30 protein-coding genes and 1 pseudogene (1 of these 31 running past the window's edge) are annotated in these 57671 nt (G+C 46.3%); 12 read left to right on the top strand and 19 right to left on the bottom strand.

Going from position 1 to position 57671, the window contains the following annotated elements:
- Window positions 1-139: 139 nt before the first annotated feature.
- The 9 genes from BQ5591_RS00060 to BQ5591_RS00100 all read right to left on the bottom strand — a co-directional run bounded on the left by BQ5591_RS00060 (window position 140) and on the right by BQ5591_RS00100 (window position 17217).
- Complete coding sequence (locus BQ5591_RS00060) at window positions 140-1027, bottom strand: carbohydrate kinase family protein (RefSeq protein WP_005826288.1); 888 nt, start codon at window positions 1025-1027, stop codon at window positions 140-142.
- Window positions 1028-1261: 234 nt separating this feature from the next.
- On the bottom strand, window positions 1262-2428 hold the full coding sequence (locus BQ5591_RS00065) for an MFS transporter (protein WP_071147965.1): 1167 nt from the start codon (window positions 2426-2428) through the stop codon (window positions 1262-1264).
- A gap of 18 nt (window positions 2429-2446) precedes the next feature.
- A complete protein-coding gene (locus BQ5591_RS00070) occupies window positions 2447-4261 on the bottom strand; it encodes a glycoside hydrolase family 32 protein (RefSeq protein WP_071147966.1) in 1815 nt (604 codons plus the stop codon).
- Between the two features lie 133 nt (window positions 4262-4394).
- Complete coding sequence (locus BQ5591_RS00075; protein ID WP_071147967.1) at window positions 4395-6575, bottom strand: glycoside hydrolase family 32 protein; 2181 nt, start codon at window positions 6573-6575, stop codon at window positions 4395-4397.
- A 4-nt stretch (window positions 6576-6579) separates the two neighbouring features.
- Window positions 6580-8613: a glycoside hydrolase family 172 protein gene (locus BQ5591_RS00080; RefSeq protein ID WP_227212870.1), complete on the bottom strand. Its 2034-nt coding sequence runs from the start codon at window positions 8611-8613 to the stop codon at window positions 6580-6582.
- A gap of 35 nt (window positions 8614-8648) precedes the next feature.
- Window positions 8649-10133: a glycoside hydrolase family 32 protein gene (locus tag BQ5591_RS00085; RefSeq protein WP_071147968.1), complete on the bottom strand. Its 1485-nt coding sequence runs from the start codon at window positions 10131-10133 to the stop codon at window positions 8649-8651.
- The gene (locus BQ5591_RS00090) at window positions 10133-12268 is read right to left on the bottom strand and encodes a glycoside hydrolase family 32 protein (RefSeq protein WP_005826278.1); all 2136 of its coding nucleotides are present in this window, start codon (window positions 12266-12268) and stop codon (window positions 10133-10135) included. The genes BQ5591_RS00085 and BQ5591_RS00090 overlap by 1 nt, the downstream gene beginning before the upstream one ends.
- A gap of 73 nt (window positions 12269-12341) precedes the next feature.
- Complete coding sequence (locus BQ5591_RS00095) at window positions 12342-14126, bottom strand: RagB/SusD family nutrient uptake outer membrane protein (RefSeq protein WP_071147969.1); 1785 nt, start codon at window positions 14124-14126, stop codon at window positions 12342-12344.
- Window positions 14127-14145: 19 nt separating this feature from the next.
- Window positions 14146-17217 (bottom strand): SusC/RagA family TonB-linked outer membrane protein, encoded by a 3072-nt coding sequence (locus tag BQ5591_RS00100; RefSeq protein ID WP_008663961.1) that lies wholly within the window; start codon window positions 17215-17217, stop codon window positions 14146-14148.
- Window positions 17218-17541: 324 nt separating this feature from the next.
- On the opposite strand from BQ5591_RS00100, the gene BQ5591_RS00105 reads away from it, so the two are divergent.
- The gene (locus BQ5591_RS00105; protein WP_071147970.1) at window positions 17542-18828 is read left to right on the top strand and encodes an IS1380 family transposase; all 1287 of its coding nucleotides are present in this window, start codon (window positions 17542-17544) and stop codon (window positions 18826-18828) included.
- A 120-nt stretch (window positions 18829-18948) separates the two neighbouring features.
- Here BQ5591_RS00105 and BQ5591_RS00110 read toward each other — a convergent pair whose 3' ends face one another.
- Complete coding sequence (locus BQ5591_RS00110; protein WP_071147971.1) at window positions 18949-21564, bottom strand: histidine kinase dimerization/phospho-acceptor domain-containing protein; 2616 nt, start codon at window positions 21562-21564, stop codon at window positions 18949-18951.
- Window positions 21565-21846: 282 nt separating this feature from the next.
- On the opposite strand from BQ5591_RS00110, the gene BQ5591_RS00115 reads away from it, so the two are divergent.
- The 6 genes from BQ5591_RS00115 (at window position 21847) to BQ5591_RS00140 (ending at window position 36638) form a co-directional block, all read left to right on the top strand.
- Window positions 21847-25053, top strand: a complete 3207-nt coding sequence (locus BQ5591_RS00115; protein WP_071147972.1) for a SusC/RagA family TonB-linked outer membrane protein — start codon at window positions 21847-21849, stop codon at window positions 25051-25053.
- 38 nt (window positions 25054-25091) lie between these two features.
- Complete coding sequence (locus BQ5591_RS00120; protein WP_071147973.1) at window positions 25092-26960, top strand: RagB/SusD family nutrient uptake outer membrane protein; 1869 nt, start codon at window positions 25092-25094, stop codon at window positions 26958-26960.
- Between the two features lie 198 nt (window positions 26961-27158).
- Window positions 27159-29480 (top strand): glycoside hydrolase family 20 protein, encoded by a 2322-nt coding sequence (locus tag BQ5591_RS00125; RefSeq protein ID WP_071147986.1) that lies wholly within the window; start codon window positions 27159-27161, stop codon window positions 29478-29480.
- Between the two features lie 54 nt (window positions 29481-29534).
- Window positions 29535-31370 carry an alpha-L-fucosidase gene (locus BQ5591_RS00130; RefSeq protein WP_113740821.1) on the top strand — a complete coding sequence of 612 codons (1836 nt, stop codon included), beginning with the start codon at window positions 29535-29537 and terminating at the stop codon, window positions 31368-31370.
- 35 nt (window positions 31371-31405) lie between these two features.
- Window positions 31406-35008 (top strand): glycoside hydrolase family 2 TIM barrel-domain containing protein, encoded by a 3603-nt coding sequence (locus BQ5591_RS00135; RefSeq protein WP_083380831.1) that lies wholly within the window; start codon window positions 31406-31408, stop codon window positions 35006-35008.
- A 64-nt stretch (window positions 35009-35072) separates the two neighbouring features.
- On the top strand, window positions 35073-36638 hold the full coding sequence (locus BQ5591_RS00140) for a sulfatase family protein (protein ID WP_071147974.1): 1566 nt from the start codon (window positions 35073-35075) through the stop codon (window positions 36636-36638).
- A 124-nt stretch (window positions 36639-36762) separates the two neighbouring features.
- Here the strand turns inward: BQ5591_RS00140 and BQ5591_RS00145 are convergent, their stop codons facing one another.
- The gene (locus BQ5591_RS00145; protein ID WP_071147975.1) at window positions 36763-38289 is read right to left on the bottom strand and encodes an arylsulfatase; all 1527 of its coding nucleotides are present in this window, start codon (window positions 38287-38289) and stop codon (window positions 36763-36765) included.
- A 204-nt stretch (window positions 38290-38493) separates the two neighbouring features.
- Here BQ5591_RS00145 and BQ5591_RS00150 point away from each other — a divergent pair, with 204 nt between their 5' ends.
- Both BQ5591_RS00150 and BQ5591_RS00155 read left to right on the top strand, forming a co-directional pair.
- Window positions 38494-40041: a sulfatase gene (locus BQ5591_RS00150; protein ID WP_071147976.1), complete on the top strand. Its 1548-nt coding sequence runs from the start codon at window positions 38494-38496 to the stop codon at window positions 40039-40041.
- A 104-nt stretch (window positions 40042-40145) separates the two neighbouring features.
- Window positions 40146-40667: an N-acetyltransferase gene (locus tag BQ5591_RS00155; protein ID WP_071147989.1), complete on the top strand. Its 522-nt coding sequence runs from the start codon at window positions 40146-40148 to the stop codon at window positions 40665-40667.
- On the opposite strand, the gene BQ5591_RS00160 is transcribed toward BQ5591_RS00155, so the two are convergent.
- The 5 genes from BQ5591_RS00160 to BQ5591_RS00180 form a co-directional block, all read right to left on the bottom strand.
- On the bottom strand, window positions 40664-43096 hold the full coding sequence (locus tag BQ5591_RS00160) for a DEAD/DEAH box helicase (RefSeq protein ID WP_071147977.1): 2433 nt from the start codon (window positions 43094-43096) through the stop codon (window positions 40664-40666). The two genes, BQ5591_RS00155 and BQ5591_RS00160, sit on opposite strands and share 4 nt — an antisense overlap.
- 724 nt (window positions 43097-43820) lie before the next feature.
- Entirely contained in the window at window positions 43821-44042 is a 222-nt protein-coding gene (locus BQ5591_RS00165; protein WP_002558131.1) for a DUF2795 domain-containing protein, read from the bottom strand.
- 80 nt (window positions 44043-44122) lie between these two features.
- Window positions 44123-44677, bottom strand: coding sequence for a cob(I)yrinic acid a,c-diamide adenosyltransferase (locus tag BQ5591_RS00170; protein WP_071147978.1), 555 nt, complete (start codon window positions 44675-44677; stop codon window positions 44123-44125).
- Window positions 44678-44726: 49 nt separating this feature from the next.
- Complete coding sequence (locus BQ5591_RS00175; RefSeq protein WP_071147979.1) at window positions 44727-45359, bottom strand: hypothetical protein; 633 nt, start codon at window positions 45357-45359, stop codon at window positions 44727-44729.
- 284 nt (window positions 45360-45643) lie between these two features.
- Window positions 45644-48079, bottom strand: a complete 2436-nt coding sequence (locus BQ5591_RS00180) for a glycoside hydrolase family 127 protein (protein ID WP_071147980.1) — start codon at window positions 48077-48079, stop codon at window positions 45644-45646.
- A gap of 300 nt (window positions 48080-48379) precedes the next feature.
- Between BQ5591_RS00180 and BQ5591_RS00185 the strand changes: the two genes are divergently transcribed.
- Together BQ5591_RS00185 and BQ5591_RS00190 are read left to right on the top strand one after the other, a co-directional pair.
- Window positions 48380-49339 carry a FimB/Mfa2 family fimbrial subunit gene (locus BQ5591_RS00185; RefSeq protein ID WP_071147981.1) on the top strand — a complete coding sequence of 320 codons (960 nt, stop codon included), beginning with the start codon at window positions 48380-48382 and terminating at the stop codon, window positions 49337-49339.
- Between the two features lie 292 nt (window positions 49340-49631).
- Window positions 49632-50888 (top strand): M23 family metallopeptidase, encoded by a 1257-nt coding sequence (locus BQ5591_RS00190; RefSeq protein WP_071147982.1) that lies wholly within the window; start codon window positions 49632-49634, stop codon window positions 50886-50888.
- A gap of 244 nt (window positions 50889-51132) precedes the next feature.
- Here BQ5591_RS00190 and BQ5591_RS00195 read toward each other — a convergent pair whose 3' ends face one another.
- The 3 genes from BQ5591_RS00195 to BQ5591_RS00205 form a co-directional block, all read right to left on the bottom strand.
- Window positions 51133-52626: a S41 family peptidase gene (locus BQ5591_RS00195; RefSeq protein WP_071147983.1), complete on the bottom strand. Its 1494-nt coding sequence runs from the start codon at window positions 52624-52626 to the stop codon at window positions 51133-51135.
- A gap of 113 nt (window positions 52627-52739) precedes the next feature.
- Window positions 52740-54329 (bottom strand): glycoside hydrolase family 43 protein, encoded by a 1590-nt coding sequence (locus BQ5591_RS00200; RefSeq protein ID WP_071147984.1) that lies wholly within the window; start codon window positions 54327-54329, stop codon window positions 52740-52742.
- Window positions 54326-56761 (bottom strand): glycoside hydrolase family 95 protein, encoded by a 2436-nt coding sequence (locus BQ5591_RS00205; RefSeq protein WP_071147985.1) that lies wholly within the window; start codon window positions 56759-56761, stop codon window positions 54326-54328. The genes BQ5591_RS00200 and BQ5591_RS00205 overlap by 4 nt, the downstream gene beginning before the upstream one ends.
- Before the next feature lie 194 nt (window positions 56762-56955).
- Between BQ5591_RS00205 and BQ5591_RS21710 the strand changes: the two are divergent.
- Window positions 56956-57671: pseudogene (locus BQ5591_RS21710) on the top strand (mobilization protein) (its annotated part continues 70 nt past the right edge of the window); the annotation flags it as partial.

Raw genomic sequence — 57671 nt, forward strand, 5'->3', positions numbered from 1 at the left:
CATGGTGGGGTAAGGGGATTTAATGCGTCTTTGTGGCGATTTTTGCTGCGTTGCACCCTCTTTTGCCACAGTGTCGCTACCTTTTTGACCTCTGTGTCATCTTATGAGGGCGGTTGCGGATTTGAGGAATAAGAAAAATCTATGCCAGCCTTTCTTTCAAGGCCACCGGCAATTCCGGCATGGCACCGCTCTGGGTACATACATAGGCAGAGACTTCCACCGCCAGTTTATGGGCATCGGGCACCTGCTTCCCGCTGAGAATGGCAGCGGTGAAGGCTGCCGTGAACGAGTCACCGGCTCCAACGGTGTCCGCCACCGGTACCTTGGGCGTCTCCTGGAAGGAAACCACTCCCGGAGTGAACACATAGCTGCCGTTCGTTCCGCAAGTCAAGATAAGCATCTTCAGGTTATACTTGGCCAGCAGAATCCAGCATTTGTCCTGCAAGTCGATGCCCGGGTAGCCGAAAATACGGCTGATGGTCACCAGCTCCTCATCGTTTATCTTGAGGATGTTGCAGCGGCGCATGGATTCGCAGAGTATCTCTTTGGTATAGAACCCTTGGCGGAGATTGATGTCGAATATCTTCAGTTGCCCCTCCGCATCGGGCATCGTGTCGAGAAAACGGTTGATGGTGATGCGGCTTGTTTCACTGCGTTGCGCCAAAGAGCCGAAACATACGGCACGCGTGTTCAGTGCCAGACGCTTCAGTTCGTCGGTAAAGGGAATGTTGTCCCAGGCCACGCCTTCTTTTATCTCATAGCACGGCACGCCCACGGCATCGAGCGTCACCTGCACCGTTCCCGTGGGGTAAGGCACGCGCTCAATCTGCGTGCGCAGCCCCTTCCGGGCGAACACATCCAGAATCTCGTCCCCATCCGCATCGGCACCTACGGCACTGACCACACGGCTGTCGAAACCAAACTGCGATGCATGGTAAGCAAAGTTTGCCGGAGCACCGCCTATCTTCTTTCCTTCGGGGAGGCAGTCCCACAGAGCCTCGCCCATACCTACTATTATCTTATTCATAATATTATATTGTTTAATGAATGATATATTTTATTCACGGCAAACTCAATGTCCTACCCGCTGCAAACCTAATAAAAAAGTTCCTAACTATAGAATGAAAAGTTGCCAATTATCTATTAAAAAGTCTCTAAGAACTAAGGATTATCTCTATCCCAAGGCTTGGGATAGACATCCGCAACCTTGGGATATGTGTCCGCAGCCTTGGGATATGTGTCCGCAGCCTGCGAACAAAGATTACCGCTTCATACGCAGCATATAGAAGAACAAGTACACTACCCCTACCGTCATCACAGCCACGGCACCGCTTTGTCCTACAGCATCACTTGCCAAGCCCATTGCTATCGGAAATACCGTACCGCCGAAGAGCCCCATAATCATCAAACCGGAAACCTCGTTCTTCTTTTGTGGCATAGCAAGCAACGCTTGGGAGAAGATAACCGGAAAGATGTTCGAATTGCCGAAACCGATAAGGGCAATGCAAATGTGTATCATTGTCTTTTCATGGAAAACGAACAACCCTACCATCGCAGCCAACATACATAACACGCTGATGCCGAAGAAGGTTCGGGGAGCCATCTTCTGAAGAATGAAGGCGCCGAGAAAGCAACCCGCCGTGCGGAAAATGAAGTAAAGGCTGGTGGCAAAGCCGGCATCGGCCAGCGTCATGCCCAGACGCTCCATCAAGATTTTGGGCGCTGTGGTATTCGTACCTACATCAATGCCCACATGACACATGATGCCCAGGAAGCAGAGAAAGATAAACGGCTTGCCCAGCAGGGCGAGGCACTCCCCGAAGGTGGAAGGGCGTCCCTCTTCCTTTTCCTCGCGGATGGAAGTACCGCTCAGCCAGAGAATGGCAATCACCGCAATGACCATATAGACCGGGAACAGCACCCTCCAGCCCATGCCCAGAGACGGAATGGCCTGCGTAGCTCCCCACATGGCGATGTATGGAGCCAGAAACGAAGCAATGGCTTTTACAAACTGTCCGAAGGTGAGCGAACTTGCCAGCCGCTCGCCGCTTACGATATTGGAAAGCAGCGGGTTGAGCGACGTTTGCATCAGCGCATTGCCGATGCCCAGCAATGAGAACGAGAGCAGCATCAGCACATAGCCGTCTCCGAAAACCGGGAGAAGCAAAGAGGCAAACGTGATGACAAGGCTGAGAAGCACCGTCTTCTTGCGTCCGATGCGGTTCATCAGCATACCCGTAGGTACGGAGAAGATGAGGAACCAGAAGAACACCAGAGACGGGAATATGTTGGCTTGCGAGTCGGTCAGGTTCAAGTCGGCCTTCACGTAGTTGGAGGCGATGCCCACCAAATCCACAAAGCCCATGGCGAAGAAGCAAAGCATGACCGGAAAGAGCTTTGCCAAGGAAGAATTCTTAGTATTTTCCATGCTGAAGATTATTATCTGTTATTTTAATCCGAGTTTGTACACAGTAAACGAGGTGACATTGCAGCTTCCACCTTTAGCATAGAAACTGATGCGGTTGTAAGGTTCCGACGGGAATACAAGATTTGTCATGGCAAAACGTCCGTCGTTGCCAAACGCTTCAATGCTCGACTTGTCTACGAACAAGCGGAGTTTCATTTCATTGCCACCCTCGACAGGAGCCACGGTCACTGCAGGGAAGTCCTTGCTGAACGACACCTCACCACTCTTGGTACGGTCCATGGTGAACGTCTTTTCCGCCAGGTTATAGTACATCTCCACCTCCTCGCCTTTCGAGTTAAAGAGCTGGAATCCTATCACATCCGCATCCTTGTTCTTGATGGTCATTTCGATTTCATACGTTCCGGAATTGTCATTCAGCAGTTTGTCCAGATTATACGTGCGGTCTACCTTGAAAGCACGCTTCTTGCTGCCTTTATCCCTCAGTTTCAGCAATTCGGGAGACGGGGTTACCTTTACATAGGTTTCACCCTCCGAGGTATAGAGCGAAAGGTCGCGCGGCACGGAGTTGGCACTACGGTATTGGCGGGTGGGCACATCGTTGGCATATTGCCAGTTGCTCATCCATGCCAATGCAATGGCACGTCCTGCAGGAGCATTGCTCCAAGTGACAGTTGCATAATGGTCTTTTCCCCAATCCATCCATTTCGTCACTGCGGGAGACTCGTTCACGAATCTCTTTCCGTCAAATGTCCCCACGAAATATTGTGTGGCAGAGCCACCGAACGGTCCACCCGGATTGAGGTTACAGACGAGTACCCACTTCTTCAGTTCCGTACCTTCAACCGGCAGTTCAAGCAGGTCGGGACACTCCCAGACTCCGCCGTGAGCACCTTGTCCTTCACCGAATTTGCTCTCCAGCGTCCAGTTCTTCAGGTCGGCAGAAGAGTATATCTCCATTTCCTGCCCTACGGCAAGAACCATGATCCATTTCTTGGTATCTTCGTGCCAGATGACTTTAGGGTCACGGAAGTCGCGCTGCGTGGAAGTCAGGATGGGATTTCGCGCATACTTCTTGAAGGTCTTTCCGTTGTCAAGGCTATAGGCCATGCTCTGCACTTGGCGGTCGCTTGCCGATGTATAGAAAGCAATGACGGCACCGGCACCGAACCCGGCCGTATTATCCTTGTCGACAACACAAGAGCCACTGAAAATTGTTCCCAGCGCATCGGGCGAAATAGCATCTCCGTGATGTTCCCAAGTGACGAGGTCCGTACTGGTGGCATGTCCCCAATGCATGTTCCCCCACATGGAGCCGTAGGGATTATGCTGGTAGAACAAATGGTAGACCCCGTCTTTGTAGAACATTCCGTTAGGATCATTCATCCAACCGTAAGCCGGGCTGAAATGATACACCGGACGGTACTTCTCCCGGTTCGAAACATCGAATTCATCCGACAGTTTCATTTCTTCCCAGCATAAGGCCGAATCCGGAATAAGCTGGAAGTTGAAAGAGAGATGTTTATTATCGAAGCCGGTCAAATCGACCGGAACAAAATAGTCAACCTTATTGACTGCCAATCGCACGTTCATACTGCGTACAACATCATTGTCCGCTATCATATACAATTTTGCCTCCGGAGAAGCCTCTTCCACCGGCAGCAGCAAAAACTTCTTCTGCTCGTCAATTTGGACGATACTCTGTCCGTCACCCAGATGTTTAATCACGAAAGGAGGATTTATGGCCTGGCATGTGAAGACAGCCACGGTAGTTCCTAATATAAATACGGTAAGCGTCCTTCTGATTGTCCGCCAAAAGTCTTTTAAATGAATCATGTTTCTGTTGGTATTAAATTAATTATGTTTTTCTAGCATGCAAAGATACGCCACCAAGCAGCAGGAGACTATCTTTTTTGTTTCAAAGCATACTACAAATGTTACATTCCATCCTTAAAAAGGTATCTGTATGTCACTGGGGAACATACATAGAATTCAATTCATGAATTGTCAACTGTTTCAACTTTGTTTGTCCGCCTTCAACTGATATGGTGACAGAAGGAGTGTTTTTTTCAATCAGATGATAGAAAGCAGCAGACAGTGCTCCTTGATTGACGAAGATTTCTACAGAAGCAATATCCGACAATATATCCAATTCAATTCTTCCTTCATTGGGCTTTAGCACCATCTGCTTCAAGGTTTCCCCATTCTCTTTCTCAACAGTGAGTATCTGTTTGACAGAATCGTAAATCAAATTCAAACCATTAATATCAAAAGCCAATATCTGCGCATCAACACTATCTACAGCAAAACCCGTTTTCAGATAGAAGGCAGGAGTATTCAACTTTGTCGTGAAACAATTCTTTTCTTCAACTACCAGACTCTTCCAGATGTACTTTCTCCCATATAATAAAGCGAGTTCATTTACCGGCATACTTTTTAAGACATATCCTTTATCAACCCGATGTAATGTTAATTCACGCGGAAAGGACATTTGTTGATTGAAAGGCATATCCGGGAAATTACTTCCGTTCATCCATGCTATTTGTATTCTTCGGTCATCTGGTGCATTACTATATGTTTGAACCGCATAATAGTTTGTACCACTATCCATTTTTACAGGTTTCGTCTCAGGCCGAAAACGATATCCATCAAAACTCCCAACCAAATAGGTACTGTTCGCCCCGGTAAAGACCCATTTCCGGACAGTAGGTTCATTGGTTACGGACATTTCAAAAAAGTCGGGACACTCATCCGCCCCCTCTAATTTAAAACGGTCCGTTTCAGTCCAATCCATCAAATTGGGAGATGAAAAGATAGCATACTCCTGCTTATCCAAGTACAATACCATAATCCATCTGCCAGTCGGCGTATGCCACGTCACCTTAGGATCACGATTGTACCTGACCAACGTGGGAAGTACCGGATTACCGGAAAAAGTAACCCAATTACGCCCCTTATCCAAACTATATCCTATACTTTGTGAATGTTGCAAATGCCGGGTGTGATACCCGAATCCACCTGCCGAAGTATAAACAGCAACCAATACTGTATCTCCATTTTGTTGACACCCCAGCGTATTCTTTTTATCAACAACTACCGAACCGGAAAAAATAGGTCCCAACGAGTCCGGATGTAATACATCCCCCAACTCAGTCCAATGTGCCAAATCCCGGCTCACAGCATGCCCCCATGTCATATTACCCCAAATACAGCCATAGGGATTATGCTGATAAAACAGATGCCACTCCCCTTCATGCCAAACCAGACCATTCGGATCATTCAGCCATCCCCGGCGAGAAGTAAAATGTACTTTAGGACGTAACGGTTCTTTATAAAACAAGTTCTCTTCCTTAGGAGTTTCAGAACAAAAGCATTGATTCAAAGCTTGCTCTACATTAAGACTCTTACTCGCCTCTATCCGTAATTCTTGCCCAATCCAATCCTTGACCTCCAATGTAACCCAATAATCAGGTTCATCGCCGCCAAGCTCCACTTCCATATTACGTACCATTTTATCACCAATCCATATATCCATCTGTTCTATAACCGCTCCCATCTTTACCGGAATATTCAAATAACGGTGAGTTACCAACATTCTTTTCGCAAAAATTTCTTTTTCCAATTTGGTATCAGACTGGTAGAAACAGTCGGCATTGATAAATCCCCAGCCCTCTTTTGATTGGTCCACTAAAACAATCCGGGCATTTTTTCCCATATATTCAGCAACATCCCAAGACTCATATTCCATGACACGTCTATTATACCCCGTACTTCTTTTCACCTCCTTTCCATCAATCCAAAGGGCTACATACTCCCGCTGATAATCAACACCCCCACCTATCAGAAAATTAACATATCTGCGTTCTATCCTGAAAAGAGGTGACTTCAATACACCGGTACCGGCATCTCCATTGACAAAGCTAGAAGCCATCCGATTTCCTTCAAACCTATTATCCCCCCATATTGACAAACGTTCCATAGAAACTGGTGAATTGCCAAAAGCATTTCCTTCCAATATCCAGTTTCCAAAAGTATCTCCTTCAAAATTATCTATCAGTAAATCATCCGGACGTAGTGCCATGTGAATATTTTGTGCCTGCATACTACAAACAGTAGCCAGTAGTAAAAGTATCAGTATCCTCTCTTTCATAATATCATTGTTTTTTCATAAGTTGTATAGCATCTAATCCAAACAAATTCTTCTCCTCAACAGCTTTTGGGTTAGCTCCTGACAAAGATATTTTCAAAGTCAATGCTCCACGCACCGGACTATAGCATCCTAAAGAAATAGGGTCAGAAAGAGTAACTTTTGTATCATATCCATCCCACTTTATATGTGTATCTTGTCCATTTACGGAAAAAGAAACTATGCCATAATCAGGAGCTTTCGTGGCATACACCACCAGTTGATAAGGACAGTCTTCCAATTGATTGAACTCAAACTCTACAGAATCACCCGGTTTTCCACCAATACACAAGAGTTGGGTTCCTCCACTCCATTGCCCGTCAACGAAACCAAGCATACTCTGCTTGTCAAAATGAATGGATGGAGAAGAGGCTATTGGAGTTGTTTCCTCAAATTCTATGCTATTTTCTCTTCGATATTTAGATAAATCGCCGGGAACGGGTAGCAGGTCTTGGGCTGCTTCCTCAAGTCCTGAAGTATCAACAGCTTTCGCTCCCATATCTCCATACCAGTAAACGGTAGTTGCATAATCTACAGTTCCCCTTACCCAACTCAACAATTCAATGTCGAAACGCAATAATGAAGAAAACGGTATACCGTCCAAATTCCTTGTACGGAAGAATGTATTATAACCGTGAGAACTCGCCTGGTCGGCACGGGGTGCGCCACCAAAAGGCGTTTGGAATATTACGACCGGAGCCCACGAACTATTGTAGTAATCTTCTGTTCCGGTACCGAAATGCGATGGAAAAACATCATCATCTACCCATATCTTTTCATCCCCTTCTCCGTACCAGGCACGCGAATGGTTATACAGAGTCAGGACATCCCCTTTGTATATGCCTCGTCCGGTCAATGTGGCAAAGTTCCACTCCCGGCAATTTGCATCATCATCCGGACGCTCATAAACCGGAAGTCCGGTCTGCTGGCGCCAGGAAGCATGGAAATAGAGGGAACGCCCTCCCCATGGCAAAGGTGCCGTTCCCACTTCCATACTCACGTCTGCAGTGTGTGCGGAGATATTTTGTAACAATAGTCTGCCTTCTGTCTTGTAGGGCATCAGCCAGCGGCTCACCACCTTGCCTTGTCCGTCTGCAGACAAGAACCAGCTATCAACAGCCGGAGCACCCATACCCCCTCCCGAATAATCCGAAAGAGGAACCCAAACCGTAGACCGGCCGTCAAAATCAGCCTTAAATATAAGATTGCGCATCAGTTGGGCATAAGCCGTAGAATCTGCATTCGCGAGCTGGAAACTGATTTCATAAACCGCATTTTCCCCTTGCGGCAGGTCAATCCACAAAGAATCGCCCGGCTGGAGCACCTGCCGCTTCTTGTCCACCTGCAAACCGGAACGGGATGCAGGATGCAGCAAGGCATCATCTACCTCTGAAATCTTTTTACCGACGCGGGCTACGGATGCCGCAGAGAAGGTTTCCACAGAAGTTCCTTCGGGATACTTGCGATAATTGATGTGATAGTATTTGGGAGTAGGCGCAATGCCCGGTTCGTCTTCAAATGTAATTTTACAACTCCGGGCAAAAGGGATGGGCAGGAAAAGAGTATTGCCGCCTTTCCCGTCCGGAGTATAGCTGGTGTGGGGTTGAAGCAGTCCCCTACCCAACCTGGGTATTCCGAAACGCATCAAATCATAGGCAGGAACTATCCATCCGGGAGTACTTTCGCCATCAAAATAAAATCTCCAAGTCCCACGCTTGTCAACTGTGGTTATCCAGATACGGGTAATAGCTCCAGGGCCCTTTTCATCGAACATCACACGTTCCACTCTCCCATCAACCGTATCCGTACAGACAATGCCATAGCCATCATTGTTGGCAAACCATCCCGGCGAATCGGGAGACACGGAGGAGCGGTCATAACTGCTGACTTGCAGGCAACGATATGGCACCAGCGGATAACGTGCGGATTCTTCTACAGATATCATTTCATCCAGCAAAGAGTCCAAAGTCACTTGTGCCGTATCCTTCACACAAGAGGCCATCAAAGGCAAAAGCAGCAATGCAAACAATAAATTCCTCATCTCCATATTGATTTAAGCATCCAGGCATCCAACTCCATCTTCGTCCCCTTCTTCTGCGCAAAAAGTTCGATACCGGTTTGAGCCTCGCCCGGATAGGTTAATAATGTGAATACATCCTTCCCGTCATTGGCAAAGATTTCAATACTCGATTTGTCTACAAATATATGCAAACGTATCTTATTATCTACCGGTTCCATCCTGGCATATGCCATACGGCTGAATTTAGGAATCTGCACATCGGAGCAATGGGTGCGGTCAATCACCAGATTATGTGAATCCGTATCATAGCTGACCACCACTTTGCGCCCTTCACCCACACACAAATTCAAGCCAAAGGTGTTGGATACGTCAGTAGAAAACGAAGCATCGAGTTCGTAGACATTCTCATCGGGAACAAAGCCGGGTAACCTCTGTGTTCCCACCGATAAAGCACGTTTCACCGATGCAGGCTTATGGCGAAGTGTTTGCAACTGTTCCACCGGTTTCTGCACCAGCCTCACGCCTTCCTTGTATGTCTTCAGTTCCAGATTACGGGGAATGGACCAGAAGCCCTTCCCATACTTCGATGGAGCTACCGGTGCATAGTCCCAGGTTGCAACCCAGCCCATCGAAATTTTGGAATCCAACGTTCCGTCAAAATCCTGAAATGTGCGGGATGCATAAAAGTCCAGCCCTTTGTCCACATATAGAGGCTCTGCAGGATGGTTCTCCATCAGCTTAAAAGAAGTGCCATCGAAGTCTCCTATAAAATATTGTTCTTGCGCCCAGTTTACAGATACGACCATCACCCACCTTTTCTTGTCAGAATCCCCGTCAACCGGCAACTGGAATAAATCCGGGCACTCCCAAGACTTTTCACTGTCACCGGCAGGGCCAAAATCACTGGTCCAAGTCCAGCTCTTCAAATCAGGAGAGGTATAAAACTTTATTTTCTTCTCCAGGGCCTTGGCTACAACCATCACCCATTTTTGGGTCGGCTCGTGCCAGAAGACGGTAGGGTCCCTGAATTCCGTACTCCAAAGGTCCAGAACCGGGTTACCTTCATAATAATGAAATGTCTTTCCGTCATGACTGAAAGAGATGCCCTGCGCCTGTTTCTTGGAGTCCTTCTCAAAAACGGTGTAAGCCGCCACATAAGCCCCCTTGCCGAAGCCGGCCGTGTTGTTCTTGTCTATGACCGCAGAACCGGTGAAGCAACTGATATTGTCATCCGTTCCGGTCATGGCATAAGGGGTTATCTGTTGGTAATGTACCAAATCTGTAGATTCGACTTTGCCCCACCAGTACATATGATATTTACCCTGATAGTACATGAATCCCGAGGGATCACCAATCCATCCCTTCTCCGGACTGAAATGATACTGAGGACGATACGGCTCTTTGTATAAACTGTCTGAATTCATTTGTGCACCGGCAGACAATGTTCCTGCCAATAAAAGTGCACCCAATATAGCTGGTATCTTCATTTTCTGTATTTTCATTAAAAGTTCATCTTTACCTTTACATCTTTCAGTTTCCAAACTTCGGCAGCAACTTCCGTTGTTTTTCCATCAGAGAATAGCTCCAATAGCGTACTATTTTCTTTCAAAGGGAAGATTCTTGTAGTGAACGCATCTTCGTTATTAATAAATCCTTCCACTACAGAACCGTCAATAAACAAACGAATCTCCACCGGTTTAGCAGTATCCAACCGATAATGATCCTTACGAATCTTCAAAGGAATGTGTGCACGCAAGGAAGAATGCGTCTGGTCCACAATAAGTTCCTCCTTCTCCACATCATAATAAATCAGGCTATATTCGCTATTATCCGGATTCTTACACAATGTAAATCCAAACCGTTTTGCGTCACCGGGATAAAAAGTCGCCTTGACTTCAAGCTGATGTTCCCTTCTGCTCACAATGCACGGTTTCGCAGCAGTCAATGCCTGTCTGGAATAAACCGTCGGTTGTTCACGCAATTGTTTCATCACGGGATGGGGTGTTTGGCATAGTTTCCCATCTTTCAGCTGCCATCTTCTGGGCATACTGTAGAGATGTGCCCATCCTTGTTCATAAGTGGCCTCCCCTCCTATTTCATCGGGTATAATGGCAATGGCAGCAACATCCCCTTCCGGAGTCTCAACAACAGAGGGGGACAGCAAGCGATTGATGACCTCCAGATTTTGAGGGACTGGGTTGTCCGGTATAAACTTTTCATTCTTGAAATCTCCTATCCAATACTGGCAACGCGCAGGTATGCCTTTATGAGGAACCCTATTCACCAAAAGAACATATTTGCCGCCCATCTTCTTAAAGACCGGCATTTCCCAGAAAATACCGGAGTCATCCACTTCCGGATTGCCCTCAAACAGCAAATGTACAAAATCCCATCTCTTCAAGTCCGCCGATTTATAAAGCAGCAAAGCCCCGTGGGGTGTATCGGTCTGCTCAATGCCGAAACCGATAATCATATACCAGACATCACCCTCTTTCCAAACATACTGGTCACGCATGTCCGTACGGGTATATCCGGCAGGCTTCTCGGCAATAACCGGATTACCCGCATATTTCTCCCATTCTATCAACGCAGTATCTTTTGGAAAAGCAATACCCACTCCCATCTTGTCTCCACCGGCTGTGTATATCAGCTGGGGGATACCGTCATCATTGATAACAGCATGCCCGGACCATATTCCATTCTTGTCATAAGCAGCATCAGGAGTCAAAGCCGGCTTTTCCTCCGTCCAATGAAGCATATCGGGACTGCTGAAATGTCCCCAATTTATCTGTCCCAGGAAGATTGCAGAAGCATTCTTCTGATTGAATATATGATATTTACCTTTATAAAGAAGTAAACCATGCGTCTCATTCGTCCAGTTGGCAGCCGGCAACAGATGATAGCGAGGACGGTTGAAGTCCTTCGCAAAACGGGTTTCCGGAATAGCCAAAACCGGAGTCTTCTTCAATCCTAAGGCAATCTCGTCTCTCCATGCAGACGAATCATCGGAAAAGGGAGTGAGGCTTATCCCGTCAATCAACCCGTTTATAGCCGTAACATCGTACATCCAAACCTTCTTTTCCCTGAAATCCTTACCTACCCGAAACATCATTTCACCATCCTGCAAGTTCCGGGGCCATACCTCTGCACTCATCCTCTGCCCATTCAGGCAAACCGATTCATTACTCAAATCAAGGACCACATGCAGCCACTTGAAACGGTCGACTTTTGTCTTTAATGAACAGTAAGAGTATGAGCCATTCTGCCCCATTCCCAACAGCAGCTCACCATAACGGTCTACACATACCGCTACAGATGTTCCTGCCATGTCTCTGATTCCCATAAAGGCAGCAGTATCCGTCGGATAAGATTCCAGAGCAAACCATCCGGACAACGACGAAACATCTCCTTCCGTGGTTGTATCCATCCAAGTGGAATACCCGTCTGTACGAAGGGCTTTACCTTCGACTCCGGTAACAAATTCTGGTATTTCCTTTATAGTGTACAAATTCAACAATGACTTACCGTCACAGGAAAGTAAGGGGTCCTGCCCGTCAAACGACCATGTTTTTTGAGCAAAAGCTGCATTCAAAGAAAGCAATAGACAGCCTAATATAGAATAGGCAAAGTTTTTCATAATAAAAGATTGTTTAAAGGAAAAGAGGGAAACAAACGTTTCCCCTCCCTTACGTTTTTATTTCAAAATATAATTAGTTGAACGGAGCATAACCGGGATTCTGTACATACTTGCCTCCAGAAAATCCGTATTGATTGTTCGGAACCGGATAATACTCATCCTTTCCACCCGTAAAGTGCGCATTGGCATAATAAATGCGATTGTCCGACTCCGCGGTAATGTACTTGTTCATGGTTGTTTCCACTATGCCCCAACGGACTAGGTCGAAGAAACGTTCACCTTCCAAAGCCTTCTCCAGACGTGTTTCCCAACGGAGGGCCTGACGGGCATAATCCTGATTCCAGACATCAGCAGGATAAGGATTAACAAGGTAGTTGGCCGCATATTTGGAATGGTCGTTGAAATCCTTTACATAGGCGCTGTTCCGGGCACGATTGCGTATCTGATTAATCAAATCACGGGCAGTTTCGAGTCCATTGCCTTCATTGAGTTCAATAAGAGCCTCAGCTTTCCAAAGAAGAATATCCGCGTAACGTATAATCTGCCAGTTCAACTGTGAAGCCCCCCAAGGCCAGCCATTAAACATATCACTACTTTCCGGAGAAACCCAGAAGCGCTTCGCGCAATTATAGCCATAAGTATCCTTATCACGCACCCATCCCTCACACGGCTTGTCCGGATAAGTTTTCCAAGTTATAGTAGGACGGCCCACAACAAAATCGAGACGCGGGTCTACATTGGGAGTCGTGTTTTGTAAAGTATAAACCCCATTGTTCAATACCGCCCAACTATAATCAGACTTTGACTGATAATTAAAATCGGGCAGACCGTTTGCATCTGTCTGGTAAGCATTTATCAGATCTTGACTGGGCAGGAAGAAACCGTCACCTCCGTAAGGGCTGCCTTCACCCGGAGAATTCAACAGATTGCTCCAGTTGATGCGGCCGGCACTTTCGGTACCGTCATTCATGGAATATTGAATGGCAAAAACAGATTCTTTACCGTTTTCATTAGTTACTAAATCCAATCCCTGGAAATCGTCAAGCAAACCGTAACGGTTGCTGGCAGTCACTTGGTCGCAAAGCGAAACGACTTCCCTCAGCAGCTCTTTATTGATGGAAGTTACGGCATGCGTAATCTCATCTTGCTGATACGCCTGGTACAGCTTGATTTTAGCCGCATAGGCCAGTGCTATGTATTTATGAATACGCCCTACCTCCGGCTGTGATGCAGGAAGCTGTTCGGCGGCATCAAGCATCTCCTTGGCCAGCATACTCAGAATCTCGTCACGGGTAAACTCATTGTTCGGAATATCCGGATATTGGGAAATCTCAACGTTCTCATCAAAATAAGGTATCTTGTTGAAAAGGCGGCTTAATTCAAAATAATAATGGGCACGAAGCACTTTCATCTCCGCAATGCGGGATACACGTCCGTTTACCTGCTCATCTGTTGCAGCATTCAGTACGCGCAATGCAGAGTTACAACGCTGTACACTGCAATATAGATGATACCACTTGCTGTCCAAGAATCCATTGGTTGCATCCATATCAAATGTCTCCATACGGTGCACTTCATTAAGGTCACCGACACCACCACCGCCTTTATAGGCATTATCCGAACGCACCTCACCATAAGTCCAATTGGAAGTAGGATGACACCATACACTCCAACTCTGTCCCTCGGGACCACCCAAAGCAGCATACGCGGCATTCACTAAAAGGTCGGCACCTTCTGTAGAAGTCATAATATCTTCGTTCAAGCTACCCTGGGGCTTCAAATCCAGGAAACGGTCTTCATTACAGCTTGCAGTCATCAGCGCTACTGCGCCAAGCATATATAAATGTTTCAATTTCATAATAGTATAGTTTTAAAGTTTAGAAACCAAATGATAATCCCAAAGAGAACGTACGGGGCAACGGATAAGGATAGCCCAGACCTTCAGGGTCGGCACCCGTATAACCGGTAATCGTAAACAAATTCTGAGCCTGGAAATAAATGCGCGCATGACGCATCTTCATCTTGTCGAGAGCTGCTTTAGGAAGCGTGTAACCCAATGTCAGGCTTTTCAGCTTGATATACGAACCATTTTCAATATAGAACTCAGAAACTTCGTGCTCATTGTTGCTGTTAAGGGTGGTTAAAGCAGGTACACTGCTATTGTAAACACCCGTCTTTTCAAAGTTCTCGTAGGCATGCATGGCATCGAGCAGGCGGGTAGAATGATTACCGGTCCAGCATTGGAACAAATCCGTATAATATTTGGAGTTGTTATAGGCATCACGAATCATACCGTTGAAGAACATGCTGAGGTCAAAGCCTTTCCAAGATGCCCCAAGATTCAGACCTGCAATCACTTTCGGATTGTCAGACCCCAACCATACACGGTCGTTCGTATCAATCGTACCGTTACCATCAGCATCCACGTATTTAATACGTCCTACTCCGGGAGCGCCAAACTGTACATTATATTTGGATTTATACTCATCCACCTCCTGCTGGGTACGGAACACTCCATCTGTCTTGAAGCCCATCCATGAACCGAACGGTTGACCAACCAAGGTCTTGTCAACACCATTACCGCCACCATAAGTATAGTAAATTTCTTCCGACAGCTCTGTCACTTCATTCTTGTAATATGAAAGGTTAAATGCTACATTATACTGGAAATCCTTCACCTTATCATTCCAGGTCAATGCCATCTCGAAACCTTTATTGTTCATCGTACCACCATTATACCAGCAGTAACCACCTTCGCCAATGACAGCAATATACGGTTTCTCTACAAGCATATCACTTGTCTTCTTATCAAAATAATCGAGAGAAGCACTCAGACGTCCATTCAGGAAAGCGGCGTCCACACCAATATTGAGTTGTCTTGTACTCTCCCACTTCAAATCGGGATTGGTAGACCTCACTTTGTAACCACCGGGAGCCAAAGTCGTTCCATCACCGTTCATGTTGTAGCTTGCATCCTTCAGACTAATCAAGTATTTAGTATAGGGGGCCTCATTATCAATAATATCGTTACCATTGATACCCCATGAAGCACGTAGTTTCAAATCTGCCAACCAATTCTTGGTCGCTTCCATAAACTTCTCACTTGAAATGCGCCAGCCTGCCGACACTGAAGGGAAGTAATCCACATTATTACCCTTTGCCAAGCGGGAAGAAGCATCACGGCGTACCGTAACAGAAGCCAGATACCGTCCTTCATAATCATAATTCACTTTACCAAAGTAAGACACCATGCCATAATTGGAAGCACCGGCACCTACATTCTTACCGGCAGTCACACCGTCGAGATAAATATAATCTTCATCTTCTACAGCCAGTCCCGTACCATAACCGAACATGGATTCCGAATGGTTCTTCTTGGCTTCTGTACCAAGAAGTGCAGTCAGATTGTTCTTTCCAAAAGCTTTGCTATAAGTCACGGTATTGGTCCATACCCAATCCAGTCTTTTGTTGGATGATTGAGTCAGCTTATTGACCTCATCGCGTGCCCATGCCGGCTCAAAAGTTTTGTTGGTTTCATCATAATAATTCATACCGAAATTGGTTTTCAGCACCAGGTTCTTAATCGGTTCAATTTCAAGGAATGCATTACCAAAGATACGCCAGTAATCATGTTTGTTCTGTTTTTCATTCTCCAACAAACGTGCCATATTGGGGGCATCACCCAAAACATCATTGATGGCATCGTTATAATTGCCATTCTCATCATAAACCGTCTTGGCAGGATGCTGTTTGATGGCATTCTCATCTACACCGGCCGGACTGAGGGTCTGTGTCCAACGATTGATAGCAACGTTCTCGCCGATGCGCAAGCGATTGTCAAGATAATGATAGTTAGAACTGATGCGGGTATTGATACGCTGGAAATTCGTATTCTCTACCAGACCGTCATGGTCGAGATAGTTCAACGCTAACGAGAAGGCACCATTGTCAGAGCCCTTTGAAAGTGTCGCACTGTAATTCTGCATCAAGGCAGTGCGATAAACCACATCGCGCCAATCCGTATCAACGGCATGTACTTTAGCTCCATTCAGGCCGATATAGTCTTGAAGTTGAGGAGTTGCACCATTACCATATATTTCGCTGCTTGGCGTAGCTCCATTATTGGCATACTTATAAGCCGACCAATAAACCTGGCCCCACTCATCTGCATTCAACATATCAAAGCCACATTGATAGGTCTGCAAAGTCAACGACATATCAAAATCCACACGGGTCTCCCCTTTCTTGGCACGTTTGGTAGTAATGATAATCACACCATTGGCAGCCTGTGCACCATAAATAGAAGCGGAAGCGGCATCCTTCAATACCTGAATGGATTCTACATCATTGGAAGAAAGGATAGACGAGATGTTCTCACGGGTCATCACACCGTCAATGACATAAAGCGGGGAATTGGCATCATTTCGGAAAGATGACTTACCACGGACCAATGTAGAAGTATTTCCACCGCCCGGTGTGCCGTCAGTCGTAATGTTCATACCGGCAACACGTCCCTGCAAGCTCGACAACACATTTCCCGTAGGAATATCTGCTACATCCTTCATCTTGACCACAGCCACCGAACCGGTCAAACTGGCCTTCTTCTCGGACATATAGCCGGTCACCACTACTTCATCAATCAACTGGGAATCTTCCGTCAACTCAATGCGTAAAGTGGGCTGTGCCTTTACTGTAACGGTTTTATATCCTATATAGGATACGGACAATGTGGCACCGGAAGTTACAGACAGCGTGAAATTTCCATCAATATCCGTAATTGTTCCATTGCTGTTGGAACCTACTTCCATGACAGAAGCACCGATAATGGATTCACCACTCGATTTTTCAACGACAGTACCTTTTACCTGAACTTGCTGGGCAAAGGAAAGAATGCCCACAAAAAGAAGCACAATTAGTGTGCAAAGCCTGAGACTAATGCTTTTCAACATATCTATTAATTTAAAGTTAATAATAAACCAATTCTGCAATTGAGTTTTGTGTCAGCAAAATTAAGCGAAACCAGGATTTGCACCTATAACAAATGTTACGAAAGGTGGTATTTTTGATACATCCCCTTTCTAAAGGTATTCTACGCGTGTTTTTTGCTAAATAAACTTTAGCTTTAGCAGCAAATTAACCTAAATTCCGCAGCATTTTAGTTTAACTTATTTTATAAGTACCTGAGCAACAAAAAGTTGCTCAGGATTTTGCCATGTCAGATTTTTCACCTATCTTAGTGTTGCAAATCAAAATATGTATCAAACCCGACAGACATGGCAAAGGTAGCAATAAAATCTGAGAAACTCTCTCCTTTTGGAGGAATTTTTTCAATAATGGAGCAATTTGACTCCAATCTCTCATCTGTAATCGACTCAACCCTCGGTATGAGATGTAGGCTGTATGGTTATCAATACAGCGAAATCATCCGTTCGCTTATGAGCGTTTATTTCTGTGGCGGCTCATGCATAGAGGATGTCACCACTCATCTGATGTATCACCTCTCGCTTCATCCGACACTTCGCACATGCAGTGCCGACACGATTCTCAGAGCCATAAAGGAACTGACCCAGGATAACATTTCCTACACATCCGACACTGGCAAGACCTACGACTTAAACACGGCAGACATGCTGAATACACTGCTCCTCAATTGCCTATTGTCCACAGGGCAGCTGAAAGATGGCGAGGGGTATGACGTTGACTTCGACCACCAGTTCATAGAGGCTGAGAAGTTTGATGCGAAACCCACATACAAGAAGTTTCTCGGATACCGTCCTGGCGTGGCGGTTATTGGCGACTTGATTGTCGGCATTGAGAACAGCGACGGCAACACAAATGTCCGTTTCCACCAGAAGGACACGCTGAAGAGGTTCTTTGAAAGGTTTGAAAAGAACAAGCTTATGATCAACCGTTTCAGAGCTGATTGCGGCTCGTGTTCTGAAGAGATAGTGGAAGAGATTGCTAAACACTGCAAGACCTTCTATATCCGTGCCAACCGATGCAGTTCGCTCTACAATGACATCTTTGCCCTCAGAGGTTGGAAGAAAGTGGAATTGGGCGGCATTGAGTTTGAGCTGGCCTCCATTCTCATCGAGAAATGGAAAGGGAAGGCATACCGTCTTGTGATTCAAAGACAGAAGCGGATAGACGGCGAACTCGACCTGTGGGAAGGAGAATACACCTACCGCTGCATCCTTACAAATGACTACGAGTCTTCCGAGAAAGAGATTGTCGAATTCTATAACCTCCGTGGAGGGAAGGAACGCATCTTCGATGACATGAATAACGGATTCGGCTGGAACAGGCTTCCAAAATCCTTCATGGGAGAAAACACGGTGTTTCTTCTGCTTACGGCACTCATACGCAACTTCTATAAATTCATCATGGCGAGGCTTGACGTGAAGAGGTTCGGACTCAAAGCAACAAGCCGCATCAAGGCGTTTGTCTTCAAGTTCATCTCTGTGCCAGCCAAATGGGTCAGGACATCAAGGCAGTATGTGCTGAATATCTATTCATGCAACAACGCTTATGCTGATGTGTTCCAGAATGACTTTGGATGACACCGACAACTTATGGTCGTGATTTTGCGTATTGCCTCAAGTCGCATGGTGGGGTAAGGGGATTTAATGCGTCTTTGTGGCGATTTTTGCTGCGTTGCACCCTCTTTTGCCACAGTGTCGCTACCTTTTTGACCTCTGTGTCATCTTATGAGGGCGGTTGCGGATTTGAGGACTAATAAGATCCTTCATCCGCTGTGCCTGTTTAAAGGCAACAGTCAATTGCTTAAAATAATGATCGGTAGGCTGAATAGAATCAATGATCTTCTTCAAAGGTGCATATATCAAAGTCAACGGAGTGCGTAATTCGTGACTGATGTTGATAAGAAACCTTACCTTTTCTTCATAAATAGCCTGTTCGTGCTCTTTCAACATCCATTTGATACGGTTGTCCTTCTTGCGCAAAGCCGACATAATAGCCCAATAAACCAGCAACAGGCACACCACAATCATCAACGTAGTGAACCACCAGGACTTGTACCAGGGCGGCAAAATGACCAGTGTAAGAACTTCCCGGCTTGATGCCCATCCACCGTCTTTTTTGGTATAACTGACCCGAATAGGATAAGTGCCCGACGCAAGCGAAGGAATATTCAGTTCAGTATCGTAACTCGTGATAGCATTTTCCGGACGATTGTCAAGTGTGTAATGAAAAAGACGAGGACGCAGAATATCGTCGCCTTCCACCAGAAAGCGCAACCGGATGTTACGACAATTCCACGGCAACGAAATTTTTCCATTCTTCACCCTTCCCATCAAATTTTCTCCTCCCGCCGAGAAATCCAAAAGGACGACATCCGCCTCTTTTTCATCATCCAGCCTCAGTTCATCGGCAGCAGCAGAAATACACAACAGGCCATTGACTCCTCCCATATAGACTCGTCGAGCATTCGACAAGAGCTTAGGCTTTTGCAAATATTCATTTTTCAATAATCCATCCGACTCTCCATATAGCATAAATTTCCGTTCCTCAGGATGATAAGCAAACAAATCTTGTCCTGCACCAATCCAAACACAACTATTTTCATCACACAATACAGATTTGGCATCTTTGAACAGCGAACTCTCAATATGCGTCAGTTTCCCTTTTTGAAAACTAAAAAGTCCTTCACTACCCGTTATCCAAAAAGTTCCTTTAGTATCCAATGAAACAGAATTAATTAGATAAGTCGTATCAGAATGGAATATACATTGAAGCAGTTTTCCGCCTTTGGGTATACGATACAGATTCTGAGTATTGTGAAAGTAAGAATATAAACTGTCGCAGCCTACACTACAAAGCATCCCTTGTGGTATGTCTGGAGTGCTATTAGACACTTCCTCCGTTTTACCAGTCGAAATATAGTAACGCGTTACTGGATTAGTCAGTAGCAAAATAGCATCTTCTGTTTCATTGTACAGATTGGCAGAAAGCCTACTGTACCTGATATATTCACTTAACTTATCCTGTGTCAACACAAAAGCACGTTTAGCTCCCGTATATTTATTAAATAAGAAAAAACCTTTTGAGAAAATGGAAACCAATAATTCTGTAGATGAATATCCACAAATAGATACAACCTTATCACCCCATGTCGTTGGGTAATGTAATATTTCATTCTGCTCCTCATCCAGCCTGTTAATGCCCCCACCATCCGTACCTATCCAGATAAAATGAGAATCCGGTTCCTGATAAAGCGAAAGTACAGTGTTTTCACTCAAACCTTTATTATTTCCCAATGCCACACTGGAAAAGGTAATCATATTACTCTCCCTAACATTGATAAGTCCACCACGGGTGGTACCCAGCCAGATATTGTTTCCCTTCTCACTACCATGTATATGCAAAATGGTATTGACAGGCAACGTATGAATATTGCCCGATTCGTGTTCAAGCACCTGTATGCTTCCATCAACAGGATTGATAATATTTATACCACCACCATCGGTACCAGCCCAAATCCGACCGTTGATCAGCGTAATGCACTGTACCAAATCACTACTTAAACTTGAATTCTGCGTCGTATAATGAGCCACAAGTTTACCTTCTTGCGAAAACCTTTTCAGACCATTATTGTAATCGGTAATCCACAAACAGCCTTCATCGTCGATACAAAGGTCGGCAAAGTAATTAGTTTTCAAGGAGAAAGTGGGCAAGACTTCACGTTTATCAATATCAAACAACACAATATCCTTTTTACGATTGGAACATATCAGCGTATGCGAATTCCAAAATTTCATTCTATGTATAAAGAAATCATCATTGTAATGAAGCTCAGCAAACTTATCTATTTGCTCGGATGCATAACTATATTTATACAATTTGTCGGCCGCACCAAATAAAAGTCCGTCTTCCATCTCACAAACCGCACCAGCAACAATCAGTTGTCCATCGCTTGAATAACATGGAGTGAAATCGTCATTTTCTTTTGAATATCTGACAAGCCCACTAACTGTAAGGAACCAAAGTTGACGATTTTTATCTTCTATAATCTGCTGAATTCTTTTATAAGAGAACGCTGAACCCACAATAGGTATATTATAATATTTTAGTTCTTTACCATCATAACGTATTACTCCGTTAGATGTATCCAACCAAACAATGCCATTACTTTCTTCGTACACATAATTGACATACGAAGGCATTCCTTGTTGCAAACCTATCTGAGTAAAATTATAGCTGTTAACAGCATACATACTATTTGCACCCATAATGCATATAATAAGCTGCAAAAGTATATTGCACAATGTATTTTTCATAATAGATTCTTTTCCATCTTTGTACAAAGATATATAAATATCAGAGAATAATCAATATTGGAAGTCAAAAATCAAAATTGGAAGCCTAAAAAACTTCCAAAAACTGAATGGTAACTACCAATAATAACTACTTAGCCAAAAGTGGAAGTAAAATAGTTATTTACGGACGCCAACAAAAACAAGCATCTATAATTTTGCAGTGTGATTTTCGTTTTGTAACAAAAATCCAAGTCAAAAAATAAATGTTTTCTATTTCATGTTTAACTAAAAAACTTAGTATTAATGAAAACACAATTAAAGTACTTCTGTCTATGTGTGGTTTCAATGTTAGTATTCTCTGTTGGAGCCCTGGCCCAAGGACAGACCATTACAGGTAAAGTAGTGGACAACCTTAAAGAAGGGATGCCCGGAGTAAATGTTCAGGTAAAAGGTACCACAGTAGGAACAATCACTGACCTGAACGGAAACTATTCTTTGAAAGTAAACGACTCAAAAGCCGTATTAGTGTTCACCTTTATTGGCTTTTCTACTCAAGAAATTACAGTTGGTAACCAAACAGTTATTAATGTAGAATTAAAAGAAGACGCACAAGCACTGGAAGAGGTTGTTGTCGTTGGTTATGGTACAGCACGCAAAGGAGACTTGACCGGTGCGTTAACAACGATGCGTCCCGATCCGAACGACGCTTCAAAAGCCAGTTCACTTGACAATCTGTTGTCGGGTAAAGTCGCCGGTCTTGTTGTAAGTTCTTCTTCTTCAGCTGTTGGTGCTGCTTCTTCCATCACCATTCGTGGTGCCAGTTCATTACGTGGCGACAATCAGCCGTTGTACGTTATTGATAATGTGCCACAGGCTTCAGCTGGTGAATTTTCTTCATCAGGTATCAGTGGTGACTTCCAGATCAACCAAGACCCGCTTGCCGCTCTAAATCCATCGGACATTGAAGATATCACCATCTTGAAAGATGCTTCTTCAACAGCAATTTACGGTTCACGCGGCGCAAACGGTGTAATCTTGATTACTACAAAGAAAGGTAAACAAGGAAAAGCAAAAGTAAATGTAAGTGCAAACTTTACAATTGCCGAGCCTACTCGCCTGATGGAAATGACTAATTTGTACGAACATGCCAACTATGTCAATTCACGCATCTCAAACGAGCAGTATCCTTTCTATATTGTAGGCGATGAAGTAAGATATGTATATAACGATGCTTTGTCAAAATATGATCCTAACAATCCGGAAACCTATCATTTGATTCAATATCGCAACTGGCAGAAAGAAATCTACCGTTCAGCTTTCTCGCAAAATTACTCTGTATCAGTAAACGGCGGTAGCGATAAAGTAACTTATTACATATCTGCCAACTTTAAGAATATCAATGGTACTGTAAAGCAGACAGGACTGAAGCAAGGTGATTTGCGTGCCAACATCGGTATGGACCTGTCAAAGACAGTTCATCTGAATATGACCTTTAGCGGATCTCTCCGCCAAAATGATATGATGGCAGGAGGTAGCACGCTGGGAGGTTCAACAACAGCGATTTCACGTACGGCACTAGACTATGCACCTTTCGAAATGCCCGCAGACGACCCCTCGTTCCAAGCAGAAACAAAGACTACAATCTTCAGCTGGCTAAATGACTATGAAGACGTAACCAACGACAAGACATTCAACATGAGTATGGACTTGTCATGGAAAATCCTGAAAAACTTGCAATACAATCTGCGCGTGGGTGGTAATATGAACATTAATGATCGTAGCCGCTGGTATGGCATGCAATTGTATCAAGGAATGAACAATAACGGATATTTGGCACTTTCAGACCTGAACAAGAGTAATTATTCTGTTGAAAACGTGTTGAACTATAATACAAAACTTGGTAGCATAGCCAATTTAGATGCTACGGTAGGTGTGACATACGATGCTTATAAATTCCTCAACAAAAACGTTATAGGAACTCAGTTTACAATGTTCGACCTGAGAGAAAACGGTATCCACATGGCTAGAAACGTGCAACATCAAGAACCGATACAACGCGATTACCAGTTACTTTCTTATTTGGGACGTATCAATCTGTCTTTCCTTGACAAATACCTGATCACAGCCTCGCTTCGTGCCGATGGTTCAAGTAAGTTTGCCAAAGGCAACCGTTGGGGGTACTTCCCCTCAGCTTCTATCGCATGGCGTATGGAACAAGAAGAGTTCATGAAAGACATTGATTGGCTGAATCAATTAAAAGTTCGTATAAGTTATGGTGTAACAGGTAACCAAAGTATCAATCCTTATTCTACATTTTCTATGTACGGAGGTGGTACCAATCATTACGCAGACGGCTCCGGTAATCAGCAAGCTACGCTAACCATTACCAACCTGCCAAATACAGGATTGACTTGGGAAAAAACATCTTCCTGGAATGCCGGTTTTGATTTTGGATTCTTCCGTTCTCGCTTAAGTGGTACATTTGATTTCTATGTAAAGAGAACAGATGACCTGCTTATTTCAAGAAATCTGCCAGGTTCTGCCGGATTCTCTTCAACTTACTACAACCAAGGATCTTTGGATAATAAAGGTATTGAGCTGACTTTAACAGCACAAATCATTGACTCTAAAGACTGGAAATGGAGTGTGACAGGAAACTTCGGTAAAAATAAGAGTAAAATCGCAAATTTAGGTCTTCTTCCTACAGAATTTGGATGTTTAGGTGAGAGAATCGGTTATTATGGTAACACACTCGGTGACCACTTTGGAGTAGGTCATGTATTCTTGCAAGGAGAAGCTCCGGGATTGTTCTTAGGCTACGTAACCCAAGGTATCGTACAAGCTGAAGACATCACAGACGAAGGTGTAAGATTTACTAAACCTGACGGAACTGTAGGATATTATAAAGACGTATTAGGACAAAAACCTGTAGCTGGTGACGTGAAGTTCGTTGATTTCGACGGTAATGGTTCTGTTGATACTTCTGACCGCAACATAATCGGCGACCCCAACCCCGGATTTACATATGGTTTCCAAACATCATTATCATGGAAAAGTCTGAGCTTATCAGCCTCGTTCTCCGGAGTACAAGACCGCGATATTATCAACGTAAACAATCGCTATATTAATACACCGGGAACAAAAGCCGGAACTATATCAAAGAAAGCTTATGAAGGAATGTGGACACCGGAAAACAAGTCCAATTTATATCCATCTTCCAACTTCATTGTTCAAAATATGGTTATGGACCGTTATGTAGAAGACGGAAGTTATCTCAGATGTTCAGATATCACACTGAACTATGTACTTCCTAAATCGTGGATGAAAAAAGTAGGTTTGCAGAATACATCTATATTTGCCTCTGTAAAGAATGCATTCGTCATTACGAACTACAGTGGTTATGACCCAGAAGTAAACAGCTTTGCATTTGACGGTTTGCGCCCGGGAGTCGACATGAACTCTTATCCTACACCACGCCAATATATATTTGGTTTGAATGTAACCTTCTAACTTTAAAATAACACCATAAACTTCAAAGGAATAAAGATATGAAAAATATAAAATTTTTAATTCTGTCTCTTTCAGTAGCATGTTGCATGTCTTCATGTTTGGATGAGGACCCGTTGTACACACAGAACAACAATATTGTGTTCTCCAATGAAAGTAATGCAGAACTGGCATTATTAGGCTGTTACTCTTATATGAGTACTACATCAGCATACGGACAGCATTGGCAGGAAATCCCTATCAGCGGTTCTGGCTTCGGATGGTCACAAAGAAGTGGTAGCGATGGCATTGTAAGTTTACAGTCATTATCAAGTGACGGTTTGATCTCCACAACATGGAATGCAATGTACAAAGTAGTCTCCGAAGTAAATGCTTATCTGGTAAATTTGGAAAGCAGTGGATTATCTGCCGAAGTTAAGAATCAATACAGTGGAGAAGCTAAATTCTTGCGCGCTTTGGCATACTATAATCTGGTATCTCTGTTCGGAGATGTTCCTTTCAAGACTACAGCGTCTACCTCCGAAGGTATTACCATTGGACGTACTCCTAGCAATGAAGTCTTAGCTCATGTTATAGACGACCTCAAAGATGCTGAAAGCATTAGCGAAACTTCTACTGCCGGTCGTGTAAACTCTTGGGCTGTAAAAGCCTTCATGGGCAAAGTATATTACAAGATGGCTGTATTGGGTATCAATGCAACAGAAAACTGGAACAACGCAAAAAACATGTTCGATGCTGTTTATAACAGTGGTGTATATCAGTTAGAGAACAATTTTGCAGATCTGTTTGGCGATTGGGTATCAAACTCTAAGGAATCGATTTTTCAAATCAATTTCAGTGTAACATCAACAAACTGTTTCAATCGTGCCAGTAACCGTTTCTCACCTACTTCATCTACCACAGGCATAAACTGGAGCACCTATCGGGCAACAAAAGCCGCATACGATATGCATTGGAGCATGTATCCTGGAGATCCTCGTATTGCAGCTACCTTTTTAACACAACATAGAGAACGTAGTGGTAACAATCAAGCTAACCCCAAGCCTCAGGTAGGCGACACGCCTTCAGCCAACGACTCAGTGTATTACTATCCTTACATCAGTTATAAGATAATATTAGATAAAAAATTAGTAAATGGAAAAGAAGTAGTTGTATACGACTCTATTTACAAGAATGGAAAAGGAGTAGAACCGAAGGAATTCGTAACCCGTATACCATACGAAGAGCTTGAAAATCCGGCTAACCCATCGTTGTCTTACTTAGAAAATCTAGAAGCACCAGCCGATGCTGACGTATACGAAAAAGCCCGTATAGAGGTCTTGAAAAATTTAAAAAAGTCATTTGCTGAAAATGGTAGTCAGCAAGCCTGGCCCGCACATGCCAAATTGTATGACCAAAACCAGCAAGGTACAGCTAGTCATAAAAATCTGATGGTATATCGTTATGCCGAAATGTTGCTATTAATGGCTGATGTTTATAATGAATTGGGCGACAAGAACAAAGCTATTTCACTAGCAAATGAAGTATTGGCTCGCGCCCGTAGATCTGCCACAACAACAGCTCCTTCGGTAGAGCCTAAGGATTGGCCAACTTCATTAACCACAGAACAAGTTCGTGAAAAATTATATTTCGAGCGTATTATAGAACTATTTGGTGAACCAGATATGTACGAAATGATTCGTATTCGCGGAACAGAATATCTGAAAAAAGCCTTGGAATATCACAACAACCATGAGTTTACTAAAGCTTCTGACGCCTATTATACTGCAGCTGCTCAAAAATGGACAGATCGTATCTATAATGATGGTAATTTGACTGAAGACTTCTTGAAGAAAAACCTGTTGTTACCTATTCCTGACTCTGAAAGGGATGCTAATCCTGGTATAACAGACAACAATTTCGGTTATTAATTGAACTAAAACAAATATCACATGGCTGGCAAAAGATTTTTCTATTTTTCCAATAATTAAAAATCCCGATTGCCAGCCATTAATTAAGTTTGTTAAGACGAATATCTAAATAAACTAATAACAAAAAAGAGTCAGCGGACTTACCATAAAACGTAGCTGACTCTTTTTTATTCTTTTCACCTTAAAATCTTTATGACCATGAGTAAAAATGTATTCTACAAAATATTCTTTCTCATCATTACATGTATAGCGGTACAGGGCAATCTCTGGTCCCAAAATATAAATTTAGTGCCCCGGCCGCTTGACATGCAGACCACAGGTAAAGAAACATTCACAATTACACCCAAAACCGTCATTTCAGTTGAGAATGATGAGCAAAAAACTATAGCTGAATATTTTTCATCTTTATTTATACTACCTGGCGGTTTTGCTCCTTCGATTGTTGTAAATGGTAATGCAGACATTGTCTTCCAAACAGAGCAAACAATGAAACCCGAATCTTACAGTTTACAAGTAAAGAAAAACGGTATATTGATTAAAGCAGCAGATAGCAGCGGTTTCTTCTATGCAGTACAAACATTAAGACTAACTTTACCAGCACAAATTGAAAATCGCGTGGCACGTCAAGACACCAATTGGACTATACCAGCAATGGAAATCAGTGATGGTCCAAGGTTTTCATATAGAGGCTTGATGCTGGACGTTTCACGTTATTTTCTTCCTAAAGAAGAAGTCTTAAAAATAATAGACTGCATGGCTCTGCTAAAACTTAATAAGCTTCATTTTCATCTTACAGATGACAATGGATGGCGAATCGAAATAAAAAAATATCCCCGACTTACAGAAGTTGGAGCATGGAGAGTAAACAGAGAAAACTTTGCTTTTCCAGATCGTCGGAACCCCTCTCCAGAAGAGTCAACCCCTATCGGAGGATATTATACACAAGAACAAATGAAGGAAATCATCGCGTATGCTCAGCAAAGACAAATCGAAATCATCCCGGAAATTGATATGCCTGCACATTCGAATGCGGCTTTGGCAGCTTATCCAGAATACGCTTGTCCTGTAGTTAAGAAGTTCATCGGAGTACTTCCTGGACTTGGTGGCAGTAATGCAGACATCATTTATTGTGCTGGCAACGATAAGACTTTTGAGTTTTTGCAAGGTATTATCGATGAAGTAGCCGCTCTTTTCCCATCCCAGTATATTCATATCGGGGGGGACGAAGCCTGGAAGACGCATTGGAAAGAATGCCCCTTATGCCAGGCCCGGATAAAAAAAGAACAATTACAAAATGAAGAAGATCTACAAGGCTACTTCATGCAACGGATCAGTAAATACGTACAAGAAGTAAAAGGGAAAAAAGTGATGGGTTGGGACGAATTAACCAACAGTAAACTACCCGAAGGAGTTACTATTTTTGGATGGCAAGGATTCGGTAATGCTGCTCTGAAAGCTGCAGCCCAAGGGCATCCTTTTGTCATGACTCCGGCTCGATTACTTTACCTGATACGTTATCAGGGACCACAATGGTTCGAACCACTGACCTACTTCGGAAATAACACACTAAAGGATGTATATACTTATGAACCTATACAAGAAAATTGGGATCCGTCATACGCCAATCTATTGATGGGTATACAGGGATCGATGTGGACAGAATTTTGTTCAACCCCCAGAGATGTGACTTATCAAATCTTTCCACGTCTGGCAGCAGTTGCCGAAGTAGCCTGGTCTGTACGTGGCAGCAAAGACTGGCCGTCTTTTCTAAAATCATTGGACAATTATCTGAATCATTTAGATGCTAAAGGAATTATATATGCCAAATCAATGTATAACATACAACATAAAGTTGTGCCAGCAGACAACAAACTGAAAGTGAAACTTGAGTGCGAACGTCCTGACGTTGAAATACGTTACACTCTAGATGGTACAGAGCCTATAGGAACCTCTCCTATATATAACCAAGATTTATTAATCAGTGACAACGTACTGTTGCAGGCTGCTACTTTCGTTAATGGAAAACAAAAAGGTAAAAAGCTTATTTTACCACTCCAATGGAATAAAGCTACAGCAAAAAAGCTGCAAGGTCTTCCCAAAGAAGCTGAAATATTACTGAATGGAGTACATGGCAGTCTAAAACAAACCGACTTTGAATGGTATACAGGTGAAATGTCTAAACCTATATCCTTTACAATCGATTTACTGAAATCTGAAAAAATTAGTAAGTGCGCTGTTGGCTGCATCACTAATTATGGTATGGGCGTGCACAAACCCAGAAAAATGAAGGTTGAGATTTCCGAAGATAACCAATCTTTTACAACGATAGGTGAACGCAACTATACCGATACTGAGATTTTCAAAGAAGGAAACTTCATTGAGGAACTTAAAATAGAAGTTCAGAATGCTACAGCACGTTATGTACGATTTACATTGGAAACTCCCGGTAATTGTCCGACAGACCATGTACGGCCAGGGCAAGCATCCAGAATCTATTTGGATGAAGTAATTATTAAATAAGATATTTTAAAACCTAAATATCACCACTATTAATTAGTTATTCAGACAAAAGTTATGAATAAGATTATATCATTTACAATGTCGTCTCTATTGAGCATTTTTTCTTTATCAGGAAATACTCAACAAGATACGACACTGTATATTAAGCATGTTGCTTTTCCAACTGATGCAACTATGGAACAAAAAGTATCTATGGCTGCCCGCCTTGTTCCCTCTCCCCAACAGTTGGAATGGCAGCAAATGGAATTAACAGCCTTTCTCCATTTTGGCATCAATACTTTTACTGACCGAGAATGGGGGGACGGAACAGAAGATCCGACCTTATTTAATCCTACTGAACTGGATGCCGAGCAATGGGTACGCACCTTAAAAGAAGCGGGATTCAAAATGGTATTACTCACAGCCAAGCATCATGACGGTTTTTGTTTATGGCCTACTCAAACAACCCGGCACTCTGTAGCTTCTTCCAAATGGAGAGGTGGCAAAGGCGATGTTGTAAAAGAATTACGAGATGCCTGTACAAAATATAATATGAAATTTGGGGTTTATCTTTCACCATGGGACCGAAATGCAGAATGCTACGGTGATTCGCCTCGTTATAACCAGTTTTTTATAGAACAACTGACTGAATTGCTAACCAACTACGGTGAAATACATGAGGTCTGGTTTGACGGAGCCAACGGTGAAGGTCCTAATGGGAAAAAACAAATTTATGACTGGGAAGCCTTTTACAAAACCATCCAACGCTTACAGCCCAAAGCTGTTATGGCAATCATGGGAGATGATGTTCGTTGGGTAGGCAACGAAAAAGGCATAGGACGTGAAACTGAATGGAGTGCAACAGTATTGACCCCAGGAATTTACGCCCGCTCAGAGGCCAATAACAAACGATTGGGAGTCTACAATAAAGCCCAAGATCTTGGCAGTAGAGAAATACTGAAAAATGCAACCGAACTTTTCTGGTATCCGTCCGAAGTCGATGTATCAATCCGTCCGGGTTGGTTTTGGCATGAGAAGGAAAACAGTCAAGTAAAAAGTTTGAAACATCTTACCGACATTTATTTCCAATCTGTCGGCTACAATTCTGTATTACTACTCAACATACCTCCCGACAGACGAGGCTTGATACACGAAGCCGACATTGCTCGCTTAAAGGAGTTTGCAGCTTATCGACAACAGACTTTTGCAAACAATGCCGTAGAAAACGGGGAAAAGTTATGGATAGCGAAATCTGGTGAAAAATGTACATACAACTTAAGAACAGGTTCAAAAATCAACGTTGTTCTTTTGCAAGAAGACATATCACATGGCCAACGAATAGAAGAATTCAATATAGAAGCGCTTGTAGATGGAGAATGGAAACAGATAGGTCAAGGAACGACTATAGGCTACAAGCGAATGATCCGCTTCCCTGAGATAACGGCTGATGCATTAAGACTTCATATAAAAAGTTCACGATTAGAAGCACGCATCATCAACGTAGCAGCCTATTATGCAGCTCCTATAAACGAAGAACAAGTCTCTTCTAACTGGAATAATCTGCCACGTACATCTTGGAAAAAACTTTCCAGTCAACCTTTAATTATAGATTTAGGAAAAGTTGTATCTTTGAAAGGTTTCACATACGCGCCCTTGAACGAGCAAGCCAAAGCAACAATGGCCTATCGATATAAGTTCTCAGTCAGTTTGGATGGACAAATCTGGAAAGAGATACCTCTAAATGGCGAGTTCAGCAATATCATGCACAATCCATTGCCGCAAACCGTACTGTTCGGACAAGAGGAAACAGCTCGTTTCATCAGGTTAGAGGCAACTTCTCCTGACGATACTCCAGCTGTTGTGGAAATAGAAGAAATCGGAGTGACATTGTCCGACTCTGATACGAAATAATGCTCTGTCTATAGAATAGAAAACTAAAAAATACCATGAAAAAAATATTTATAAGTTTTATATGCTTCTTTGTATGTGCATTCACCACAGCTATCTATGCACAAGTAGGTTTTGCCAAAAACAAACTCTATAATGTGATACCAGCCGAGGACACCCAAAAAGCATTGGGTTACAAACAAGGAAACTCAAAAGTCATCCTGATCAAGCAGAATGCCGATGATAAAATGCAGCAGTGGACAATCAGCAATCTGTCCAGCAGTTTTCGTTTTATCAATCCTTTTGATAATAAAGCTATCTGTGCCCGTACAGACAATTCATTGGAAATAACGGAGAACAACGGTTCCGATGAATCACAGTTATGGACTATTCGACCGAAAAATAAGTTTTTACAGATTTTCCCGACTAACAGTCCCGATCTGATTCTATTCTATAGCAGTGAAGGAAAATTGCAATTGGTGGACAAACGTAAGTTTGGAAACGCCCCCGAAACTTTTTTTTCAATTAAGATAAGTAAAATGGCAATGCCTGAAAACGCTGGTCCCGATTTGTCGCAACGTAGCAAAACTTATTGGGAAGACGAAACTTGTTTCGAAGAAAACAAAGAAGCCGGACATGCCACCTACTTACCGTACGCTTCTACCGCTGAAATGAAAGCCGATATAGACTTCTATCAGACCCCATGGACCACCCCCAGAAGTTCGTATTTTTATTCATTAAACGGTAAATGGGCTTTCCACCTCGTTTCTGAGCCATCGCAACGGCCGCAGGACTTCTACAAAGAAGATTACGATATTTCAGACTGGGATACAATCCCTGTGCCGTCCAATTGGGAAATGCAAGGATACGACCGCCCCATCTATGCCAATGTAGAATACCCTCATGCCAATATTCCTCCTTATATTGATGCCCGCAAAGGTTTTAATGATGGAGGGAAAAATTATGGTATCAATCCGGTTGGCTCCTACGTACGTTTCTTCAATCTGCCTGAAGGATGGGAAAAACAACGGACATTTATCCACTTTGGCGGTATCTATAGCGCAGCCTTTGTCTACTTGAATGGCAAATATGTAGGCTATACGCAAGGAGCAAATAATGTAACCGAATTTGATCTGACACAATACCTGCGGACAGGAGAAAATCGTCTTGCCGTACAGGTATTCCGCTGGAGCGATGGCTCCTACCTGGAATGCCAAGATATGTTCCGGATGAGTGGTATCTTCCGCGATGTATATTTGTACAATACACCGCTGGCCAGCATACGCGACCACTACATAACTTCTAAATTAGAAGCACAATCCAACTACAAGGAAGGAAATATGTCCGTAGCCTTAAAGCTGGACAACCGAGACGGACTAAAAGGCTCGAAAGACGTCACACTGAGCCTGATTGCTCCCAACGGCAGTCTAGTAAGTGAAAAAACGCTGCACATTGCATATACACCCGATCAAAAAACAGTTGAAAGACACATATCCTTTCCCTTGAAAGATCTGTGCCTTTGGACAGCCGAAACTCCCAATCTTTACACCTTACACATCGTTCAATACGAGGAAGGCAAAGAAGAGATGGCATTTTCGACCAAATACGGATTCAGAGACATTGAAATACGAGGCTCATTGGTTTACATCAACGGACAACGCGTTTTCTTTAAAGGTGTAAACCGCCATGATACCCACCCTATCTATGGGCGTGCCGTACCTACGGAATCGATGCTGCAAGATGTATTGCTGATGAAACAAAACAACATCAACACCATCCGTACTTCTCATTATCCGAATGCAGCCAAGATGTATGCCATGTTCGATTACTTCGGCCTCTATACGATGGACGAAGCCGACCTAGAAGATCATGCCAACCAATCAATCAGCAACATGCCGTCATGGATTCCAGCTTTTGTTGACCGTATAGATCGTATGATTCTTCGCGACCGCAATCATCCAAGTGTAATCTTCTGGAGTTTAGGTAATGAAGCCGGAGGTGGAAGTAACTTCCAGGCATGTTACGATGCTGCCAAACGTCTTGATAACCGCCCCGTACACTATGAAGGTACCCGCGATGGTAAAGAATATGGCGGTAATCGTTTCAGTGATCTTTATTCTAAAATGTATCCAGGCATGAAATGGATGGATACCTACGTCAATTCATTCAGTAAACCTATGTTCATTTGCGAATATGCCCACGCTATGGGAAATGCCATAGGTAATCTGAAAGAATACTGGAACAGTATAGAAAACAGTACATCCACCATAGGTGGTGCTATATGGGACTGGGTAGACCAAGCCATATATGAACCCAATGAAATGAAAAAAGGCATTTACCGACTGCATACCGGCTATGATTTTCCAGGACCGCATCAAGGTAACTTCTGTTCGAACGGTATAGTTCCTGCCACACGTGACGAATCGCCCAAGCTGAAAGAAGTAAAAGCTGTATACCAATATGTACACTTCACACATTTAGGAACAGAGATAAACAAAAATGAAGTCAAAATCCTACTAAAGAACACGTATGATTTCTTGCCTCTTGATGGATTCTATCTTCATTGGGAAATACTGGAAGATGGTTACATTTCGGCAACAGACAGCCTGTTACCCGGCCATGTCATGCCCGATGACTCACTTGCCATAAATATAAAACTGCAGGGAATTAATCTCAGTCAGGCACAAAAAGCAGGAAAAGAAGTAATGCTTAATCTGGCTGTATGCACCAAAGATGCTTCCACTTGGGCCAAAGCCGGACATACAGTTGCACAACAGCAATACGAACTTTTGAAACGTTGTGCCTTGCCGCAGCTTTCAGTCAAAAGCAGTCGGAAGAACACCCTGAAAGTAGAAGAAACTCCAGCTATGTTCATTATAAAAAATGCACATATCGAAGCTTCCTTCGATAAACAAAGCGGACAGATGAAGACACTCATCTTAAACGGACAGTCTGTCATCAGTCATAGCCAAGGCTTTGTATACGATAATCACCGTTGGATAGAAAATGATAAATTTACAGATACCTCCAATGGACTTGAACCGGCAGGGACATGCACCTTAGAGAAAAAAGGAAATTCTATAATTGTAAGGACTACCCGAGAAGGCAATTTATGCCAAACTCAAATTGTCTATACCTTACAGCCTGATGGAACCATCGGTATGGACGTAGAACTAACACCCCAGACAAGCGAATTGAGAAGATGTGGACTAATATGTGCCATCGACTCATCTCTAAATACAGTCGATTATTACGCCTACGGTCCTTGGGAGAACTACAACGACCGTAAAGACGGATGCACAGTAGGACGCTACAGTACCACTGTAGAACAAATGGAAGAAAAATATGTCAAACCACAATCCATGGGTAATCGTGAAGGACTACGAGAACTGCTTCTTCGCAATAAATCCGGTGCAGGCATCAAAATAGAAACCGAAGGAAACGTATCGTTTTCAGCTTTGCGCTACACAGACGAAGATTTGATGAACTGCGACCATATGTGGGAACTGCAAAAACGCCCGTACATACTCCTCCACCTTGATGCAGCCGTACGGGGTGTAGGCAATGCAAGTTGCGGAAAAGATGTGGACACTTTACCCGTGTATCGTATTCAACAGCAAAAGTACTCCTACAAATTACGCATCAGCAGTATCAATAAATAAGAACGTAGCAACAGTCAATCTACTGAAACTATCATCTTGTAACAATTATAAATTAATGCATATTATGAATCATTCTCTCTACCCGCTTTTCGGAATAGCCACTGTAGCATCCTTACTTTCAGCATGCCAGCAATCCGACAAGGCATCTAAACCCTACAACATTGTCTATATCATGACCGATGACCACACAGCTCAGATGATGAGTTGCTACGATATACGCAACATCGAAACTCCCAACCTCGATCGCATTGCTCGCGACGGCGTTCGTTTCACCAACAGTTTTGTTGCCAACTCGCTCAGTGGCCCCAGCCGTGCTTGTATGCTCACCGGCAAACATTCTTGTGCCAACAAATTCTATGATAATACGACTTGTGTTTTCGACAGTGCTCAGCAAACTTTCCCCAAGCTACTCCAGAAAGCCGGCTATCAGACAGCCGTCGTAGGCAAATGGCATTTGGAAAGCCTTCCTTCTGGATTTGACTATTGGGAAGTAGTACCCGGACAAGGCGATTACTACAATCCCAATTTTATCACTCAAAATAATGATACGATCCAAAAGGAAGGTTACATCACCAACATCATCACAGATGATGCCATCGACTGGATGGAGAACAAACGCGATAAAGAAAAGCCTTTCTGCCTTCTGATTCACCACAAAGCTATCCACCGCAACTGGATGGCCGATACATGTAATCTACATCTTTACGAAGACAAAGAATTCCCATTGCCCAACAACTTTTACGATAATTATGAAAATCGTCTTGCAGCAGCATCTCAGGAGATGAGTATTGCCAAAGATATGGATCTGATATACGATCTTAAAATGCTGAAAGAAGGAAAAGACAGTCGGCTTAAAGCTCTTTACGAAAGTTTTCTTGGTCGTATGAACCCTGCACAACGAAAAGCCTGGGACGATTTCTACAATCCAATTATTGAAGACTTTTACCGCAAGAATCCCCAAGGCAAGGAATTGGCAGAGTGGAAATTTCAACGCTATATGCGTGACTACGCCAAAGTCGTAAAATCGCTTGATGATAATGTTGGCCGTGTACTTGATTATCTGGAAGCAAACGGTCTGCTCGATAATACCCTGGTAGTCTATACTTCTGACCAGGGCTTCTACATGGGCGAACACGGATGGTTCGACAAACGTTTTATGTACGAGGAGTCTATGCGCACACCGCTTATCATGCACCTACCAGCCGATTTCAAAACACGTGGTGACATTCCACAACTGGTACAAAACATCGACTATGCCCCTACCTTCCTTGAACTGGCAGGTGCTCCTATACCTAACGACATTCAGGGTGTATCCCTACTCCCTCTGCTTAAAGGTGAAAAGCCTGCTGACTGGCGTAAAGCGCTCTACTATCACTTCTACGAATATCCAGCCGAACATATGGTAAAACGGCATTATGGTATCCGTACCGAACGCTACAAACTGATGCACTTTTATAACGACATCGACGCTTGGGAACTCTATGACATACAAAACGACCCAACCGAAATGAACAACTTGTACGGGCAAAACGAATACGCTTCTATTGTAACTGAACTAAAAGCAAATATGCTCGAACTTCAGGAACAATACAATGATCCTGTTCGTTTTTCCACTGAAAAAGACCGCTAAGATATCCAATAATATAGATGGCAGTTGTTTCCTCCAAAACAGAAATTATGTTTCTGAAGGGAACAACTGCCACATTTTTTCATTGACACTGCTAAAAAGTAAATATAAAAGTTTCTTATGAACGTCAATCGAACGACGGCAACGTAATCTTGAAGTCGGCGCTAGGTCTATGCTCGGTACGAATGATGTCTTTCATCCGACGGACAATGTCAGGGTGCTGTGCCGCCACATCGTTGTCCTCGTGAATGTCGGTAGCGAGGTTATATAAATGAGGAATTCCTTTTTTCACTACCAGCTTCCAGTCATCCATACGTACGCCTATCTGGTCGGTTTCGTGGAATTCCCAATACAGGAAATCATGCTTCTGTTGCGCCTCATCGTTTCCCGTCAGCACAGGGGCAAACGAAATGCCGTCGAAACAATCACTTTCCAACTTCTTGTTCAAATACTTTTTGGGGAATTTCTTGTCACCAATCAGTTCACAGAAGGTTGGAATCACATCGTAAAAAGCCAGTTGATGGTCGCACACAGCACCAGCTTCCACCTTCCCCGGCCAACGTACTATAAAAGGAATACGAATACCACCTTCGTAGCACTGACGTTTCAATCCACGCAACTTACCGTCTCGGCCGAAAAACACAGGATCGGCACCTCCTTCTTCGTGAGGACCGTTATCGCTGGTAAACACCACAATGGTATTCTCGTCAAGTCCTTTTTCCTTCAGCTTGTCCATTATTTCACCTACATAAGCATCCAACCGTGTAATCATAGCTGCAAACTGAGCATGTGTATGTATCGTGGCATTGTAACGGCTTCCTTCTTGCCCACCCCAAGTTTTGTCCACAAAGAACTCCTTTTTATATCCTTGGAGAATAGAGTCGTCGGGCTGCACCAATTCGGCATGGGGCAGTGTATAGGTAAAAATTCCCATGAAAGGTTGCTTGCCGTCCTGTCTGTCGAGCCACTCCAAAGCTTTGCGATGAATAATGTCGGCAGAGTATTGCGAACGTTTGTAATAATCACGTCCGAACATAGGATACTGAATATTCTCTTCCATCACTTCGCGTACCACTGCCGTATCGCCCAAAGCCTTGCTGTAACGGTTCAGGAAGTTAGGATAGTACAAGTGAGCCTGGAACTGACAAATATAACCATAGTATTCATCAATGCCTCGCTTGTCGGGTGTAGATACCGACCCTTCGTAACCGCCTGCCCATTTTCCGAACATGCCAGTCGTATAACCGTTCTTCTTCATAATTTCAGGCAAAATAATGTGCTGCGGGTCATAAGGCATCTGTCCTACTACACTGTAGTCTTTATTTTCACCATACATCACAACCGGAGTCTCAGGCCAATACTCCTTATTGCCCCGTACCAGACAATGTCCTGAATGTTGTCCGGTCATCAGCGTTGCCCGCGACGGAGCACTGACCGGACTACCGGCATAAGCCTGCGTAAACCGCATTCCTTCGGCTGCCATACGATCGATGTGGGGAGTACTGATATAGGGCTGACCATAACAGGCCAAATCGCCGTAACCCATATCATCGCACAAAATGAATACAATGTTCGGGCGCTGCTCTTTTTGCGCAAAAAGACTTGCACTGCACAACAGCAGTGAGCCTAGAAGAAGAGACGATTGACTTTTCATATAAATGGAATAAACTGATTTAAAATTTAAAAATAGCAAATTGTTTGCGAACGACTGGAAAGAGTCTTGTTAAAGAAGCTAAATTATGGCATAAGACATATTTATAAACAGCCAATTACCTACATTTTAATCGTATCTTTGAAAAGTTTCCGCTGACAGCTTATTGTTTAAAACTAAAATATAAAGAAGAATTCTGAAGCATCTATGAAAAGACTATTCACAGCACCGTGTCTCCTGCTTGCGACACTCGCTTCAACAGCTCAAAACACTACTCAACCCAACATCATCATGTTTCTGGTAGACGACATGGGTTGGCAAGACACCTCCGTGCCTTTCTACAACAACGAACGGAGCAACCTGAATCAACGTTTCCGCACTCCAAACATGGAACGGCTTGCACAACTGGGTGTCCGCTTTACCGAGGCTTACGCATGTGCCATTTCTTCGCCTACACGATGCAGTCTGATGTCAGGCATGAATGCCTCCCGACACAGAGTGACCAACTGGACACTGGAGCTGAACCAACAGACCGATGCCAAGAGTAGCGTCATCAGCCTGCCACAATGGAACTACAATGGTATACAGCCGGACAGTACAGCCGGTAAGATCAACAATTCTACCCCTATCACTTCCCTGCCACAAGTTCTGAAAGATAACGGATATTATACCATACACTGCGGGAAAGCCCACTTCGGTGCACGCACTACTCCCGGAGCAGATCCGGCAACCATGGGTTTTGACGTAAACATTGCCGGCGGTCCTAATGGAGCACCCGGCAGTTATCTGGGAACAAAAAACTTCGGTCAAGGCAGCAAATTTGCCGTATACGGTTTAGAGAAATATTACGGCCAAGACATATTCCTGACCGAAGCCCTGACACGAGAAGCCCTGAACGCCATGAAAAAGTCGGTTGAAATGAACAAACCGTTCTACCTTTACATGTCGCACTATGCCGTCCATTCGCCCTACGACGAAGATAAACGCTTTACCCCCAACTACCGGGGTCAGTTCGACGAACAGCTGAACGATACACTCAACGAGAACGAAGTCCGCTATGCTGCGCTTGTAGAAGGCATGGACAAAAGCCTGGGCGACATCCTCGACTATCTGGAACAGAATCCGGAAGTAGGCAAAAACACCATCCTGCTGTTCATGTCCGACAACGGAGGACAAGGACTGAACAACGTGCGCCAAGGACGTGCCAACCGCGACCAGAACTATCCGGCACGTGCCGGCAAAGGTTCGGCCTTCATGGGCGGCGTACGCGAACCGATGATGGTCTATTGGCCCGGAGTAACCCAAGGCAACACACAGAACGACCAGCGCGTCATGATAGAAGACTTCTTCCCTACCATACTGGAAATGGCCGGCGTAAAACAATATCGCACTTTACAGACTATTGACGGAACAAGCTTTGCAGAGGTACTGAAACATCCGGCAAGGCGGTACGAACGTCCCATCGTGTGGCACTTCCCCAACCTGTGGGGCGAAACGCAGAACAAAGAAGAGAGCTACGGTGCCTATTCCTCAATCCTGAAAGGTGACTATCATCTGATTTATACCTGGGAGAGCCGCCAATGCCGCCTTTACAATGTGAAAGAAGATATCGGCGAACAGAATGATCTGGCAGACAGCATGCCCGAAAAAATAAAGGAACTGGCCGACGAACTGACCCGTTACCTGAAGGAACGGGATGCCCAACGTCCGGCGTACCGTTCGTCCGGTGAACTGATTCCGTATCCGAACGAATGACGCATCATCAACGGGATGTTTCGTTAATTGCATTTCGGGTTGCAAAATATTCGCCAAAACAAAATAATAGAATAATTTTGCAGCCCGAAAATAGTATGTACAATATGATAACCATCAAACAAACCAGACCCGAAGAAATAAGCAAACTGATGCCTATCTTCGAACAGGCTAAACGCATCATGCGGAAAAGCGGCAACATGAAGCAATGGACCAGCGGATATCCCAATGAAGAACTCGTACGCCGCGACATCGAAAACGGACATAGCTATGTCTGCCTCGACGATGCGCAGGAAATCATCGGTACATTCTCCTTCATCCCGGGCAAAGACCCGACGTATGCCCGCATCTACGAAGGAGCTTGGATAGACAACGTACAGCCTTATGCCACTATCCACCGACTGGCAAGCACAGAAGCAAGTCACGGAGTAGCCGCCGCCTGCCTGGACTGGTGCTACCGTCAGATACCGAACCTGCGGGCAGATACCCACCGCGACAACAGTATTCTGCAGCACATCCTGACCAAACACGGATTTACCTATTGCGGCATCATCTATCTGATGAACGGAGATGAACGGCTCGCCTTTCAGAAATGCAACATGCCGAAAGAACAGCACACCAATGTTTAAAGTGCGTACTTCTGCCTTAGCTCCTCAACAGTGGCACCAGTAAAGTAATCTTCAATAAAGTCCCAACGCTGCGCATCGGTCAGTGCTTCCGTACCAAAGAAGAGGGTAAACAATTCTATCTGTTCTTCGAAAATCAGTTCGTTATTATCCAAAATCAGGTTACGGTAGTCGTCCGTCGACACCAGTTGTAACAAGGTTTCAGGATCGTTAAAACGAATCTGTACGCAAGGAGTTCCACCACCTTCGACACTGAACGACAGACAGTTCAGCATGGAAAGCAAGTTCAGCAGCATGTTCAGGTCGGAGAAAGGAGTAGTGTAGAACACCAGCTTATCGCCCTTGCATCCCGTGATGCGCTGCACAAACAGCTTCTGATAACGGGACAGCAGCAGGTCGAAGCCCTTGGTCACCGTGAACGAAAGTTCGTTGGATTCTTTCTTCTTCACACTGCTGATGTAGCTGACGCTGCGCCCTTCCTCGGTACGCGACTCCAGCAGCGAACCGATAAAGCGTTTGGCCGAGCGGACATCCATATCGTGCTCGGCAAAGACAGCACGGAGTTCTTCTTCATCAAAGCGTCCTTTCGTCTTGCGCAACTTATCGGTCAGCAGTGTCTTCAGGCTGTCAAACAAGGCATCGAGCCGACAACGTATCTCGGCTGCATCTTCCTTCAGCAATACATCGTGCCTGCCTACTGCCACAGCACGCGAACCTTCCCACAACGTACCGTTGCCCAATTGCTGTTTGAACTCTTTATATCCCAACTCCGGGAAACGTTCTTCCCACAAGTCGTTCAGCCGTACCCGATAGACATCGGACTCGCCTTCGACCGGAGTCAGATAATCGTGGAATTCGCACGCAAAAGCATCGCCCATTTTGTCCTGCACATAGCCTTCGGTCAGCAGGTTTTGCGGACTTACGTCCAGCAGATTATGCCCGAAGCGGGCAGAGAGGTCGTCTTCGAGCCACAACAATGCCGTCTTGATGAGCTGTCCCAATTCGGACTCGTACTCCAACTTGTTTTTCGTACGCGGCACCTTCACTACGAACTCAAAATCGGACAAAGAAATCATCACTTCCTGCTTCTCGCCTTTCATGCGATAAACCTCCATCAGCTTACGCAAGATAAGTACCAGCTGTTCCTGAGCAATGTTCCCCAACTGATGCAGGCGCTTCATGTAGTAGAAGTCGCGTTCATGAAAATCGGTTGCTGCAATGCCTTGCACATCGGCATCGCGCGCGGTACGACCGATCTCCTGAATATAATCGACAAACGTACTGGAGGGGGCAACGTGGTACACACGATCGATATCGCTGATGTCAACTCCCATACCAAAGGCCTTAGTGGCCACAATCAGTTTCTTGGTACCTTCCTTGAACTCCTGCACGATGGTGGCTTTCTGTTCTTTCTCTTTTTTACCGTAGTACGATGCCACCAGGTGCCAGTCACACGAACGCACCCAACTCTTCAAGCGCATGTCGATGCCGCCGGCAAAAGGATAGTAAAGCAAAGTCTTATGCCCGTCCAGATAATCTTCGATCCGACCGGAAACAACACGCTGTTTGGCCTTGTCGTAAGTTTCGCCTTCCTCGATCGTCATCTGACGGATATCGAAACCGATGTTGCGACGCTTCACCGTACCTACATACAGCACACAAGGTTCCATCTGCAACGAACGGATGGTCTCGAACACCATGTCGTTTCTTCCTACCGGATTCCACACGGCAGTAGCCGTCAGCGCAAACAGCGGGAAGCCGTATCCGAGACTCTGCTTCAAACCATTCAGATAACGCCCCAGGAACCAATAGTCCACACGGAACTCCTTACCCCAAGTAGTCACCGTATGCGCCTCGTCGACCACCACCATGCCTATGCGGCGTCCGCCGATAAAGTGCTTGATGTCGTACGACAATAACAACTCGGGCGAGAGATAGAACAAGTCAATCTCCCCCTCACGCACCAGACGGTAGACCTCGGCTTTCTGTTCGGGCGACAGATCGGACGAAGCATAAGCCACCCGCGTGTAACCTAACTCCTGCAGACTTTCCACCTGATCGACAATCAATGCCTTCAGCGGCGACACGACAATGGTAAGCAACCCGTACTGACGTCCCAAATAAATGGCAGGTAACTGGAACAGCAACGATTTACCCGAACCCGTAGGTGCTGTCAGCAAAATATTCTCTACAGACGCGTCGCCCTGTTGTGCCTTTTCTGCTTCGAGGATGACATTCTCTATCAGCTGTCCTTGCGAGATTTCCAGTTTCTCTTTCCCACTGAACAAGTCATCGTATATCTCCAGATTGCGGAACTGCTCGTATCCGTAAACTTCCTTCAGCAAAGCCTGAACTTCTTCCCGGCAAGTTGCCGGCAATTGCCGTTGCTTCAACTCGGGCAAACGTCGTGTCGTTACTTCCATTTTCGTCATCGGTTTAAAGAATATACAAATATATGATTTTGTAGCGTAATAACAGGCTTCACACAGGAAAAAGTTCTACTTTCCCACCTGTTGTCTACAGAAGAAGACCATCCAATTCTGAAACACTTGCACGGCTCGCGAGCGACACTTGCATTCCATTTATGGGACACTTGTACGGCTCGCGAACCGTACAAGTGTCCTACAACGTAGTAATTGAAACACCGTTCTCTTGCTTCACGCCTTATCAAACAGTCAAATTAATAGAAAGCATTCTACTGTCTCTCCTAAAGAAGACTGCGTATTCATGCAAAACGACTCAAAAACTCATATTTTCAAATATTCGCCGGTGAAGTTTCATCATAATATTCAGGTAATAAGCACGTTGTTGTGAAACATACTTTCATGCCTCATCAGGGGCAAAAATCGTACATGTGAACTACGGAACATGACGTTTCACAGGAATTCACTATTATACAAGTAGTTAGCATAAACATAAAGAATAAAGGCTGGAAAACTGAATCTTTTCTCTTTTCAACAGATTTAGTACATACGGTAGCTTTCACCTATTATCCGAGTGTTCATTATGTAAATTCATTTAACCAACGAGTCTTATTCTAAATATCAAGTCGCTATAAAGACAACACCGGCAACTCCTAAACAAACACCGGCGGGGCAAACAACTCATCGTTGCCTGTCCCGCCGGTATGTAGATGTTTCATTTATGCGACTTAGATCAATACTCCTCTTCGTTGAAGAAGAAATCTTCTTTACTGGGGTAATCGGGCCAAATATCTTCTATACTTTCATAAATCTCGCCTTCATCTTCCATCTCCTGCAGATTCTCAATCACCTCAAGCGGAGCCCCCGAACGCATGGCATAGTCTATCAATTCGTCCTTAGTTGCCGGCCAAGGAGCATCCTCCAGTTTGGATGCCAATTCCAATGTCCAATACATAATTCCTAAGTATTTAAATCGTGAATATTGTGAATATTAAGTTCTACTTCTATTTTTCGGCAAATGTATAACAATTTATGTCACTTACAACTATTATTCCAAAATATTTCGTCTTTTTTCGCATCCAGGTTAATCTTTCGGGACAGAACGAACAAATAATCGGACAATCGGTTCATATAAGCTAACAATTCCGGAGCTATTTCTACCTCGGCCGACAGAGTCAGAATACGGCGTTCGGCACGTCGGCAGACGGTACGGCACACGTGACAAAGAGCAGCGCCACGGCTTCCTCCTGGCAGAACAAAAGCTGACAACGGAGGCAAAAGAGCGTCCAAACGGTCAATCTCGTTTTCCATCTCCGCAACCATGACAGGAGTGACAACACTGGCAGACTTCAATGACATTTTTGCCTGATCGGTAGCCAAATAAGAGCCGACAACGAACAGGCAATTCTGCACGCGCTGCAAAAAGGCAACATCCTGTCCGTCTGCCACATAAGTAATAAGTAACCCCAAAAAGGAATTCAACTCATCTACCGTACCATAGGCCTCCAGGCGATCATGTGTTTTGGGTACACGGGTGCCACCCACCAGGGAAGTTGTCCCCTTATCTCCGGTTTTAGTATACACTTTCATAACTGCTGATTGTTTAGAATTTGCTAATTGATAAAAACAGGCTTTCTGCTTAAAAGTTCACAATATAATCTTGCTTAATTTTCGACTTGTCAAAAAAGATAACCCCCAAGTCGTAAAGGTCGAACGTAATTCCTGCCCGGGCATCGCACCGCATATCGTGCCAAAGCTGCCGCATTGCCGGCGAATAGCCGACACCTTCAATGACAAAAACCGAACGCTCCGTCACACGGTCGGCACACACATCGAAGACTGCGCGCACCAACGACGGCTGACGATAATCGTGCAGATAAAGGAAATCGACAGGAACACCACGTTCCAGAAAAAGCTCGTCCAGCTGGGAAGCATGCAGATAACCGGTATCCTTTTTAGCTGCCTTCATATATAGTTCGGCTGCCGAATCCGGCCCTACATTGACGCTAAACGTCGGTTGTGCCCGATTGACCAAACGAAACAACAGACGTTTCACCTTCTGCGACTCCCGGCATGCCCAACTATGTCCTTTTTCAGAAGCAAGGCGTCTCTGCTCCGCCGAAAGTTCTTTATATTGATAATATGGCGTATGTTCGTAAACCACCCGTGTAATAAAATCGAAGGCAAACGGCGAATGCACTCCATAACCGCGACGATGACGGAAACGGCGCAACCAAACAAAGGGGCGTTTCAGTAGTAATAAAGAATTCATATCTCTTCGGACCGGCACACGAACCGACCTTTCAAGCCTGTCCCTGACCGGATTTTCTATACATAATCTATCAGCGGCGCCAGCCCGACAGCCATCTTCCACCGTCTCGACAACCAGCCGGCCGCTACAATAAGCCAAAGGCTGATAACGCAAACTGCGCCATGCCTACAACAAATGTACAGATATTCTTTTTCATACACAAGAGGCAGATGCAGATATATAAAAAAGTCAGGCGCAAAAAGCCCATACAGCTTCCTGCGCCTGAAGAGAGAACCATAAACCTGTTATTCCACTTTCCACTCTATCACTCCACCCGATGCACCTTTCTGCAACTGGGCGGCGAGCTTCAGTCCAGTCGTTCTGACCGGTTTGAAATCCAATCCGTTATATCGATCCTTATCTACGGTATAAGGTGAGAGAGCTTCTACTTCTTTCCAGTTTTTGCCGTCTTTATAATATAACTTCCAGCTTTCGGGCACCCGGAAGTTGCCGTCATAGTGGTCGAAATCCAACCAATAGACATCGACATGCGACACCGTGTAAGGCTGGTCAAACTCGTAAGCCAGGGTTTCCAGCGTACCGTTCTTCAGCCACCAGTAATGATAGGGTTTCGACGTGTCCGACGAGCGCTTGGGTTCCCACTGGTCGTTGACTCCCCATGCCCAAGCCTCAACCGAGGCCGACTCGGGAGCATCCTTCTGAATGGGTGCCTGAATCATCAGCGTACGTGCCTTGCTGGCAATGGTCGGCTCGGGGGTAGGACGGGCATACCCGGCCGAAGCAGGAATCCATACCGCCATCTGATCGGCTCCGCGGTTGTTCCAGGTAGAGTAAGGAATAGCCTTGAAGGCGACATCTTTCACGGTGCCATCCTTTTCCACTTCCTTGGCGGTACCGGTCAGTACAACGACTCCGTTCAGCAGGTCGGCATCGTAAGAGGCCGTCATCGGTGTGCCGTCGGGGATAAACTTATTGAATACATGGCCGTCAGGCTGGTCCTTTCCCTCCAAACAGAATACAATGGGACCCCGTTCAATCGCCAGTTTGCCACGGTCGTCTTCCACCTTGTCATTGGCTTTGACGCGGCGCACGTCCATCGGCAGGTCAACCTCGACCACGTCGCCTGCCTTCCAGCGGCGGTGAATGGTGGCGTAGCCGTCGTACAGGCGGGCATGAACTTTCTTGCCGTTGACCGAGACGCTATATGCCCCGACCTTGCCGGTAAACGCATACAGGTCGGTAGGAACCGGTGAATCCTGTGCCCAGCCCGGTATGCGGAGGCGCAGTGCAAACTCCTGCTCCGTTTCGGGTGTGACGGTCAGTGTCACCTTGCCCTCCCAGGGATAGGCGGTGGTCTGCTCCAAGGTCACCTGATTGGCTTCGGTCGTCAGCCGAGCCTTACTCTGAATGTACAGGTTGACGTAGATGTCGTTGGCCTGCGTAGCATACATGTATAAAGGCACGCTGGCCATAAAGCGGGTAATGTTGCCCGGACAGCAGGCGCACCCGAACCACCGCTGACGTTCGTGCTGCCCCATCGACTCGAGCGGATTGTCGTAGAAGAACTTGTCGCCACTCAGCGACACGCCCGAGATGACTCCGTTGTACAAGGCACGCTCCAGCACGTCGGCATACTTGGCATCGCCCGTGGCCAGGAACATGCGGTAGTTCCAGAAGACGTTGGCGATGGAGGCACACGTCTCGCAATAGGCCGTATGGTTGTTCAGTTCGTAGTTGGGACCGAAACCTTCGCCCTGCGCACGCGAACCGATACCACCCGTTATGTAGAGTTTCTTGCTGGCCATGTTGTCCCAGATGCGGCACAAGGCATTGAAATAAGCCGTATCCTGCGTCAGTGCCGCCACATCGGCCACGCCGGAATACAGGTAACCGGCCCGCACGGCATGTCCCACGATTTCATCCTGCTGCAGAATAGGCTTGTGGTCCTGGCTGTATTCGCTCAGCGGATGTCCGTCGGTGCCCCATCCGGTTTCTTCGACAAAGTAACGGGCTGTCTGCAGGTATTTCTCGTTGCCTGTCACCTTATAGAGTTTCGCCAGCGCCATTTCGATGATGGGATGGCCGCTCGGACGATGAATCTGTCCTTCGCCGGGTCCGAACACCTGGCAGACGAGGTCGGCATTCCGGATAGCCACGTCGAGCAGCGTCCGCTTGCCGGTTGCCTGATAATGGGCTACGGCAGCCTCGTACAAGTGGCCGCTGTTATACAACTCATGGCTGTTGATCTTCTCCCAGCGTTGTTTTCCCCACCAGCCGGAGAGGCGGTAGCAACGGTTGGTGACACACGTAGTCAGATAGCCGTCCGGCTCCTGGGCAGCAGCTATCAGGGAGATGACACTATCCAGATAGGCGTCCAACGCCTGGTTGTACTTGACAGCCAGCGAATAAGAGGCTCCCTCAATCACCTTATAAGGGTCGGTATCGTCGAACGAAAAGTCACCCCGGTGCTCTCCATTTTTCAGTCCGCCGGCAATGGCAAAATTGTCGAAACGCCCATTCTTCTCACATTCTCTGAAAGCTGAAGGAATGGAGACCGTACGGTTCGTCTCGATACGGGGTGCCCAGAACCCATCATCCAAATGGACCTGAGTAAAAGAAACTTCCTTTATTGGCGCATCGGGCTTTACATAGGAGTCTCCACACGACGCCAGTCCCAACAGGGCGACGCCACAGAAAAAAAGTCGGATTTGTAATTTCATAATATGAACATTAAATAATCTGTGTTTGAACACCGCAAATGTACGCATTTCACTGTTACCACCATAGAAGAATCCTCTAAATGGATAACATAATCGTCAGTATATTAACACTTAGGATGATTATTTGGACTATTATTGCATCGTTTGGACTATTCTTCTATTCTCAACAGGCATTTCATTACCACAGGTAGGAAATGGGGACAAAGCAAAACATGGATCAAAAATATTTTTTCCTAAACCCAGAACTATTCCACAGCACAAACGTTTCTATGTAAGAACAACCTAAAAACTTAACAAGAAATGAAAAAATTAGCATTACTCGCACTGGTTGCCGCATTAGCAACCAGTTGCTCGGACGACGAAACATCCATCCCTCAGGAAGACCTTCAACTGGCAACACCCGCACTGCACATGAGAGTATCGACAGCCAGTGGCGAAAGTCCGTTCACCGGTGTACTGACCGTCATGCCATGCCAACCAAAAAGCTCGATCTATTTTGGCAACTACGTAAACCACCGACTGACTCCTTTCTACGGATACTATATGGTAAAGGACGGCGAATTTTACGAATCGTCCAGCAACCGTGAACTCCTGTTGCCTATGGGTGACTACAATATGATATATTGGGGAACTCCCAAATACGAAGAGCCCATCTATTCGAATCCGGCAGTCAGAGAGCCTTCGTACAGCATCGGCGGAGACCTGTCGCAACAAGCTTTCAGCCTGTTGAAGATGAGCAACGATACGACGTACTACCCCGTATACGACCTTGTACACGCCGTGCAGAATGTCAATATAGGAACAGACGAACTCGTAGCATCCTTGCAACGTGTAGTTGCCGGAATCAAAGTCAGCGTCAAGAACCAGGAAGGCTCTACACTTTCGTCCAACATAGAGAGCGTTGTGATAGGCATCACCGGCATTGCCCGCGAACTGGACTTTTATACGGGACAGCCTCAAGGCGACGCATGTACGGTAGCTTTCCCACTGGTGCGGTCGGTTGACGGTACCGAAATGACCAACGGAACGGTCATGTTGTTCCCCTCGTACGGCAATCCGGAGTTTCAGATGAGCATCAAGCTAAAGAACGGTACGGTGAAACGTTTCAAGCAGATACTGAAATCGCCGCTTGTAGCTAACACCAAGCTGACCCTGAACCTGACGGTAGGCGACATCTTCACAGGCGACGTATCCGGCGACTTCACGATGGAAGACTGGAAGGAAGACAACGAAAACATCGACGTACCCATCATCGAATAACGCCCCTCCCCTGCCCAACCCTGCTCTGCAGCCCAAACATCTGCACAGGGGTGGGCAGGGTTCGGTATATGCCCTCCACACAGGCGCCGATTACATGGATCGTCGTGGAAGCTCTTCCCGGACTTCCGCGTCGTTCTGTGCAATCGGCGCCTGCAAACCGTAACATACCGGCCCGTCCGCACCGCCAATCTCCCCTCGAAATTCGAAGCACCTCAGGAATTGACCACCCAAAAGGATTTGTATATCAGCACTATTTTTGTACTTTTGCCCCCTCTAAAACAACGAAACACGTATGAGAGGCAAGAAAAGAATATACTATATAATAGGTGGTATCCTCCTTGTGCTGGCAGTTACATGGGGCATTACGCACCTCGTCAGAAAAGACCGCCCGGCCGACATGCTGGACGAAGTAGAAATGACCGACTCGGCCGAAGTGGAGGCCATCACTTATAAATATGGCATCCCCACCGACCGCTACAACGTGAATTACGGCATCGTCGAGGACCGCCAGAACCTGTCGTCCATCCTGCAACGCCACGGCCTGTCGGTGAACGACGTACACCGCCTGAACGAACGGGCCAAGGGCACATTCGATGCCCGCAAGGTGAAAAGCGGACAAGCCTATGCCGTGTTCACCACCAAGGACAGCCTGCCACGCACACGCTTCTTCGTCTACGAAGAGAGTCCGAAAACGTACATCGTCTTCGACCTGCGCGGCGAATACAGTGTGCGCCGCGGCGAGAATCCCTCGGAATGGAAACGGCAGGAGGTGAAAGGCCAGGTGGAATCGTCGCTTTGGATAGCCATGCAGCAAAGCAACACCTCGCCCCAGCTGGCCATGAAGCTGTCCGATATCTTCGGCTGGACCATCGACTTCTTCGGACTGCAAAAGCAGGACGAGTTCCGCGTCATCTACGAACAGGAGTACGTCGACGGCAACAGTCTGGAAAACTTTCACATCCTGGCCGCCTCGTTCGTACACGAAGACAGCCTGTACTACGCTATCCCCTTCGTGCAGGACGGCGAGGAACTCTACTACAACGAACGGGGCAACAGCCTCGAAGGTGCTTTCCTGAAGGCCCCGCTCGACTTCTATCGCATCTCGTCGCGCTTCTCGAACAGCCGTTTCCACCCGGTGCTGAAACGCTACAGGGCACACCACGGCGTCGACTATGCCGCACCTACGGGCACGCCGGTCTATGCCATCGGCAGCGGAAAGGTGATAGCCAAGGGATATGAAGCCGGAGGTGGAGGAAACTACCTGAAGATAAAGCACAACGGCGTCTACGTCAGCACCTACATGCACCTGTCACGCTTTGCCAAAGGCATCCAGGTGGGGTCGCAGGTGGCACAGAAGGAAGTCATCGGGTACGTAGGAGCCACGGGACTGGCTACCGGGCCTCATCTGGACTTCCGCGTACACGAAAACGGAAAGCCCATCAATCCGCTCACCATCAAGTCGCAACCCAAGAAGCCCATCAGCCCCGAGAACAAGGCGGCATTTACACTGGTATGCGACTCGCTGGTCAGAGAATTGCAGCAGTTGTAACCCTGCGGCGAGAGGCCGGAAAGGGAACGGTTTTGTAAACTTCCATAGCCATTTACAGCATTTACGTAAACGGCTGATTACGAAAGGTTTGAGTTTTGCCTATCACAGTCGTATACTTAGGCCATCTCGGTCGTATACTTAGGTACCCTCAGTCGTATACTTAGGGTACCTCGGTCGTATAGCGAGGGGGTGACCCGTCACGATGTCAATAATGACGAACACGACGTTGCAAAACCCAGCTCCTTTACCGGACAGCCGGCCCGACAGACACCGGCTGCTGTATGCGCTTGCCAAAGACAGGCTTCTGCACGCCAGGCAACTGCACGTAGCGCGAAGTCAGACTGCGGGTCTGCACAGCCGACGGAGCATCGTCGTACGCGCGACCGGCTTCGGTCAGTGCCTGGCGCAGCAATGGCTCGTTTACGTCGCCCAGCGCATAAGCCAGCATCGGTTCGTCGTCCACACCGACGTCGGGCCTCAGCCCGTCGGGCATGCAGGGCGTCTCACCGGCGGCATTCTGGTAGATGCTGATCATTACATACAGTCCCCAGTTGCGTATCGCCTCGGGCACCTCGTTGTAAGCATCCTCGGCAGCCAGCATCATTCCCGTGCAATACTTGCCCGACGACTGCTCGCCGATGAGCCGTACATCCATGTAAGGCATCAGTCCCCCCAACAGCGCCTCGGAGGCTGACGCCGAGCCTGTTCCTATCAGGGCATAAATCTTCTCCAGTCCGATGTTGGCATCCTGCGTGCTGACGCTCATCACCTCATCACCGTTCTGATACGTGTAGTCGGTCGCGAAGCACGTCTCCATGCTGGCACCCTGCTTCTGCAGGTATTCCGTCAGGTAGTTGTTGTACACCTCGTGCTCGAACACCTGCCCCGATGCCACCGCCTGCTGCGGAGCCAGCATGGAAGCCAGCACATTCTCGGTCAGCACATAGCCGCCTCCGTTGTAGCGCAGGTCGAGCACCAGCTCGCGAACGCCTGCGGCCTTGAAGTCCTTGCACACCGTTATCAGCTTGCTGATAGAAGTCAGGTCGAAGGCCGAATAAGCCAGATAGCCCACCTTCTTCCCATTGAATTCGTAGACGGAGTCGCACAGCACGGGGTCTTCGTACATGTTCACAGCCGTCAGCTCCACCGTCTTCCCCACGTCGTAAATCGTATTGTCGGCGGCATTGTAGCGCCCCAGCGAGGTGCTCAGGCTCGTGTTGTAATACAGATTCATGTAATTATCCGTCGTCAGCGGCTGACCGTCAATGCTCAACAGAATGTCGCCGCGCTTCAGTCCGGCCCGTGCCGCAGGGGTGTCGTCATGCACAAAATTGACCACGGCAGCACACTGCTTCGTCTCTTGATTAACCAAGTAAACGGTCAGGCTCCACCCGAAAGTGGTGGACACTCCGCCAACGGAGCTGACAAACGAACTCATGTCGTCGGTCATCATGGTCCACTTGTCGATGTAGCCATTGCTGTCGTGATAGCGGATGCGGTCGACCGTGCCGATGGGGTCGGTGTTGGTTTCGGCATCCCAGCCTGCCAGGTCGTCGGCTATCTCGGCATTCCACAGATAATACATATTCATCACATCCTTGCCGAAGCGATTGGCGTAATACGTTTCTTCGGACACGGAGTAAGGCCAGCCCCCGTCCTCGTCGGAGCAACCGGTCAATCCCATGCCACCAAACAAGGTCACAAAAGAGAGGAGACCAGACACTAATTTCTTGTTCATTTTTGCCATCATACAAACCATATACAAAGAATTAAACCATACGAAAATAACCCGACTTATCATCCTGCAGCAGGGCATCGGCCCCACTGTGGGCTCCGTCGGCAAAAGGACACTTACCGATAGTGCAGATAGTCGACATCGACCCATCCTTTTTCTGCCACGTCGTTGAAGCAGTAGATGCCTATGCGGTCGCCGCGATAGTTGCCCCACACCATCTGATAAGGTTCGCCAAAATCTACAAAATTATCACCGTCCCAACTGTAAGCATATCGGGAAAGGCCATCCAGCCCCCACACCGAACGAAGCCAGACAAAAGAGGAAGCGGCTTCCGGGCCACGGACGATGTTCCCGTTCTTACGGTATTCAAGGTAGCAGATGCCGTTCTCCTTCACAATGCTAAGGGCCGAGTGCTGCGAGGAAAAATGGCAAAGCCCGCTTTTCTGTCCGTCCTCCATGCGTGAAATATCCATTTTAATGGTTACTTCGTTATCTGCTTTCCTGAAAGTACGCTGGGTCAGCGTATTTCCGGCCTTCATCAGCTGGTTTGGCTGCAAGGGGCGATAGGCCTTCAGGCGCATCCACCCGGGTCTTTCCTGCAACGAGAAGAACGCCTTCCGAGGCTGATAATTCCACTGCCACTGCGGGGCAAGTACCTCCGTGTCAAAATCGTCGCTACGGCCGATAGTCAGCTTTTCACTACTGTTGTAAGGCATCCGTCCTTCCCACTGCATGGCACCGATGCCTTCGGGAAGAACTTTTCCGATGATGGGCCATCCGTCGGTCCAGGTAACCGGCAGCAGGCTGACAATCCGTCCACCCCAGTCGCCCGTGCCGTGATGTGTCATGAAATACCATTGCCCGTCTTTTCCCTGGACAATGCCTCCCTGATTGGGCTCCATTGCCTCGCGGCTGGCCAGAGCCAACTGTTTTTCTTCCGTATAAGGCCCCATCATCTTTCGGGAACGGCGTGCCATGACATAACGCCCTATCCCCGATTTGTGCTCACTGAAAATCAGGTAGTACCAATCGCCCACCTTAATCAGTTTATTGGCCTCCCGTCCGTTGCCCGAATGGATAAGCCGGGCCGACTGGCGGTCGATGCTCTTTCCGTCGGCCGACATCCTGAACAGATACGTCTTATAACCGTCGGCAAAATGAGTACCTACGAAACAGGCCGTGCCGTCCTCGTCCCACATGGCCGAACAGTCGTCCCAACCGGCTTCCAGCAGAAGAGGTGTAAGCGGCTCCCACGGTCCCTCGGGACGAGCCGAAGAAGTCATGAAATAGCCTTCGTCCGGCGTACCGAAAAAGAGATAGAAACGCCCCTCATGATAGCGCAAAGTGCCTGCCCAGATGCCCCGTGCATAACGCGTCATCCGGTCCCAGTTCAGATTGTCACCTATCTGAGTCAAGTCATCGACAATATTTCCGCAAATCTCCCAGTTCACCAAATCCTTCGAATGCAACATCGTCATGCCCGGCGAGAACTGGAATGTAGAAGAAATGGCATAATAGTCGTCTCCTACCCGGATGCAGTCTATATCGCTGTAGTCCGAAGGTATGATAGGATTCAAATAAGAGCCATCCGGCTGTTCACCCCATCGCTCCCATTTTCCCCACTCGGTCTGTTGTGCTTGCGCTGCAACGCCCTCGGCAGTCAGTAGCATGCCCAATGCTACGATTATCCCACAAAAACGTCTCATAGCAGTTGTTTTTTCTCGTTTTCTTTCAAGTTGACTTTCACCGACTTCCCGTTGAAGCAGACACGGGTCTTACCGCCTTTTCTCGACTGGATGCTCAGGGCAGTCACCTTGCCATCCTTCCAGGTCATATCGACCACGAAGCCGCCACGGGCACAGATGCCCTGTACGCTGCCGTCTTTCCACTGCGCGGGTACGGCAGGCAGCAGGGTTATGGAAGATTCGGACGACTGCATCAGCATCTCGATAACCCCGGCGCAGCCACCGAAGTTGCCGTCAATCTGGAAAGGCGAATGGGCATCCAGCAGATTGGGATAGGTGCCGCCACCACGACGGGCGTCCTTACCTTTGTAACCGTCGGGAGTCACCAGACGGAGCAGGCGGCGGTAGATGCGGTAAGCTCCCTCGCCATCCTGCAGGCGGGCGTACAGGTTGACACGCCAGCCGGTACTCCAGCCGGTTGTTTCGTCGCCCTTGATTTCGAGGGTACGGGCACAGGCACGCGCCAGTTCGGGCGTCTGCTCCACCGAAAGGTGATGCCCCGGATACAGTCCGAAGAGGTGGGACTGATGGCGGTGTTTAGGATCCTGGTCGGGCCAGTCGTGGAACCACTCCTGCAGATTGCCGTCGCGGCCCACCTTGTAAGGCCACAAGCGTGCAAGGGTCTGCTCGGCTTGGCGACGGAAGTCCTTGTCCGTGTTCAGCACGGCAGCAGCCTTGATGACGTCAGTCAGACACTCGCGCGTCATGGCTAGGTCGGCCGTACAACCGTATGATGTGGCTCCCACGTATCCGTCGGGCGTGACAAACTTGTTTTCGGGCGAGGTCCCGGGCGAGGTCAGCAGCTTGCCGTCTTTCTCGATCAGCCAGTTCATGCAGAATTCGGCGGCTCCCTTCAGTGCCGGATAATATTGTTTCAGGAAGTCTTTGTCCTGAGTGAAGAGATAACGTTCCCAGATGTGCGTCGACAGCCATGCGCCACCCATGGTCCAACAGGCCCACGACGGGTCGCCTACGTGCAATCCCACGGGGCAGGTCATGGCCCAGATGTCGGTATTCTGTCCCAGGCACCAACCTCTGTCCACTCCGTAATAGGCTTTCGCCGTCTCCGTTCCCGTCAGGCTGAGGTTGGCAATGAAGTCCATCAGCGGACGGTGCATCTCGCTAAGGTTGGCCGTCTCGGCAGCCCAGTAATTCTCCTCCAGGTTGATGTTGCTGGTATAGTTGCAGCTCCAGGGCGGAAGCAGTTGCTCGTTCCATAAGCCTTGCAGGTTGGCAGGCACACCGGGTGTGCGCGAGCAGGAAATCAGCAGATAGCGTCCGAACTGGAAGTACAGTGCCTCCAGTTCGGGGTTGTACTGTTTCTCGTCCGTATAGCGGCGCAACTGTTCGTCGGTAGGCAGGGCGGCGATTTCGGGTGCCGTCTGTCCCAGGTTCAGCTTCACACGGTCGAAGAAGTGACGGTAGTCGGCGATATGGTTGGTCCGCAACTCGTCGTAAGTCTTGGCGGCAGCCAGCGACATCCGTCGCTCCACCTGATTGCTGTAGTCGCGGCCTTCGCGTGCAGGGTCTTTGTCGAAACCGTTGAAACTGGTGACGTTGGCTATCAGCACTACTGCCTCGCGTGCACCTTCAATCTTCAGTTCGCCCGAGGGGAAACTCTTCACCTCTCCGTCCGGGGTCAGCACCCTGACAAGCGTGCGGAAGCGTGTGCCCCGTTCGGGGTCGTACAGGTGTTTATTTTTCACCTGGCCAAAATACACGGGATAAGAATGGTAAGCAGCATAGCCTTCGGCCGAGATTTCATTTCCATTGGCCGATGTAGCGTGAGGCAACTGCGAGTCGAACGACAGCAATGCCCGGATGCCCTGCGGGCTTTCCGACCGGAGGCGCAACACAATGACCGAGTCGGGCGCCGAAGCAAAATAATCGCATGAAAAAGGCTGACCGTCACGCAGGTAGCGGGTTTCGGCCACGGCGTTGGCTATATCGAGCGAGCGACTGTAGGCCGAAATCTGTGCCGGCACATCCAGGTAGGTGACAGTCAGGCATCCTAAGGGTTGGTAGTTCTCGCTGTAATGGCCCTGCACCTTGCGTTGCTCGCGGTCGGCACCACGGTAATCCCCGGCATCGAGCAAACGGCGTATTTCCGGAATGGCTTTATAGGCATCGGGACTGGTCACCTTGCGGTCGGGCTCACCCGTCCACAGTGTCAGGTCGTTCAGCGAAATGACATCGCGTTCCGTACCTCCATACACAATGGCCCCCATCGTGCCGTTGCCTATCACCAATGCTTCTTCAAAATACTCTGCCGGACGATTGTAATGCAAAGCCAACCTTGTCGTGTCTTCTCCGGCCCATGTCATACATGTACTGAACAGTCCGCACACACAGGTTACAACCTGTATGCACCTTTTCAAACTTCTCTTTTTCATAAACTATCCGATTTCAAATTTGCGCTTCTCAGGCATTCTGCATACTCGGCACCATGCCGTGAAACGCGCTGCCGGAAACAAAAGTACTGTTTTTTATTTTTCAGACAATATGTTGTGTATGAAATTCGTAGAAATGTGCCTGAAAACAGAATGTCATTCTCCGTATTTCTGCTCGAAATTGTTCGGCCTTTCCACGTGAGCAATCAAAGGCAGTTACTGGTAAAAAGCATCTGGAACGAAACGATTTTATCATTGAGAAGCAGAAAGCTGAACTGCAACACATAAACGCTGCAAAACGGCATACGGAACAACAGGTAAATCTTGCCGGGCAAGAACTCAGACAAGTAAAATTGAAGATACGCACAGACAAACTCAGGAAGACAGCCACCACTGCAGCGACAGCCATAACAAGCGGAGTTGCTTCTCTTTTCAGAAGTGGAAAACTGAAAGAGCTGGAACATGCCAACGAAAAACTGCAAGGCAAAATTTCAAAGCGGGACACCAATATTGAAAAATTGCAGAGCCAGATACAGCAGATGCAGAAACAACATGATACGCAAATCCACAATCTCAAGGAAATGCACAGGCAGGAACTTGACATAAAGGGAAAAGAGCTGTCACGGCTTGCCTGAATCATAGGCAAGGCTTTCAGGTGGTTCCCGATGTTCAGGGAAATGTTATGCATGGAAAAGTTCTGTACCATGCTGGGACTCACTAAAGAAATGACTGAAAGTCTTATAGTCAAAAAAGATGTCCTGAAATGTAGCGGTAAAATCTATTCGGAACAACACAGGCGGAACTTTGACATAAAGGATGATATTTTAATGATAGAAAACGACCCTGACGATGAAAATAGGCTGAACCTGACAATAAACAGGAAACCGATTGCCGATTGGTTCAGGGAACAATG

The sequence above is a fragment of the Bacteroides ndongoniae genome, assembly GCF_900108345.1.
Classification (GTDB): Bacteria; Bacteroidota; Bacteroidia; order Bacteroidales; family Bacteroidaceae; genus Bacteroides; species Bacteroides ndongoniae.

Excerpts from the sequence above, each read along its gene's own strand:
- BQ5591_RS00060 (WP_005826288.1), bottom strand. The coding sequence starts at position 1,027 with ATGAATAAGATAATAGTAGGTATGGGCGAGGCTCTGTGGGACTGCCTC.
- BQ5591_RS00065 (WP_071147965.1), bottom strand. The coding sequence starts at position 2,428 with ATGGAAAATACTAAGAATTCTTCCTTGGCAAAGCTCTTTCCGGTCATG.
- BQ5591_RS00070 (WP_071147966.1), bottom strand. The coding sequence starts at position 4,261 with ATGATTCATTTAAAAGACTTTTGGCGGACAATCAGAAGGACGCTTACC.
- BQ5591_RS00075 (WP_071147967.1), bottom strand. The coding sequence starts at position 6,575 with ATGAAAGAGAGGATACTGATACTTTTACTACTGGCTACTGTTTGTAGT.
- BQ5591_RS00080 (WP_227212870.1), bottom strand. The coding sequence starts at position 8,613 with ATGGCCTCTTGTGTGAAGGATACGGCACAAGTGACTTTGGACTCTTTG.
- BQ5591_RS00085 (WP_071147968.1), bottom strand. The coding sequence starts at position 10,133 with ATGAAAATACAGAAAATGAAGATACCAGCTATATTGGGTGCACTTTTA.
- BQ5591_RS00090 (WP_005826278.1), bottom strand. The coding sequence starts at position 12,268 with ATGAAAAACTTTGCCTATTCTATATTAGGCTGTCTATTGCTTTCTTTG.
- BQ5591_RS00095 (WP_071147969.1), bottom strand. The coding sequence starts at position 14,126 with ATGAAATTGAAACATTTATATATGCTTGGCGCAGTAGCGCTGATGACT.
- BQ5591_RS00100 (WP_008663961.1), bottom strand. The coding sequence starts at position 17,217 with ATGTTGAAAAGCATTAGTCTCAGGCTTTGCACACTAATTGTGCTTCTT.
- BQ5591_RS00105 (WP_071147970.1), top strand. The coding sequence starts at position 17,542 with ATGGCAAAGGTAGCAATAAAATCTGAGAAACTCTCTCCTTTTGGAGGA.
- BQ5591_RS00110 (WP_071147971.1), bottom strand. The coding sequence starts at position 21,564 with ATGAAAAATACATTGTGCAATATACTTTTGCAGCTTATTATATGCATT.
- BQ5591_RS00115 (WP_071147972.1), top strand. The coding sequence starts at position 21,847 with ATGAAAACACAATTAAAGTACTTCTGTCTATGTGTGGTTTCAATGTTA.
- BQ5591_RS00120 (WP_071147973.1), top strand. The coding sequence starts at position 25,092 with ATGAAAAATATAAAATTTTTAATTCTGTCTCTTTCAGTAGCATGTTGC.
- BQ5591_RS00125 (WP_071147986.1), top strand. The coding sequence starts at position 27,159 with ATGAGTAAAAATGTATTCTACAAAATATTCTTTCTCATCATTACATGT.
- BQ5591_RS00130 (WP_113740821.1), top strand. The coding sequence starts at position 29,535 with ATGAATAAGATTATATCATTTACAATGTCGTCTCTATTGAGCATTTTT.
- BQ5591_RS00135 (WP_083380831.1), top strand. The coding sequence starts at position 31,406 with ATGAAAAAAATATTTATAAGTTTTATATGCTTCTTTGTATGTGCATTC.
- BQ5591_RS00140 (WP_071147974.1), top strand. The coding sequence starts at position 35,073 with ATGAATCATTCTCTCTACCCGCTTTTCGGAATAGCCACTGTAGCATCC.
- BQ5591_RS00145 (WP_071147975.1), bottom strand. The coding sequence starts at position 38,289 with ATGAAAAGTCAATCGTCTCTTCTTCTAGGCTCACTGCTGTTGTGCAGT.
- BQ5591_RS00150 (WP_071147976.1), top strand. The coding sequence starts at position 38,494 with ATGAAAAGACTATTCACAGCACCGTGTCTCCTGCTTGCGACACTCGCT.
- BQ5591_RS00155 (WP_071147989.1), top strand. The coding sequence starts at position 40,146 with ATGATAACCATCAAACAAACCAGACCCGAAGAAATAAGCAAACTGATG.
- BQ5591_RS00160 (WP_071147977.1), bottom strand. The coding sequence starts at position 43,096 with ATGACGAAAATGGAAGTAACGACACGACGTTTGCCCGAGTTGAAGCAA.
- BQ5591_RS00165 (WP_002558131.1), bottom strand. The coding sequence starts at position 44,042 with ATGTATTGGACATTGGAATTGGCATCCAAACTGGAGGATGCTCCTTGG.
- BQ5591_RS00170 (WP_071147978.1), bottom strand. The coding sequence starts at position 44,677 with ATGAAAGTGTATACTAAAACCGGAGATAAGGGGACAACTTCCCTGGTG.
- BQ5591_RS00175 (WP_071147979.1), bottom strand. The coding sequence starts at position 45,359 with ATGAATTCTTTATTACTACTGAAACGCCCCTTTGTTTGGTTGCGCCGT.
- BQ5591_RS00180 (WP_071147980.1), bottom strand. The coding sequence starts at position 48,079 with ATGAAATTACAAATCCGACTTTTTTTCTGTGGCGTCGCCCTGTTGGGA.
- BQ5591_RS00185 (WP_071147981.1), top strand. The coding sequence starts at position 48,380 with ATGAAAAAATTAGCATTACTCGCACTGGTTGCCGCATTAGCAACCAGT.
- BQ5591_RS00190 (WP_071147982.1), top strand. The coding sequence starts at position 49,632 with ATGAGAGGCAAGAAAAGAATATACTATATAATAGGTGGTATCCTCCTT.
- BQ5591_RS00195 (WP_071147983.1), bottom strand. The coding sequence starts at position 52,626 with ATGAACAAGAAATTAGTGTCTGGTCTCCTCTCTTTTGTGACCTTGTTT.
- BQ5591_RS00200 (WP_071147984.1), bottom strand. The coding sequence starts at position 54,329 with ATGAGACGTTTTTGTGGGATAATCGTAGCATTGGGCATGCTACTGACT.
- BQ5591_RS00205 (WP_071147985.1), bottom strand. The coding sequence starts at position 56,761 with ATGAAAAAGAGAAGTTTGAAAAGGTGCATACAGGTTGTAACCTGTGTG.